We start from the raw sequence: 57,671 nt of genomic DNA on the forward strand, positions 1-57,671 counted from the left end.
TCAACTCGGGGAGCCTGACCGAAAACAGCAAGGAGCTACTGACTCGATTTGAAAACTTCGATATCAACGTGCTGCGTCGCGAACGCGGCGTGAAGCTGGAACTGATCAACCCGCCGGAAGAGGCGTTCGTTGACGGGCGTCTGATCCGTTCTCTGCAGGCCAACCTGTTTGCCGTGCTGCGCGATATCCTGTTCGTTTACGGGCAGATTCACAACACCGTGCGCTTCCCGAATCTCGACCTCGAAAGCTCGGTCCATATCACCAACCTGGTGTTTTCGATTCTGCGTAACGCCCGCGCCCTGCACGTCGGCGAAGCGCCGAATATGATTGTCTGCTGGGGCGGCCACTCGATCAACGAAAACGAATATCTGTACGCCCGCCGCGTGGGGACCCAGCTGGGTCTGCGCGAGCTGAACATCTGCACCGGCTGCGGCCCGGGAGCGATGGAAGCGCCGATGAAAGGCGCCGCGGTCGGCCACGCCCAGCAGCGTTACAAAGACAGCCGTTTCATCGGCATGACCGAACCGTCCATTATTGCCGCCGAGCCGCCGAACCCGCTGGTCAACGAGCTGCTGATCATGCCGGATATCGAAAAACGTCTTGAGGCGTTTGTGCGCATCGCCCACGGCATTATTATCTTCCCGGGCGGCGTTGGCACGGCGGAAGAGCTGCTTTACCTGCTGGGTATTTTGATGCACCCGGCCAACAAGGCGCAGGTGCTGCCGCTGATCCTCACCGGGCCGAAAGAGAGCGCCGACTATTTCCGCGTGCTGGATGAGTTCATCGTGCATACGCTGGGCGAATCGGCCCGTCGCCACTACCGCATCATCATCGACGACGCCAGCGAAGTGGCGCGGCAGATGAAGAAAGCGATGCCGCTGGTGAAAGAGAGCCGCCGGGAAACCGACGATGCCTATAGCTTTAACTGGTCGATTCGCATTACCCCGGACCTGCAAATGCCGTTCGATCCGACGCACGAAAACATGGCCAACCTCAAGCTCTACCCGGATCAACCGGTCGAGATGCTGGCGGCCGATCTGCGTCGCGCGTTCTCCGGCATCGTGGCCGGTAACGTCAAAGAGGTGGGGATCCAGGCGATTGAAAAATTTGGTCCCTACAAGCTGCATGGCGATCCGCAGATGATGCGCCGGATGGACGATCTGCTGCAGGGCTTCGTCGCCCAGCATCGTATGAAGCTCCCGGGCGGTACCGCCTATATTCCGTGTTACGAAATCTGTTCCTGATAGTGAGTTAACCTGCATCCCGGGTCACGGCGCCGAACGCCTGACCCGGCTTTCCTCCCCCTTCCTCTCTCCTTTTCCCCCTGCCCTGGGTTCGTTCCGTTATGAATACATTGCGACATTTTTACATAGCCAATCGTTTGCGTTTCCAGAACAGGCGATAAATATCACTAGGAAAAATGTATTTAATCGACAAAACATCGTCAGTATCGCCTTTTTACAGTAAAAACATCGTTATTCCGCACCCCTGCTTTTATCTCATATCCTGTAAATGTTAGCCTTCGCGCCACAAATATCTGGCTGATCACCAGAAACAGTCTGTTGAACTAAAAATACACACATAGAAAGTGGATTATTGCAATTGGGATCGCGATCACTGATGCATTTCCCACATAAATGTATCTTTCCGCCCCACTTGTTACGGAGAAAATCACTATAAAACCGTAATCAAACGAATTTCATATTACTTAATTGATATTAATCATTATATTTGGTCGCTTCCTCCAGGAGATACAGATGGAAACCACTCAAACCAGCACTATCGTTTCGGGTGAAACTCGCAGCGGTTGGCGCAAAACCGATACCATGTGGATGCTGGGCCTGTACGGCACGGCGATCGGCGCGGGCGTTTTGTTCCTGCCGATTAATGCCGGCGTCGGCGGGATGATCCCGCTGATTATCATGGCAATCCTTGCCTTCCCGATGACCTTTTTCGCCCACCGCGGAATGACCCGTTTTGTGCTTTCCGGCAAGAATCCGGGCGAGGACATCACCGAAGTGGTCGAAGAACACTTCGGCGTCGGCGCAGGCAAGCTGATTACCCTGCTCTACTTCTTCGCCATCTACCCGATCCTGTTGGTTTATAGCGTGGCTATCACTAACACCGTCGAAAGCTTCATGACGCATCAGCTGCAGATGACGGCGCCGCCGCGGGCCATTCTCTCCCTGATTCTGATCGTCGGAATGATGACCATCGTTCGTTTCGGCGAGCAGATGATCGTTAAGGCGATGAGCATTCTGGTGTTCCCGTTCGTGATCGCCCTGATGATCCTGGCGCTGTATCTGATTCCTCAGTGGAACGGCGCGGCGCTGGAAACGCTCTCCCTGAGCAGCGCCACCGCCACCGGCAACGGCCTGTGGATGACCCTGTGGCTGGCGATTCCGGTAATGGTGTTCTCCTTTAACCATTCGCCGATCATCTCCTCCTTCGCCGTGGCGAAACGTGAAGAGTACGGCGAAGGCGCGGAGAAGAAGTGCTCCAGCATCCTGGCGCGCGCTCACATCATGATGGTGCTGACCGTGATGTTCTTCGTCTTCAGCTGCGTACTGAGCCTCTCTCCGGCCGATCTGGCAGAGGCAAAAGCGCAGAACATCTCGATTCTCTCCTATCTGGCGAACCACTTTAATGCGCCGGTGATTGCCTGGATGGCGCCGATCATTGCGATGATTGCCATCACCAAATCGTTCCTCGGCCACTACCTGGGGGCGCGCGAAGGCTTTAACGGCATGGTGATTAAGTCGCTGCGTGGTAAAGGCAAAACCATCGAAATCAACAAACTGAACAAAATCACGGCGCTGTTCATGCTGATCACCACCTGGATTGTGGCGACGCTGAACCCGAGCATTCTCGGGATGATCGAAACCCTGGGCGGCCCGATTATCGCGATGATTCTGTTCCTGATGCCGATGTACGCTATCCAGAAAGTCCCGGCAATGCGCAAATACAGCGGCCACGTCAGCAACGTCTTCGTGGTGATTATGGGCCTGATTGCTATCTCCGCGATTTTCTACTCTCTGTTCAGCTAATCTCCCCCCGCGCCGCCAGCAGGCGGCGCGCTTCCCGACAGTACTGGATGCATTATGATCAGCGTATTCGATATTTTTAAAATCGGCATTGGCCCTTCCAGCTCCCATACCGTTGGACCAATGAAGGCGGGCAAACAATTCACGGACGACCTTATCGCGCGCGGGCTGCTTGCCGACGTCACCGAGGTCGTTGTCGACGTGTACGGTTCTCTTTCCCTGACCGGCAAAGGGCACCATACCGACATCGCGATTATTATGGGTCTTGCAGGCAACCTGCCTGACAGCGTTGATATTGACGCTATCCCGGCGTTTATTCAGGACGTCAACACCCACGGACGCCTGATGCTGGCGAACGGCCAGCAGGAAGTCGCCTTCCCGGTCGATCGGTGCATGAATTTCCATGCCGACAACCTGTCGCTGCATGAAAACGGCATGCGGATTACCGCTCTGGGCGGCGACAAGGTGCTCTACAGCCAGACCTACTACTCCATTGGCGGCGGCTTTATTGTCGATGAACAACACTTCGGCCAGAGCAATGAAGCTCCGGTGGAAGTGCCCTATCCGTATAAAAACGCGGCGGATCTGCAAAGGCACTGCCGTGAAACCGGGCTCTCGCTTTCCGGCCTGATGATGCAAAACGAACTGGCTTTGCACAGCAAAGAGCAGCTGGAGCAGCACTTCGCCGCCGTCTGGGAAGTGATGAGCGGCGGTATCGAGCACGGAATCACTACCGAAGGCGTTTTGCCGGGCAAGCTGCGCGTCCCGCGCCGCGCCGCCGCCCTGCGCCGGATGCTGGTCAGCCAGGACAATACCAACAGCGACCCGATGGCGGTGGTTGACTGGATCAACATGTTTGCTCTGGCGGTGAACGAAGAGAATGCCGCCGGCGGCCGCGTGGTGACTGCGCCGACCAACGGTGCCTGCGGTATCGTGCCGGCGGTGCTGGCCTATTACGACAAGTTTATCCGTAAGGTCAATGCCAATTCACTGGCACGTTACCTGCTGGTGACCAGCGCGATTGGCTCACTGTACAAGATGAACGCCTCGATTTCCGGCGCCGAAGTGGGCTGCCAGGGTGAAGTCGGCGTGGCCTGTTCGATGGCGGCGGCCGGTCTCACCGAGCTGCTGGGCGGTAGCCCGGGCCAGGTGTGTATCGCAGCGGAAATTGGCATGGAGCACAATCTGGGTCTGACCTGCGATCCGGTTGCCGGCCAGGTACAGGTTCCCTGCATCGAGCGTAACGCTATCGCCGCCGTCAAAGCGGTGAACGCGGCGCGTATGGCGCTGCGCCGCACCAGCGAACCGCGCGTCTGCCTCGATAAGGTCATCGAAACCATGTACGAAACGGGCAAAGATATGAACGCTAAGTACCGCGAAACCTCGCGCGGCGGCCTGGCGATGAAAATCGTCGCCTGCGATTAGGACCTCTCAGGCCCGGCAGCCGGGCCTTTCCCCACCTTCCCTCCGCGCCAACCACTCTTTTTGTTATATAGATTAAAATTTAGTTATTTATTGGTTATAAGGGCAATTTGTTACCTTACGGTTAACCGTTACAGGAGAACAAATCATGTCCAAAAGGTTCCATCTGGCTGTGCTGCCGCTGGTGCTCGGCCTCTCTGCTTCCGCGCTGGCTCAGGCGCCAGAAACCGTCAACATCGGCTACCAGAAAGCCAATATCTTCGCCCTGCTCAAATACCGCGGCTCCCTCGATGAGACCTTCAAAAAACAGGGCATCGCCGTACGCTGGGTGGAATTCCCGGCCGGCCCGCAGATGCTGGAAGGGCTGAACGTCGGCAGTATCGACCTGGCCGCCACCGGCGATGCGCCGCCGGCCTTTGCCCAGGCGGCCCAGGCGGATCTGGTTTATCTCGCGCACTCACCGGCCAACCCTAAAACCGAAGCGATCGTGGTGCCGGAAAACTCAACGATTCACAACGTGGCCGATCTGAAAGGCAAGCGCGTGGGGCTGAATAAAGGCTCCGACGTCAACTACCTGCTGGTGGCCGCGCTGGAAAAAGCCGGTCTGAGCTATAAAGACATCACGCCGGTCTATCTGCCCCCGGCCGATGCCCGCGCCGCCTTCCAGCGTGGCGCCATCGATGCCTGGGTGATCTGGGATCCGTACCTTGCCGAAGTCGAAACCAACGCGAAGGCGCGGCAAATCAGCAACGCCGAAGGGCTGGTGCCGCATTACACCTTCTATCTCGCCAGCCGCAAATTTGCCGAAAACCACCCGGATACGGCAAAACAGGTGGTGGATGAGTTAAGTCAGCTAAGCGACTGGGCTAACGCCCATCAGGACGATGCCGCCGGGATCCTTGCCACTTCAACCGGGCTGGATAAAGCGATCTGGCTGAAAGCGCTTGCCCGCCTGCCCTATGGCGCCGAACGCATGACCCCTGCGGTCTATAACGAACAGCAGGCGCTGGCGGATACCTTCACCCGTATCGGCCTGCTGCCGGTGAAGGTCGATGTTCGCAGCGCCACCTGGTCGCAGGATAAATAACCCTTGTCGGCGACGGGCCTCCCCGTCGCCTTCTCTCTTTTTACCCCTGCGCCTTTTCGCCGTCGCCAATCTGCCAGATAAAGGTCGGCGCCTCGCCGTTGACCAGCCAGTTGCCAATATTGCGCGCTTTGTAGATAACCGGGTTATGCGAGGCCACCGTGCGCGCGTTGCGCCAGTGGCGATCGAGCGCCTTACCCACCCGGGTGTCCGACGCGCCGAGGGCGTTAAACAGCTCGGTCGCCGCACGCGGCACCCACTCGCTGGCAACCACCTGCGCCTGCGCCGCTTCGACTTCCGCCAGCCGATTGCGCTGTTCAATCAGCGCTTCGTCGCCGCTGGCATGAACCACATAGGCCTGCTGTAAAGATTCCGCCGCCTGCAGCACCGCCGCGCGGGTCGCCCACGCCCAGCTGCTGATTTGCCCCACCACCTGCAGGACCTGCGCGTCCTCGCGCGGGACCGCGGCGTTGCCATGGCTGTACATACGAGTGCGTTTTTTCACCCCCTCGGCGGCGTCGCGTTCCACCGCCAGGCCGATTCCCGCCAGCGTCGCCAGTAAGATATGCTGATAGAAGGCGGTCTGATAACGAAAGCGTTCAGCAAAATCATAGACATGTTCCTGCTCAACCTGCGCCTGCTTAAAGCGGGTAGTACCGCTGCCGGTCAGACGCTGACCAAAGCCATCCCAGTCGTCTTCGCGTTCCACCGCGCTCTGCCGGGTGCTGACCAGCGCAATGACATCGCCGTTGTTGTCGCTGCGGCGGGCAAAGACATCAATCCAGTCGGCGTACAGCGTCCCGGTGCTGTAAAACTTCTCGCCGTTTAACTGCCAGCCGCGATCGTCCGGCGTCACCCGGGTAATCACCTCCCCAAGCTTGACCCCGCCGGTTTCGGTCCAGCCGCTGCCCACCAGCTCTCCATCGAGAAAACGTTGCAACCAGCGATCGCGCTGCGCGGAGTCCGGTTGATTCAGGCGATCTTCAACAAAGGCAAAATGGGCGCGCAGCGCCTGCGGCAGGTTGGAGTCGGCCTGGGCCAGCTCAATCAGCAGGGCAATCAGCTGCGGCAGCGACGCGCCCCAGCCGCCCTTTTCCCGCGGAATGCGTACCGTGCCGAACCCCGCCTCCTTCAGCCAGCGAATCTGCTCGTCGGGCAAAATACGGTGCTGTTCGCGGTTTGCCGCCCCCTGCGCAATACGCGAGAAAATCGGCCGGAAAGCCGCGGCCAGCTGTTCATAATCGGTGCCGGTAGAGAGTAATGTCATCATCTGTTCCTTAATGGTGGCTGTCGTCAATATCGTGACGCGTCGGCTCGTGGCGGACCGCAAGCAGGAAGAAGATCGGAATAATGGCGGCCAGCGACACCACCCAGAACATCTGAGTGCCGAGGGAGGCCTGCAGTAGCGGCAGCACGAACAGCGCCAGCGCGCTGCCGATACCGGAGAGCGCCCGGCTGAAGCCGACGCCGGTGGCGCGAATCGCGGTAGGATAGGAAAGCGCCGGATAGATCATCAGCTGCGCGCCGGGGCCGAAGCCCTCGGCAAACAGCCACAGGCCAAGCATCGCGATCGCCAGCACGACCCCGGCGGTGGCATGCGGCTGGCCGACCAGCGCAAGGGCGATCAGGGCGATAAACTGCAGCGCGAAGCCGGCCATCGCCACGTGGCGCGACGGGTATTTCCACGCCAGATGCATCCCCAGCAGCCCGCCGGTAAAGGCAAACAGCGCGTTCAACCCCAGTGAGGCGGAGATGGTTTCAAACACCCCGGCCCCGAGAAAGCGGGCGAGGATCGACGGCAGGAAAAAGGCGATGGCGGTGTACTCAAAGGAGATACAAATATTCATCACCCCGGCGACGATGGTGCGCTCGCGATACGGCTTTTCAAACAGCACGCGGAAGCTCACTTTCGGCGGCGGCGCGGGACGTTCGGCCGGCGCTTCATGGGCGGCAATGCCGTAAGAGTCGCGCAGAATGCGCACCGCCGAAGTCAGGTCCCCCTGGTTTGCCGCCCACAGCGGCGATTCATTCATAAATTTGCTGCGCACGGCGATAATCAGCAGCGCCGGAACGGCGCCAAACAGCAGCGAGGCGCGCCACAGCCAGTCGAGGTGCGCCTGCGGCAGCAGGAAATAGAGACCGAAGATAATCAGAAAACAGACCGTCGAGGCGGCGTACCACATCGGGCACCAGGCGGCGAGGCGCGCGGCCTTATTGCCTTTGCCGGTAAAACGGGAGAATTCAGCGAGGTAGGACATGGCGACCGGCAGATCGATACCCACGCCGATGCCCATCAGAAAGCGCGCGCCGATCAGCACCCAGACATTGGGGGCCAGACCGGCGGCGATGGCCGAGACGACGAAAAACAGCATGTCGGCCATAAACACCGAATAGCGGCCATATTTATCCGTCAGCCAGCCGCCGATTAAGTTGCCGATAATGGTGCCGACCATAATGGATGAGGTGACCAGGCCGGTCAGCAGCGGCGAAAGCTGGAATTCACGCACCACGTCATCGATGCCGTAGGAGAGCGTGGTTAAATCATAGGCGTCGAGAAAGACGCCGCCGAGAGCGAGGAAGACAATCATCCGCGCATATTTAGCCTGATCCTTGCCCGAATTAATCAGCCGCGCCACGTCCCCGACGCTACTCACCGGCGCGGAGGCCACACCGGGATTATCAACAGACAGCGTACTCATGTTTTCACCTTATTATGTTGTGCAGGTGATCGAAGTTATAGGCCGCCAGCCGATAAAGTGGAACCAACAAAAACGCATATAAAAATCAATATATTCAATAAGTTACTTAATACAAGCAACAAAAGCAGGACGCGCTTTCGCCCGTCCTGCATGGTCATCGATCAGCAAAAATTATTCCGCGGAAACCGGCACCAGCACGTCTTTCACCAGCGGATCATCGGTGGTTTTCAACCAGCTTTGAATGCGCGGGTCGGAAAACGCCTGCTTCAATTTGACGATATTCTCCTGCGATAAATAAGGCGTCCCGATAACTAATTGCGAAGCAAAGGTACGCGGCGCCGGCGGGAATAAGATGCCTTTATCGCGCGACACTTTTCCGGCATCAAACTGCGAGACATAGCCGATTGCCGCATCCACCGAATTGAGCGCCCGCGGCATGGTTAACAAGTCCAGCTCTTTGAAGTTAAACTGATGCGGATTGCCAACGATATTTTTCAGCTTCGCCGTACGCGGTTCCACCGCCGGGTCGAGCGTAATCAGGCCGATGCGCTGCAGCAACCACAGCGCCTGCCCCTGGTTGGCGCCATCATCCGGCACCACGATCGTTGCGCCGTTCGGCAGATCCTTGACCGATTTATAGCGTTCGGAGTAGATCCCAAAGGCCCACTGGAATACCGGCACCGTTGTTGAAAGCGCGAAGCCGTTGGCGTCCACCACCTGTTTCAGCCACCATTGATGCTGATAGATGGTTCCGGCATATTCCCCCTGCGCCACCGCCCGGTCCGCCTGCACCGGATCCTGTACCCCCACCGCCTCCAGCTTCAGGCCATAATCCGGCGCAATATGCTCGCCGATGTACTCAATGATCCGCTGCTCGCCGGCCATCGCCGGTTCATAATGAATTTTCAGGGTGGTGCCAAACACCACCTGCTGCGACTGGGCCTGTCCCCGCCACCACCAGAAGGCGACGGCCAGCGCCACAATCACCACCAGCGCCGCCAGCCACGGCCAGCGGCGGGCCTTACGTAACTCAAATTGTTCTGTTGTCATGAAGCAATCCCCTGCGTGTGGCGAAGTTTGTTGACCAGACGGTCACCGAAAAATTGAATCAGCTGAATAGTGGCGATCAGCGCGATAATGGTGGCGATCATGATGTGGTTGTCGAAGCGCTGGTAGCCGTACACCACCGCCAGATAGCCGATGCCTCCCGCGCCGATGGTGCCGGCAATGGCGGAGTATTCGATCATCGACACCAGGTTGAGCGTCACCGCCGCCACCAGCGCGGGCAGGGCTTCGCTAAGCTGGGCGCTACGGATGATCTGCCAGCGCGATCCGCCGCACACCACCCCCACGGCGGTGACCTCGGCCGGCAGTTCGCGCAGCGCGTTTTCCACCAGCCGGCCAAAAAACGGTACCCCGGCGGCGATCATCGGCACCACCGCGGCAGGAATGCCGATCGTCGTCCCGGTGAGCCAGAAGGTGAAGGGAATAATCGCCGCCATCAGCACCAGAAACGGCAGGGAGCGTCCCATGTTCACCACCCAGTTCAGCACCCGGTACAGCGCGGCGTGCGGGAACAGGCCGCGCGGTGAAGCGTTGAATAACACCACCCCAACCACCCCGCCGAGGGTCACCACAAACAGCATCACGATGGCCACCATCAGCCAGGTTTCGCCGTAGGCGGGCAGCAGCAGCGTATGGATTTCGCTCCAGGGCGTATCCTGGCTGATTACCGAAGGTTTCATACCGCCTCCTTGAGTTCCGGCGCGTCGTCAAGAACCTCCGCCGAAATACCCAGCTGCGCCAGCAGCGCCAGCATCCGCGCCGCCGACAGACGTTCGCCCTGGAAACGCACCCCCGCCTGCAGCCGTCCCGCCAGCCGGCCGTTGATCACCTCCACGTGACCGCCGAGCAGATCGATCTGCAGCGCAAACTGCTGGCTCAGGCGGCTGATCCAGTCGGTCGCCACCGGGACATCCCAGCGATAGCTCAGGCGCAGCAGCAGGTCGCTATGGGCCGCAACCGGAGAGAGCGGCAGCAGCTGCTGACCCAACAGAGAATCCGGGCGCGCCAGCAGCTCTTTCACCTGACCGAACTGGACAATCGCCCCGTCGCGAATTTCCGCCACCGCGTCCGCCGCCGTCCGTACCGCATCCATCTCGTGGGTGATCAGCACGATCGCCAGGCGGTATTCATCGCGCAGGCGTTTAAGCAAATTCAGCACCGCCGCGGTGGCCTGCGGATCCAGCCCGGAGGTGGCCTCGTCCGCCAGCAGCACCGACGGGCGCAGCGCCAGCGCGCGGGCGATCCCAATCCGCTGACGCTGGCCGCCGGAAAGCTGGGCCGGCCAGGCATCCGCTTTATGGCTCAACCCGACGCTCTCCAGCAGTTCGCCGACCCGGGCTTTAATATCGCGATCGACCACCCCGAGGTATTCCAGCGGCAGAGCGATATTTTGCCAGGCGGTTTTGCGATTCAGCAGCGCCGAGGACTGAAAAACGGTGCCGATCGCCCGCCGTTCGCGGCGCAGCGCCTCCCCGCTCAACAAGGACAAATCCTGGCCGTTGACCCGAATGCTGCCGCTGTCGGGGCGCTCCAGCAGGCTGATGCAGCGTGCGAGGGTCGATTTCCCCGCGCCGCTTGGCCCCACCACCGCGGTGATGGAGCTGGTCGGCACCCGCAGCGAGAGCCCTTTCAGCACCTCGCTGAGCCGCCCGTCCGCCGCGCGGTAGCTTTTATGCAGGTTATCTATCTCGATCATGTCACCTTCTCCCCTGCCGCGACGTCGATGCGGGCGCCGCGACGATAGCCCGCCCCCGGATGCGGCGCGACCAGACGCGGCCCAGCGCCGAACAGTTTTTCGCGCAGCGTGCCTTCGCGATACTCCTGCTTGAAGACGCCGCGCTTTTGCAGTTCGGGAATGAGCAGATCCACCACGTCGCGGAAGGTTTCATGGGTAACGGCGTAGGCCAGATTGAAGCCGTCGACATCGGTCTCTTCGACCCACGCCTGCAGCTCGTCGGCCACCGTTTCCGCGCTGCCGACAATCAGCGGGCCGAAGCCGCCAATCCCCACCCAGTCGGCCAGCGCCCGGACCGTCCACTGACGATCGGGATCGGCGGTGGAAAAGGCCTCTACCGCCGACTGGATGGCGTTGGTATGCAGGTATTTCAGCACCTGATCCGGCTGATACTGGCCGAAGTCGATCCCGGTCCAGCCGGAGATCAGCGCCAGCGCCCCTTCATAGCTGACGTACGATTTATACTCCTGCCATTTGGCCTGCGCCTCACGGTCGGTTTCGCCCACGATGACCGTTTGCAGGTTGAAAATCAGGATGCTGCGCGGGTCGCGCCCGGCCTCCGCGGCGCGGCGGCGAATATCGGCCACGGTCTTTTTGAGCAGCACTTTCGACGGCGCGGCGACAAAAACGCACTCGGCGTGCCCGGCGGCAAACTGCTTCCCGCGGCTCGACGCGCCGGCCTGATACAGTACCGGGGTACGCTGCGGCGACGGTTCGCAGAGGTGGATCCCCGGCACCGAGAAAAAGTTGCCCTGATGGTTGATCGGATGGATTTTCTGCGGATCGCTGAAGATCCCCCGCTCGCGATCGCGCAGCACCGCGCCGTCCTCCCAGCTGCCCTCCAGCAGCTTGTAGATCACGTCGAGATATTCATCGGCGTAGTCGTAGCGCGCATCGTGATCGGTCTGCGCCTGATGGCCAATGTTGCGCGCCCCGCTTTCCAGATATGAGGTGACGATATTCCAGCCCACCCGGCCCCTGGTCAGATGATCGAGGGTCGAGAGGCGGCGGGCAAACGGATACGGATGCTCAAACGACAGCGATGCGGTCAGGCCAAAACCCAGATGTTCCGTCACCAGCGCCATCGGGGTAATCAGCGCCAGCGGATCGTTCACCGGCACCTGCGTCGCCTGGCGAATGGCCGCGTCGCCGTTGCCGTTCAGCACGTCGTAGACGCCCAGCACGTCGGCAATAAACAGGCCGTCGAATTTACCGCGCTCCAGCAGCCGCGCGAGGTCGACCCAGTAATCCAGGTCCTTATACTGCCAGGAGCGATCGCGCGGATGGGCCCATAGCCCCGGCGACTGGTGACCGACGCAGTTCATATCAAAAGCATTCAGGCGAATTTCACGTTGTGATGACATAGCTCTCTCCACGGTGCGCTCCGCCAACGGATCGCACGCTTACAGAATCAGGGAATAAAGGGGGTGAGGGTTCAGATCGTCGGACATCGGGCGGATTGCCCGATCCCCAGCGCCTGTAAAGCTTCAGCGGCCACGGCGGCGGCATGATCGGCCACCTGCGGCAGCCCCATCAGTTCACCAAAATAACCGCGTGCCGCCGGGCCCGAGATCAGGAGGTTCGCCGTCGCGCGTCCCTCGCGGCCAATCGCCCGGGAGTGGGCATCGACATCCAGCCCCAGCCCCAGGGCATCGGCGCGAATCAGCCCGCGGCGGGTCAGGTCGCGCAATAGCGGCTGGCTGTCGGTTAACCCGCCGTGGGCCGGGCCGGTGGTCAGAATCAGGTGGTCGACGGTCAGCGCGATGCGCTCGCCCGCGCGCGGCGTCAGGGTGAGGCTCAGCGTACGGGAATCGCCTTCCAGCGCCGTCAGCCTCGCGGCCAGCACCTGCAGGCTGCCGTCGCGCTGCCGCTGGTCGAGCACCTCGGCGACCTGCGGCGCAATCCGGTAACGATGCACGTCCCAGTAGCGACGCAGGTGGCGAAGGAAGCGCTGGCGATCGGCAAACGTCAGCGCCTGCCAGATGCTCTGACCCTGATGACGCACCGCGTCCAGTACCAGCTGCCAGGGGAGCCCCTGCTCTGCGGCACGCCTGACATCGCTGCGGACCTGCCGCAGCCGCTGGCACAGCGTGCCCTGGCGATAATCGCCCGGCCATGGCGCCGCCGCGCTGCTGACGTTCCCCCGGGACAACAGACCGTGGCGGGAAAAAGCGGTAATGGGCCCGCGGTGCCCGAGCCGGGATAAGGTGGCGATGCAGTCCGCCATCGTCAGCCCGGTTCCCATCACCGCCACCCGCGCGTCGGGGGCGATCGCCGTAAGGCTGTCCGCACGCCACGGGTTGGCAATCAGCGCCGGATGGTCGTGAAAAGGAGCCGCCAGCCGCGGCAGCGCCGGCGGCGGATGGCTCACCGCGAGGATCAACAGATCGCTTTTCAGCAGACGGCCGCTATCGGTAGTGATGATGCCATGTTCGTCAAAGGTCAGCGCCTGTTCGCGCAGGTGGACCAGCCGCCCCGCGCTCGCCCGTAGCGTATCCGCGAAGCGTTGGCTGACGTAGCGGCCAAACTGGCCGCGCTGCGGATACAATGAACCATCCTCACGCTGCGCCTGCGGATCCTCAGCAAATGCGGGCTGCTGGCGGTACCAGCGGTCAAATGCCCCGTCCTCCTCGCCGGCCAGCTGCATCCGCGCGGCGGGGACGTTGATGCGATGGCTCGGTTCCACGGTGGAATAGGCCACGCCGGCCCCCGGCACGGCGCGCGGCTCCAGCAGCGTGACCCGCAGCCCTTCCGGCGCCAGGCACAGCAGATGAATAGCCACCGCCGCGCCGCTAAAGCCGCCGCCGACGATAGCGATATGAGGCTCAGCGCGCATAGGCCACCGCCTTAAGCAGGAACAAGCGAAACATACCCACCTCCCTTCAGCTGGCGCTGACCTGTTTCACCGGCCGTTTGTCGCCGCCGATGGTTTCGCCGAACGGCCCGGTATTGACGCTGCGCGCCTTTGGCTGGGCGCTGCTGGCCAGCGGCAGCAGCGGCATCACCAGATCGGCAAAGCGGTGCGCCTCTTCCAGATGCGGGTAGCCGGAGAAGATAAAGTTGGTGATCCCCAGCGCCTGATATTCGCGAATGCGTTCCGCCACCTGCTGCGGGTTGCCGACCAGCGCCGTCCCCGCCCCGCCGCGTACCAGTCCGACGCCGGCCCACAGATTCGGCGCGATACGCAGATTGTCGCGCGAGCCGTTATGCAGCGCACTCATACGCGCCTGGCCTGCGGAATCCATCCGCGCGAAGATCTTCTGCGCCTGGGCAATGGTGTCATCATCCAGATGGGCAATCAGACGGTCGGCGGCGGCCCAGGCCTCCTCCTCCGTTTCACGGACGATCACATGCAAACGAATGCCGTATTGCAGGGTACGCCCGCGCGCCGCGGCGCGTTCACGGACGATAGCCAGCTTCTCCGCCACCAGCGCCGGCGGCTCTCCCCAGGTCAGGTAGCTGTCGATTTGCTCAGCGGCGACGTCAATGGCCTCCTCCGACGAGCCGCCAAAGTACAGCGGCGGGCCGTTTTCCTGCACCGGCGGAAAGAGCACTTCCGCCCCTTCAACGTGAATATGTTCCCCGTGGTAATCCACCTTTTCGCCTTTCAGCAAGCGGGAGTAGACGTCGAGAAACTCGCGGGTCACCTGGTAGCGCTGGCGGTGGTCGAGGAAAATCCCGTCGCCTTTGTTCTCCACCGGATCGCCGCCGGTCACCACGTTGATCAGCAGCCGGCCTTCCGACAGCCGGTCGAGCGTGGCCGCCATCCGCGCCGCCAGCGTCGGCGGCTGTAAACCCGGGCGCACCGCCACCAGATAGCGCAGGCGGCGGGTCAACGGCGCCAGCGCCGACGCCACCAGCCACGAGTCCTCGCAGCTTTTTCCGGTGGGGATCAGCACGCCGTAATAGCCCAGACTGTCGGCGGCGAGGGCTACCTGCTGTAAATAGGGTAAATCCACCGGGCGTCCGCCTTCGGTGGTCCCGAGATAACGGCCGTCACCGTGGGTGGGCAAGAACCAGAACACATTGATCGTATCGTTCGCTTTCTGCGTCATTATCCATTTCCTATATAACCATATTCGATATTCATCGAAGAGATGTTTTAATTTGGTTATATGAGTGTTAGCGATAATCATGCCAACGGTGAACGAATAATTAATCTAATAAAATCATATGATTATAATTACACCCTGCCCATTTTGCTGTTGCAAATGCGCCAGTTCATGCGCGCCCGCTGTTGATTTTGCAACAGCCCGGCGTCAAGCCCCTCTGGTTTCTGTCGCTGGCAAAGGATAAGTTCAAGGCGTCATTTACCGGAGGTCCGCCATGCTCAATCCTGAATCCCTGTCCGATACGCCCGTGCTGGTCGACCCGGCGTCGAAAGCGTTTCAGAGTCTGCTGGATAAGCTGGCCCCGACGGAGGCCACCGTGCTGATCGTCGGCGAAACCGGCACCGGCAAAGAGGTGGTCGCCCGCTATCTGCACCACCACAGCACGCGTCGCCAGCAGCCGTTTCTGGCCGTTAACTGCGGCGCGTTGACCGAGAGCCTGGCGGAGGCGGAGCTCTTCGGCCATGAAAAAGGGGCTTTTACCGGCGCCGTTCAGAGCCACCCCGGCTGGTTTGAAGCCGCCGAGGGCGGGACGCTGCTGCTCGATGAGATCGGCGAGCTCAGCCTGCCGCTGCAGGTCAAACTGCTGCGCGTGCTACAGGAGCGGGAGATCACCCGCGTCGGCTCGCGTAAAGCCATCAAAGTTAACGTCCGGGTCATCGCCGCGACGCATGTCGATTTAGCTCAGGCGATCCGCGAACGCCGCTTTCGTGAAGACCTCTACTACCGTTTGAATATCGCCATCGTGCCGCTGCCGCCGCTGCGCCAGCGCCGCCAGGATATTCCCCAGCTGGCCAATCACTTTTTAACGCTGTACGCCCGTCGCCTTGGGCGTCCGACCCGCCGCCTGGCGCCGGAAACGCTGGCGAGGCTGATGGACTACCCGTGGCCCGGCAATATCCGCGAGCTTGAAAACACCCTGCATAATGCGGTGCTGCTGAGTAAGGAAGAGGAGATCACGCCCGCGCAGCTGCGCCTGACCACCCTGCACGATACGCCGATGGCGGCAACGGATAATGCCCTCGATGACTTTATCCATCAGCAGTTGACCCAGCCCGGCGAGCCGCTGTGGGAACGGGTCACCGGGGCGCTGATCCGCGGGGCAATGGCCCACTGCGATGACAATCAAAGCCAGGCGGCGGCGCTGCTGGGCATCAGTCGCCACACCTTACGTACCCAGCTGGCGAACTTCGGCCTGATAAAGAGCCGCCGGCGAGGGGAGCCAACGCTGCGTCACCTGCCCGCCGCCGTCTCCGCGGACCGCGAGCTGCGCATTGGCTATCAGCGGTTCGGCAACCTGGGGATTTTAAAGGCCCGGCAGAGTCTGGAGAGCGCCTTCGCCCATCTCGGCGTGAGCGTGCTGTGGAGCGAATTCCCGGCTGGACCACAGCTGTTGCACGCTCTCGCCTGTAACGAAATCGATTTTGGCACAACCGGCGAAGCCCCGCCGGTGTTTGCCCAGGCCAGCAACAGTGAGCTGGTGTATGTGGCCTGGGAGCCGCCGGCGCCGCAAAGCGTCGCCATGGTCGTCCCGCAGCACAGTGATATCCGCACCCTCGGCGATTTACGCGGCAAGCGCATTGCGCTGAATAAGGGCTCCAACGTTCACTGGCTGCTGTTGCAGATTCTGGAGGAGGCCGGGCTGGGGCTGAATGACGTCAAAATTGTCTACATCCCGCCGAAATATCCGCTGACCGCCAGCGATTATCTGGCGGTGGACGCCTGGATGATGTGGGACCCGCTGCTAAGCGATGCCGAACACACCGGGGAGCTGCGGGTGGTGGCCAACGGCGAAGGTCGGGTCCATAACCACCAGTTCTATCTCTCGCGCCGCGACTACGTCACCCGACATGGCGACATCATGCAGCGGCTGTTGCACGAGCTGACGCAAACCGGGCAGTTTATCGACCGCCGTCGCGATGAGGCCGCCGGGCTGCTCGCCGCCGAACTGGGGATTAACGTCGCTTCGCTGGCCCTGGCGCTGGCGCGCCGCAGCCACCGTCCGCGGATGATGGACCTGAAAGTTATCCGCGCACAGCAGACCATCGCCGATCGTTTTTATGCGCTGGGTCTTATCAACAAACCCGTCACGGTCCGCGATGCGGTCTGGTACGGCGAAGCGACCAACAGCGAGCTGGGTCTGCTACTGCACGTTGATTAAGATTAAGCTTTTTGCGAGGTTTGTTCCTGGTTATCCCCCTGCCGATAGCCTCCCGCGCGCGGCGATGATACCCTTAAGATATTATGAATCAGAGCCTGCGCCGCGGGCTCAAAGGGGGTCTCTGTGGCTGTTCATCTGTTAATCGTCGACGCGCTCAACCTGATTCGCCGCATCCATGCGGTACAGGGCTCCCCCTGCGTCGACACCTGCCTGCACGCGCTGGAACAGCTCATCGTCCATAGCCAGCCCACGCATGCCGTCGCGGTGTTTGACGATGAAGATCGCGCCCACGGCTGGCGGCACCAGCGTCTGGCGGAATATAAAGCCGGGCGCGCGCCGATGCCGGAAACCCTGGAAGCTGAAATGCCCGCGCTGCGCGCCGCATTCGAACAACGCGGGGTTCCCTGCTGGGCCTTAGCCGGCAGTGAAGCGGACGACCTTGCCGCAACGCTGGCCGTTAAAGTCGCGCACGCCGGGCATCAGGCAACTATCGTGTCCACCGATAAAGGCTACTGTCAGCTGCTGTCGCCGACGATTCTGATCCGCGACTACTTCCAGAAACGCTGGCTGGACGCCCCTTTTATCGCCAAAGAGTTTGGCGTGACGCCGGAGCAACTGCCTGATTACTGGGGGCTGGCGGGGATCAGCAGTTCCAAAGTTCCGGGCGTCGCGGGGATCGGGCCCAAAAGCGCCGCGCAGCTGTTGACGGAGTATCAGGATCTGGAAGGGCTCTACGCGCGCCTTGCCGAGGTCCCGGAAAAGTGGCGCAAAAAACTGGAAGAGCATAAAGAGATGGCCTTCACCTGCCGCGAGATAGCCCGTCTGCAGACCGATTTACAGCTCGACGGCAATTTACAGCAGCTGCGGCTGGGGCCCTGAGCGCTGCTGAATAAGCAGGGCGAACCAGCATCGCCCTGCGCACTGGCCCGGCGTTGGGCTACCAGGCGGTATGATACAGGGCAATAATATCCGCCAGGCTGGCTTCACGAGGGTTGCCTCCGGTGCAGACATCGTCAAAGGCCGCCTGCGCCAGCGCCGGAATATCCTCTTTACGTACCCCAACATCACGTAAATGCAGCGGAATACCCACGTCGCGATTAAGGCGGAAAACCGCAGCAACGGCTAGCTTACGTGCCTGCTCCAGGCTCACGCCCTCCACGTTCTCGCCCATTGCCCGGGCGATATCACGAAATTTCTCACCGCTTTCATCGGCGTTGTAGTGCATAACGTGAGGTAACAAAATGGCATTCGCGACGCCGTGCGGAGTGTTGTAAAAAGCGCCTAAAGGATGCGCCATACCATGCACCAGCCCCAGCCCAACGTTGGAAAAGCCCATCCCGGCAATATACTGCCCAAGCGCCATCGCCTCTCCCGCCTGACTATCACCAGCCACCGAGCCGCGCAGCGCGCCGGCAATGATCTCAATGGCTTTAATATGCAGCGCATCGGTCAGCGCCCATGCCGCCCGCGTGGTATATCCTTCAATCGCATGGGTGAGCGCATCCACACCGGTCGCCGCTTTTAACGTCGGCGGCATACCGTCCATCATATCGGCATCGATAAACGCCACCTGGGGGATATCATGCGGATCGACGCAGACAAATTTCCGTCGCTTGTCTTCGTCAGTAATCACATAGTTAATAGTCACCTCCGCCGCGGTGCCTGCGGTGGTCGGGATAGCCATGATCGGCACTCCCGGGTTGCGGGTCGGCGATAGCCCTTCCAGGCTGCGCACATCGGCAAATTCCGGGTTGTTATGGATAATGCCGATAGCTTTACAGGTATCCTGCGGAGAGCCGCCGCCAATCGCGATCAGATAATCCGCCGCGCTGTGTTGAAAAACGCGCAGCCCTTCCTGCACCACCGCAATCGTCGGGTTAGGAATCGCTCCGGAAAAGATTTCCCATGCCAGACCCGCAGCATCCATCCTGCGGGTCACGCTCTCCACTACCCCGCACTGCGCCAGGTGTTTATCGGTGACTATCAGCGCCTTACGATAACCGCGACGCGCGACTTCCCCGGTCAACGCCGCGACCGCCCCCCGGCCAAACCATGCCGTCTCATTGAGAATCATTCTGTTCGCCATCGTCCGTCTCCTGTCCGCTTCGCGAATCACTCTTCGATACGTAACCCGTAGGTTTTAAATTTTTCCAGCACAATGGCAATGGCCTCGTCATCCAGCACCGGGACGGGGTCGACAATCGCCAGCGTACTGAGATAGAGCTGCGCCAGGACTTCCACCTCGTGCGCCAGCCACAGCGCTTTTTCCAGATTCTCTTCGCAGGCAATCAGTCCGTGGTGCTGCAACAGGGTCGCCTTACGGTTTTTTAATGCGACGGCGACAAATTCCGACAGCTCGCGCGTCCCGAATGTGGCGTACGGGGCACAGGGAATGGAATTACCGCCAGCGGCGGCAATCATGTAGTGGATGGCCGGAATCGGCCGGTTGAGAATCGACACCGCCGTGCAGTGAACCGCATGGTTGTGAACCACGGCCTGGGCATCTGGCCGGGTGTGGTAAGCCGCCATATGAAAGCGCCATTCGCTAGACGGCAGTTTACCCTGCTCATGCCGCCCGTCCGCATCGATCCACACGATGTGGGATTCGGTCAGCTTTTCATAAGGAATACCCGTCGGCGTAATCAACATGCCGCCTTGATAACGTACGCTCACATTACCCGCAGTCCCCTGATTCAGCCCCAGACGGGTCATTTCCAGGCAAGTTTCAATAATCTGCTGCGCCAGTTTGTTCCGTTCCATTATTTACCTCTTTCAGTGATTCAAAAACAGACCAACGGACTCGCGGTATGTTGCTCTCGCGTCCTGTTGAATAAGCCTTTTCTTTACTCTCTATGATCATATTTAATACTCAGAAGGGAATTTACATACGCGTATTCTGTGACCGTCATCAATTAATTAAATGAGTTTAATTAATGCGGGATATTTTCACTCCTAAAAAAATGACCGTTATTATTATTCTTTTTTCCAAACGGTCACCCCTTTCCCCTTAACAATTGACCGTTTTCCCCATAATTAATTAAATCGGGCATACAAGCTGTGGCTTTTAAATAAAATCATCGCAAACGGTCATTGTTTTATAAAAATTAAAGTGATAGCAATCACATAAAATCATCGTTATTGAGGAAAGTGTGACCATTATCATATTAATGGCCCTTTTTTATTTGAAAATGGACCTATGAGTTCATTCATATACCCTAATTATTCAAGATGCGCTGCCGCGGCGCGCAATGAATAACAAGTATAGGCATACAGGAACTCACCTTGTTGACGGTCTGGTGAGCACTACCAGTCGCGCTCTTAATATGCTGAACACTCTTCTGAACTGATGAGGATGCTATGGGAAACACAACAATACAGACGCACAGCTTTCGCGCGGTGGATGTCGGTCAAAGTAAGCGCTACATTATTCCATTCGCCCTGCTGTGCTCATTATTTTTCCTTTGGGCTGTCGCCAATAACCTTAATGATATTCTGCTACCGCAGTTTCAACAGGCTTTTACCTTAACCAACTTTCAGGCCGGACTGATTCAGTCGGCATTTTACTTCGGTTACTTTGTCATTCCGATCCCTGCCGGGATATTGATGAAGAAACTCAGCTATAAAGCTGGGATAATCACCGGACTATTCTTATATGCTTTCGGCGCCGCGCTATTCTGGCCCGCTGCTGAAATAATGAATTACACTCTGTTTCTCATCGGGCTATTTATTATTGCAGCTGGACTCGGATGTCTGGAAACTGCAGCCAACCCTTTTGTGACAGTATTAGGCCCGGAAAGCGGCGGCCACTTTCGCCTCAATCTGGCGCAAACATTTAACTCCTTCGGTGCCATTATTGCGGTCGTATTTGGGCAAAGTCTTATTTTGTCGCACGTGCCACATCAATCTCAGGAGGTGCTCGATAAAATGGCCCCTGAGCAACTCAGCGCCTATAAACACAGCCTGGTATTGTCGGTCCAGACCCCGTATATGATTATCGTCGGCGTGGTGCTGCTGGTCGCGCTGCTGATCATGCTGACAAAATTCCCGGCGTTACAGAGCGATGACAACGATGAAACCGGACAGAGCTCGTTCTTCGCCTCGTTCGCCAGACTTGCCCGCATCCGCCACTGGCGCTGGGCCGTGCTGGCACAATTCTGCTACGTCGGCGCGCAGACTGCCTGCTGGAGCTATCTGATCCGCTACGCCATTGAAGAAATTCCCGGTATGACCCCAGGCTTCGCCGCCAACTATCTGACCGGCACCATGGTGTGCTTCTTCGTTGGCCGCTTTAGCGGGACCTGGCTTATCAGCCGCTTTGCCCCGCATAAAGTCCTCGCGGCCTACGCCCTGCTGTCGATGGTGCTGTGCCTGATCTCCGCGCTCAGCGGCGGGCATCTCGGCCTGCTGGCCCTGACGCTGTGCAGCGCGTTCATGTCCATTCAGTACCCAACCATCTTCTCTCTGGGGATCAAAAACCTGGGACAGGACACCAAATACGGCTCGTCGTTTATCGTCATGACCATTATCGGCGGCGGGATCGTCACGCCAGTGATGGGCTTTGTCAGCGACGCCGCCGGCAATATCCCCAGCGCTGAACTGGTCCCAGCGCTGTGCTTCGCCATCATCTTTATTTTTGCCCGTTTCCGTTCACAAGCGGCAACGAACTGAACATTTTCCGAATAACGTGAGGAGTCAGGAATGAAAAGCATCAGCTTACCGAAAATTGGGATTCGCCCGGTGATTGACGGACGTCGTATGGGAGTACGCGAGTCACTGGAAGAGCAAACCATGAACATGGCAAAGGCCACTGCCGCGCTGATTAGCGAAAAACTTCGCCATGCCTGCGGCGCGCAGATTGAGTGCGTGATTGCCGACACCTGCATCGCAGGGATGGCAGAGTCCGCCGCCTGCGAAGAGAAATTCAGCCGTCAAAACGTCGGTGTGACGATTACCGTCACCCCCTGCTGGTGCTACGGCAGCGAAACCATCGACATGGATCCGATGCGTCCGAAAGCGATCTGGGGCTTTAACGGCACGGAACGACCCGGCGCTGTCTATCTGGCCGCCGCGCTGGCGGCGCACACGCAGAAAGGAATTCCGGCGTTTTCTATTTACGGCCATGACGTCCAGGATGCCGATGACAATACCATCCCCGTCGATGTCGAAGAAAAACTGCTACGTTTCACCCGCGCCGGGCTGGCGGTCGCCAGTATGAAAGGCAAAAGCTACCTCTCCGTTGGCGGCGTATCGATGGGGATTGCCGGCTCGATTGTCGATCACAATTTCTTTGAATCCTGGCTTGGAATGAAGGTGCAAGCCGTGGATATGACCGAGCTGCGCCGTCGTATCGACCAGAAAATCTATGATGAAGTCGAGCTGGAAATGGCACTGGCATGGGCGGATAAAAACTTTCGCTACGGCGAGGATCAGAATGCTGAGCACTATAAGCGCAACGCAGAGCAAAGCCGGTCGGTGCTGAAAGAGAGCCTGCTGATGGCAATGTGCATCCGCGACATGATGCAGGGCAACCCGAAGCTGGTGGAAAAAGGGTTGATCGAAGAGTCGCTGGGCTACAACGCCATTGCCGCCGGTTTTCAGGGCCAGCGCCACTGGACCGATCAATATCCCAATGGCGATACCGCCGAGGCGCTGCTGAACAGTTCATTTGACTGGAATGGCGTGCGCGAACCGCTGGTCGTCGCCACCGAGAACGATAGCCTGAACGGGGTGGCGATGCTGCTGGGGCACCAGTTGACCGGGACAGCCCAGGTGTTTGCCGACGTACGGACCTACTGGTCGCCGGATGCCGTCGAACGCGTGACCGGCCAACCTCTCAGCGGACTGGCGGAACATGGCATTATTCACCTGATTAACTCAGGTTCTGCGGCGCTGGACGGTTCCTGTAAACAGCGGGACGCCGCGGGTAAGCCAACGATGAAGCCGCACTGGGAAATTTCGCAACAAGAAGCGGACGCCTGTCTCGCGGCCACCGAGTGGTGCCCGGCGATTCACGAATATTTCCGCGGCGGCGGCTACTCCTCACGCTTTCTGACCGAAGGGGGTGTGCCGTTCACCATGACCCGGGTGAACATCATCAAAGGTCTGGGGCCGGTACTACAAATCGCCGAAGGATGGAGCGTCGAGCTCCCCAAAGAGATGCACGACCAGCTGGACGCCCGCACTAACTCCACCTGGCCGACCACCTGGTTTGCGCCGCGCCTCACCGGCAAAGGTCCGTTTGCCGACGTCTATTCGGTGATGGCCAACTGGGGTGCGAACCACGGGGTACTGACCATTGGCCACGTTGGCGCGGACTTTATTACTCTGGCGTCAATGCTGCGTATCCCGGTGTGCATGCATAACGTGGAAGAGGCAAAAATCTATCGCCCTTCCAGTTGGGCGGCACACGGTATGGATAGCGAAGGCCAAGATTACCGCGCCTGCCAGAACTATGGTCCGCTGTACAAACGTTAATACGTCAGGCCCTTTCATCACGAAAGGGCCCCTTTTTTGTTTCAGGAGCAATGATGAAACAAGAGGTTATTCTGGTCCTCGATTGCGGGGCAACCAACGTCCGGACTATCGCCGTCGATCGCCAGGGGAAAATTGTCGCCCGCGCGTCGACCACCAATGCCAGCGAAAGCGCGGCGGAAAACAGCGCCTGGCATCAGTGGTCGCTGGAGGCGATCCTGCAACGCTTCGCCCGTTGCTGCCAGCAGATTTCACATCAGCTGGCGGCATGCCGGATTCGCGGTATTACGGTCACCACTTTTGGCGTCGACGGGGCGCTGGTTGATGAACATGGGGCATTGCTCTACCCGACCATCAGCTGGAAATGCCCGCGCACGCTTGCCGTTATCAACAACATCGGCCGGCTGGTGGCCCCCCAGCGGCTGCAGGAAATCTCCGGCGTCGGCGCCTTCAGCTTTAATACGCTTTATAAACTGGTGTGGCTCAAAGAGAATCATCCGCAGCTGCTGGAAAAAGCGCATGCCTGGCTATTTATCTCATCGTTAATCAACCATCGTCTGACCGGAGAGTTCACCACCGATATCACCATGGCGGGTACCAGCCAGATGCTGGATATTCAGCAACGGGATTTCAGCCCGGAAATTCTGCAGGCCGTCGGGATACCGCGCCGCCTGTTTCCCACGCTGGTGGAAGCGGGAGAACAAATTGGATCGCTGCGTGCCGATGCCGGCGCGCTGCTGGGGCTCCCCGCCGGGATACCGGTGTTCTCCGCCGGGCACGACACCCAGTTTGCATTGTTTGGCGCCGGCGCACAGCAGGATGAACCGGTCCTCTCGTCCGGCACCTGGGAAATTCTGATGGTGCGTAGCGCCGAAGTCAACACAGCATTGCTGAGCCAGTATCCCGGTTCAACCTGCGAGCTGGACAGCCAGGCCGGTCTGAGCAACCCCGGCATGCAGTGGCTGGCATCAGGTGTGCTGGAGTGGGTACGCCAGCTGCTTTGGACGCCAGAAACGCCGTGGCAAACCTTGATTGACGAGGCGCGTCTCGTTCCCGCCGGCGCCGAAGGGGTGAAAATGCAGTGCGATCTGCTGGCCTGCCAGAATGCCGGCTGGCAAGGGGTCACGCTCAATACCACCCGCGGTCATTTTTATCGCGCCGCGCTGGAAGGATTAACGACACAGCTGCAGCACAATCTGCGCACCCTGGAGAAAATCGGCCACTTTAAAGCCAGTGAACTGCTGCTGGTTGGCGGCGGTAGCCGTAACGTGTTGTGGAACCAAATCAAAGCCAACGTGCTTGATATACCGATTAAAGTGCTGGATGACGCCGAAACCACCGTGCTGGGCGCCGCAATGTATGGCTGGTTTGGTGCCGGCGAGTTCGTCAGCGCCAGCCAGGCCCGAGCGCAGGTGCATTATCAGTACCGTTACTTCTACCCGCAAAGCGAACCCGAACGAATAGAGGGAGTATGAAATGCTCAAAACGATCTCGCCGCTCATTTCCCCCGAGCTACTGAAGGTGCTGGCCGAGATGGGCCATGGGGATGAAATTATTTTTTCTGACGCACACTTCCCGGCCCACAGTCTGGGACCGCAGGTGCTCCGTGCCGACGGTCTGTCGGTCAGCGCGCTGTTACAGGCAATTATTCCGCTGTTTGAGCTCGACAGCTATGCGCCGCCGCTGGTGATGATGGCCGCAGTCGAAGGTGATACCCTCGATCCGCAGGTGGAAACCCGCTACCGCGATGCCCTCTCGCCACAGCGCCCGTGCCCGGATATTACCCGGATCGACCGTTTTGCCTTCTACGAGCGCGCGCAAAAAGCCTTTGCGATCGTTATCACAGGCGAACGCGCTAAGTACGGGAATATTCTTTTAAAAAAAGGGGTAACGCCGTAATCTCACATGTCGGAGCGTCCGCCTGATGCGGGCGCTCATCGAATGACAGGGTGAGAACAGGGTGAGAAAATGAAAGCGGCACGCCAGCAAGCGATAGTCGACCTGCTGATCAACCATAGCAGCCTGACCACGGACGCCTTATCACGACAGCTTAACGTCAGCAAAGAGACCATTCGCCGCGATCTCAGCGAACTGCAGGCGCGGGGGAAAGTGCTGCGTAACCACGGACGGGTCAAAATCATCCATCGGGAAAGCCAGGACAGCGGCGATCCTTTCCATATCCGCCTCAAAAGCCATTATGCCCATAAAGCGGACATTGCCCGCGGCGCGCTGGCCTGGATTGAAGAAGGGATGGTGATCGCCCTTGATGCCAGCTCTACCTGCTGGTATCTGGCGCGCCAGCTGCCGGATATCAACCTGCACGTTTTTACCAATAGCCAGCCGATTTGTCAGGAGCTGAGTAAACGCGAAAATATTCAGCTCACCTGCTCAGGCGGGACCTTGCAGCGCAAATATGGCTGCTACGTCAGCCCCGCGCTTATCCCACAGCTCAAATCGCTGGAGATCGATCTGTTCATTTTTTCCTGCGAAGGCATCGATAGCCACGGCGCGCTGTGGGACTCAAATACGGTGAATGCCGATTTTAAATCGCTGCTGCTCAAACGCTCGGCGCAGTCATTATTGCTGATCGACAAGAGTAAATTTAACCGTTCGGGAGAGGCCAGCATTGGCCATCTGGATGATGTGACTCATATTATTTCCGATGCGCAGATCGCGGCGAGATAACGCGGGACGAGGAAAGCAATAGCCCGGACAGGTCGCAGATGAACCGCGCCGCCATCCGGGATCGCGTCGGGTCTTAGCGCTCGTCGCGACGGCCGCCGACGGCCGCCCACAGACGGCGGACGTGAACGGTCACTTCTTCACGGTCGTGATACAGCTGACGCGCCTGGATCTGAGCATTGATACCGTGCTCATCCAGCTGCTCCTGGATGTAGTCCAGGTTACGCGAAAGCTCTTCGTAGCGTTTTTTCATCGGCAGCTTGAGGTTGAAAATGGTTTCCCGGCACCAGCCGTTCACCAGCCACTGCGCCATCAGCGCCGCCACTTTTGCCGGCTTTTCCACCATATCGCACACCATCCACGAGATGTTGTTACGGCTCGGGCGATAGCGGAAACCATCTTCACGCAGCCAGGTCACCTGCCCGGTATCCATCAGGCTCTGCGCCATCGGGCCGTTATCCACGGAAGAGACCCACATATTGCGTTTCACCAGCTGATAGGTCCAGCCGCCCGGGCAGGCCCCCAGATCCACCGCGTACATCCCGTTGGCCAGACGCTCATCCCACTCATCTGCCGGGATAAAGACGTGGAACGCTTCTTCCAGCTTCAGCGTTGAACGGCTCGGCGCATCGGCGGGAAACTTAAGACGCGGGATCCCCATGTAGAACGGCGAGTTGTTGGTGGTGTAGGAATACCCGGTATAGCAGCAGCCGGGGGCAATAAAGAACACATGTACCACCGGGCGCTTCGGCGTTTCATAGTTGGTCAGCACGCCCGCTTCGCGCAGCGCGGCGCGCAGCGGCACCGTCAGCTTGCGGCAGAACTTCATTAGCTCTTTGCTTTCGTTGGTGTCGGCCACTTCAACCCGCAGGTCGCCGCCCTTCTCCACCACGCCTTGCAGCATCCCGACAATCGGCGTAATGCGATCTTCCGGCGGCAGATCGCGCAGCAGCTCGCCGGCGACAAACATCTGACGGGCGAAAACCAGCGAGCTGAACGGCAACTCCCGCACCAGTTTGTCGCCATCTGCCATCTGATAGCATTCAAAAATGACATAGCCAGAGTCTTCTTTCACCCGGGCAAAACCAAACACCTCCAGGCGGGAGGCCTTATCAGTAATTTCTGCTGCGCACTCCTTCTCAAACCCGGGGCGACAATAGAGGACAACCTTATTCATGAACGACGCCCTTACGTTTCAGACGAATTGCACCAATTAACATTAATACCCAACCGGCGAGGAAGCTCACGCCTCCCACCGGCGTAACGAACGCCCACAGGCGTAAATGCGACAGCGCCAGGCAATAGAGGCTGCCGCTGAATAATACGGTTCCGAGCGCCATAAAAACGCTGCTCCAGTAGAACCAGATACTGATACGGCGCTGCATCGCCACCGCCAGGCCAAAAATCGCCAGCGTATGGAAGGCCTGGTACTCAAGACCGGTATGGATCCAGGCCATTTCCGTCGCGCCCAGCGAGCGGCTTAATACGTGTGCGCCAAAGGCACCCAAAGCAACAAAGATAAAACCGCTGATCGCGGTGAATATCAGCATAAAACGGCTGGTCATGTTTTTACCCTACACTTATTTATTGTTCGTAACGAAAACGAAATTTTTCTTGTTCGCTTGCCGCTTTCGCCAGAATCCACTGCCGGAAGGCGGCTATTTTACCCAGTTCAGCCTGACTGTCATGACAAACCAGATAAAATGCATTCTTGCTGACCAGAACATCATTAAACGGGCAGACCAGTCGGCCGGCCTCGATTTCGGACTGGGACATCACATTATTGGCCAGCGCGACCCCTTGCCCGTGAATAGCCGCCTGCAGCACCATGGCGCTGTGGCTGAAAATAGGCCCCTGTTGCACATTAATATGGCTTAGACCCAGCTGGCGGGTATAAGTTTGCCAGTCGCGACGGGAAGCATCGTGCAACAGCGTATGTTGCGCCAGATCCGCAGGCGTTTTCAACGCCTTGTCGCCGGTAAGGAGCGCCGGCGAGCAGACGGGCAGCAAATATTCGGCGTACAGTTTTTCAACGCGCAGCCCCGGCCAGTTGCCGCGACCATAAAAAATGGCCACGTCGACATCGTCCGCCAGCTTGTCTTCCTGACGGTCCACCGCCTGGATTCTGACATCGATCCCCGGATAAGCTGAGTTAAAGCTTGAGAGTCGCGGCACCAGCCACTGGATCGCAAAACTGGGCAGTAAACTCACCGTTAAGGCCCCTTTTGCGCTGCGGGCCTGCAGTTTCCGCGTCGCCTCGGTCAGTTGCGAAAAAATCTCTTTAATATCCTGAAAATAGCTCTGGCCCTCTTCCGTCAGCAGCAGCGATCGATTGCGGCGGCGAAACAGCTTGAGCCCCAGAAAATCCTCTAGTGACTTGATTTGGTGACTTACTGCGGCCTGCGTCACAAAAAGCTCATCGGCTGCCCGGGTGAAGCTTAAATGACGTGCGGCTGCATCAAAAACACGTAATGCATTCAGGGGTGGTAATCGCTTTGACATGGTTATTCTGGCTTCGATGTTAAGGCAATTTAACAAACAGGAAACAACGGTTAACCTATTAGTTTTTTTTATCTGAGACATTATAATTTGTCCGTTGAGGTTCTACCAGCAAATACCTATAGTGGCGGCACTTCCTGAGCCGGAACGAAGAGCTTTTTTTGGAATGCGTGTTCCAACAAGCTTTTGGCTTACGGTTGTGATGTTGTGTTGTTGTGTTTGCAATTGGTCTGTGTTTGCAGACCATGGTAGTAAAGCTACCCTTTTCACTTCCTGTACATTTACCCTGTCTGTCCATAGTGATTTAATGTAGCACCGCAACACGCGGTGCTTTTTTTTGCCTGTCGCTCACCGCACCGGCGCTATTATCCCTCTCTCTTCCTCTCGTCAGCCTTGCCCTGACGGATAAATTGCGCGACGATCGCCAGATTGCAACGAGGAATTCCATGAACGCATTCAATCCTGCCCACTTTCGCGCCCAGTTTCCCGCGCTGGCCGATGCTGGCGTTTACCTTGATAGCGCAGCGACGGCGCTGAAACCGCTCGCCGTCATCGACGCCAGCGACCAGTTTTATCGCCTCAGCGCCGGCAACGTCCATCGTAGCCAGTTCGCCGCCGCGCAGCGCCTGACCGAGCGCTATGAAGACGCCCGCGAGCGGGTGGCGGCGCTGCTTAATGCCCCCTCAGGGAAAAATATCGTCTGGACGCGAGGCACCACCGAAGCCATTAATATGGTGGCCCAGAGCTATCTGCGCCCGCGCCTGCAGCCCGGAGACGAAATCATCGTCAGCGAAGCCGAGCATCATGCCAATCTGGTTCCCTGGCTGATGGTGGCGGAGCAAACCGGCGCCCGGGTGGTGAAGCTGCCCCTCGGCGCCGATCGTCTGCCGGACGTCGCCTGCCTGCCAGCACTCATCACGCCGCGTAGCCGGCTGCTGGCGCTCGGCCAGATGTCCAACGTGACCGGCGGCTGCCCGAACCTGGCAACGGCGATTCGCCATGCGCACAACGCCGGTATGGTGGTGATGGTCGACGGCGCACAGGGGGCGGTGCATTTTCCCGCCGACGTACGGAAGCTGGATATCGATTTTTACGCCTTCTCGGGTCACAAGCTGTATGGCCCGACGGGGATTGGCGCGCTGTATGGTAAAAGCGAACTGCTGGATGCCATGTCGCCATGGCTCGGCGGTGGCAAGATGATTACCCAGGTCAGCTTCGAGGGGTTCAGCACTCAGCCGGTGCCCTATCGTCTGGAAGCCGGTACGCCTAACGTGGCCGGCGTGATTGGCCTGAGCGCGGCGCTGGAGTGGCTGGCAGAGACCGATATCGTCCAGGCCGAAAGCTGGAGTCGCAGCCTGGCGACGCTGGCGGAAGATGAACTGGCGAAACGCCCTGGCTTTCGCGCTTTCCGCTGCCAGGATTCCAGCCTGCTGGCGTTCGATTTTGACGGGATCCACCACAGCGACATGGTGACCCTGCTGGCCGAGTCCGGCATCGCGTTACGCGCCGGGCAGCACTGCGCCCAACCGCTGCTGGCGGCGCTTGGCGTCAGCGGGACTCTGCGCGCCTCGTTTGCGCCCTATAATACCCAGGATGATGTTTATGCGCTGGTCAACGCCGTTGACCACGCTCTGGAAATACTGGTGGATTAATGACAACTTCACTTGCAATGAGCCATCCGTTTGGCACCGCCGTCACCGACGCGAACCTACGCCAGACCTTCGCCCCGCTACAGCAGTGGGAAGACAAATATCGCCAGCTGATTTTACTGGGTAAACGGCTACCGGCGCTGACGGACGAACAAAAGGCCCAGGCCCAGGAGATTGCCGGCTGCGAGAATCGCGTCTGGCTGGGATCGACCGTCGTTGAGGGTAAAATGCACTTTTTCGGCGACAGCGAAGGGCGGATCGTTCGCGGCCTGTTAGCCGTGCTGCTCACCGCGGTGGAGGGGAAAAGCCCCGCCGAACTGCTGAAAGAGGATCCCCTGACGCTGTTTGACGAGCTGGGGCTACGTTCCCAGCTCAGCTCCTCGCGCAGCCAGGGGCTGGCGGCGCTCAGCGAGGCGGTGCTTGCCGCCGCGCGCGCGGTTTAATCCGGCAATATTCCCCGGCTGGCGCCAGGATCCGGGCACCGGGGAGACGAGCTGGCGCCGGGGTGAAGATGGGTGATAGCCCGATAAGGGTTTACGCCGCGATCCGCGGACAGCCCGCCCCTTACCCCTGACGCTCCGCCTTCGCCAGCATTTTCTTTAACGCGTGGGAGACGGCGACAAAACCAAAGGTGGCGGTTACCATCGTCGCGGCGCCAAAGCCGGAGGCGCAATCCATCCGCTTCGGGCCTTCGGCGGTGCTTTTCATCGCGCAGACGCTGCCATCAGCCTGCGGATACACCAGCGCTTCGGTCGAGAAGACGCAATCCACGCCCAGCTTACCTTTACTGTTTTTCACCACCCCGAACTGGCCTTTCAGCCTTTCACGCAGCTTCGCCGCCAGCGGGTCCTGAATGGTTTTCGCCAGATCGGCCACCTGAATCTGCGTCGGATCGATTTGCCCGCCCGCTCCGCCGGTGGTGACCAGCGGCACTTTATAACGGCGGCAATAGGCAATAAGCGCCGCCTTGGGACGCACGCTATCAATGGCGTCAATCACGTAGCTAAAGCCCGCCCCCATGTACCCGGCCACATTCTCCGGCGTCACAAAGTCGTCAATTACCGTCACCTGGCATTCCGGGTTAATCAGGCGAATACGCTCCGCCATCACTTCCGCTTTCGCCAGCCCGACGTTGCCTCCGAGGGCATGCACCTGCCGGTTGGTGTTGGTGACGCAAACATCGTCCATATCAATAAGGGTGATCGCGCCGATACCGGTTCTTGCCAGCGCTTCGGCGGCCCAGGAACCGACGCCGCCGATACCGACGACGCAGACATGCGCGTCGGCAAAGCATTGCAGCGCTTTTTCACCATATAAACGCGCCGTACCGCCAAAACGCTGGCGCCAGGCGTCGCTGATTACAACAGACATAAAACCTCAGAATAAAATGGGAGAACCCGGATACACCGTCATCGACGGATCCGGGCAAGCTGAGCGCACGCTTTCGCCGCCCCGGTCGGCACTGTGCAACCGGGGGGCCGGGAAAGTGCCAACTTACCCGCTAAAGACGTTACCCGCGCCCGGCGCATTTTTCAGCACCCACACGCGGCCATAGTGGTTATACCAACCGGCGCGATGCCCGGCATCCGCCCCGATACCCTGGTAGATATCGAAGTGCTGGCCTTTAATCGCGCCGCCAACATCCAGCGCCACCATCAGCCGCAGCTCATACTGGCCGTTAAACTTGCCGTTATTATCCAGCAGCGGGACCTCCGCCAGCAAGGTGGTGCCCGGCGGGATAATGCTGCGGTCGGAAGCCACCGAGGCGCGACCAATCAGCGGCACCGCGCTGGCGCCTTTCACCGGAGCGAAAGACTGCGGTTTAAAGAAGACAAACGACGGGTTCTGTTCCAGCAGCTCACGAACTTCGGCCTCGCTATGTTTTTCACCCCATTCGCGAATCGCCTGCATCGACATATCTTCTTTCTTCACTTCGCCGCGATCGATCAGGACTTTACCGATACTACGATATGACCAGCCGTTCTTCCCGGCATAGCTAAAGAAGTTCAGCGGCGAGCCGTCGCCAAAATCAATATAGCCGCTGCCCTGCACGTCCATAATGAAGTTATCCATCAGCGAGTTGCTGTAGGCCAGAATATAGTTGTCGCTCAGCGCGCCGGCATAGATGCTGGCGCGGGACGGCAGCTTACCGCGCTTCGGCGGCATGCGATAAATCGGGTACTGGAACTCGCCCTGGCGAGTATGCCGCGCCTGGATCACCGGAGTATAGTAGCCGGTGAACTGGACGTTGCCGTAGCTGTCGGCGCCCTGCATCTGCCAGGCATCAATCCCGAACTGGCTCAGCATGCGGGTATCCCCACCGGCGCGCAGCCACTGCTGGAGGGAGTTGTAGACGTTGCTCTGGCTATTATAGAGACGCGGCGCGGCGCTCTGAATCTGTCTGACCTGCTCGGAGAAGTCGCCGGCGTTGATCGGCGAGCCGACCGCATCAGGCTGGTTAACCAGCGAAAACGGCTGGGAAAACTTCCCTTCATTATACTGTTGACCGCGATCGGTCGGTTTTGAGGAACAGGCAGCGAGCATCGCCAGCATTGCCCCTGTTGCTACATACTTTGCCCAACATCCTTTCATGGTATCTCTTCTTTTGCTGCCTGGCCCCGGTGGGTGATGAGGGAAGATAGCAAACCGCCAGGGCTATTGAAATGCACCACCGCACGACAAATACAATTTCGCTCAAAAAACAAGCTGAAAGTGATTCTTTATACACCATTTATTACAAATTTGATGATTTTACTGAAAAAGGGTTGCATCAGAACGCGAGCAGAGTATAGTGCGCTTCCACGGACGCGGGGTGGAGCAGCCTGGTAGCTCGTCGGGCTCATAACCCGAAGGTCGTCGGTTCAAATCCGGCCCCCGCAACCAATTAAAATCAGATAGCAGTAAACTTTACTTGATGGAAGAGTAAAGACGGACGCGGGGTGGAGCAGCCTGGTAGCTCGTCGGGCTCATAACCCGAAGGTCGTCGGTTCAAATCCGGCCCCCGCAACCAATTTAAAATCTGATGCACAGTTTACTCGATTTACTCGATGAAGAGTAAAGACGGACGCGGGGTGGAGCAGCCTGGTAGCTCGTCGGGCTCATAACCCGAAGGTCGTCGGTTCAAATCCGGCCCCCGCAACCAACACAATGAACACCCTGACGGGTGTTTTTTTGTTTCTACGCTCCCCTGCCGTTCCCCCCTGAGGCTGAAATCTTCTCGTCTGACAGCAAAACCATATGATTTCCCCTCGCAGCCGACAGGGCATCCTGGTGCGGAGAACGCCGGCTTCAGCGTTCGCGCGGTTTGCTCTGGCCTACAGCAGAGCCAGCAGAAAGATCAGTTCACCCAGTTCAATAGCCGCCCCCAGCGTATCGCCGGTCTGCCCGCCGAGGGTGCGTTTCAGCAATTGCCCAAGGATAAACATGGCCGCCATGGCGATCCCCATGGCGACCACGCCGTGCATACCCGGCAGCAGCATGGCGGCGAGGATCGCCGCCAACCCCAGCGTGACGCAGGTCTGGCGCCCGCTCACTTTGCCGATAAACACATTGCCCAGTCCCTCTTCCCGGGCGTAGCGATGGCGGTACATCAGCAGCACGGCGACGCCCCGCCCCACGGCGCAAGCGGCCGCCAGCGCAGCCAGCATCGGCGTTCCGCGCAGCGCCAGTTCGCTGACCACCAGCACTTTCGCCAGCAGAACAAAAATCAGCGCCAGCCCGCCGTGGGTTCCCAGCCTGCTGTCGCGCATGATCTCCAGCATCCGCTCCCGGCCACGGGCGGAGAATACCCCATCGCAGGTATCGGCCAGGCCATCGAGGTGAAAACCGCCGGTCAGCAGCGCCAGCGCCAGAATACAAAACAGGGCCGCGAGCGGGATACCGCACCACGCTTGCACGGCGAGAAACACCAGTCCGCTCAGTAACCCCAGCAGCGCTCCGACCAGGGGAAAAGTGACAATGCCGTGAACATACCGATCGATTTCCAGCCCCTGCGACCAGCGCGCCGGCACCGGTAAACGGCTGAGAAAAGAGAGCGTTGCCCAGAACAATTTGATCATTTTATTTTGACTCCAATCCCGGATACCACCAGCCAGACCTCATCCGCCGCCGCAGCCAGACGCTGGTTAACCCGGCCAGCGATATCCCGGAAATGCCGCGCAAGGCGATTTTCCGGGACAATCCCCATGCCCACCTCATTGGTGACCAGCACCACCTTTGCCGGACAACGTCGGCAGGCCGCAATCAACGTCGCGATTTCATCGTCAATCTGCCGTTCCATTGCCGCATAATCCCAGCCGTCGGGATCGCTATCGCCCCCCAGGGCAAACAGGATATTCGTCACCAGGGTGGTAATACACTCCAGCAGGATGGCCTCCTGCGGGTCGTTGTCCGGCGTAATCAGCTGCGCGAGGTGGCGCCCGCGCTCAGCGGTACGCCAGTGCGCCGGTCGGCTATCGCGGTGATGCTGAATTCGCGCCGCCATTTCGTCGTCAACGATCTGCGAGGTGGCGAGATACAATACCCGCGGCGAACCGGCGATTAAGTCCTCGGCGTGGCGGCTTTTTCCGCTGCGGGCGCCGCCGGTAACCAGAATCAGCATGATGGCTCCTGATGCTGCTGCATGATGCGGTAGATTTTTTCGATATCGATATGCTGACGCATGGCGGCGGCCAGCACATCAAACTGCTGCGATTTGTACCGGGCGTAGTGAACCATGACGTCCAGCGCCGGCAGCCCCTTGCGTTCACGCAGGCCGTTAACCAGCGCGCGGGTGAAATCGTCACTGTCGAACAAACCGTGCAGATAGGTGCCAAACGCCAGCCCGTCTTCCGTCATCGCCCCGTCCGCTACCGGCTGCCCGTTTTTCTCCAGCCGCATCAGCGGCTGACAATCGCCTTGCAGGGTAGTTTCACCCATATGAATTTCATAGCCACGCACTTTCAGGGCGCCAGCCCCCGCCAGCCAGCCGGGAAGCGCAGCCGACATCGTCGCCTCAACCCGGGTCGTGGTTTTATGCCGCGCAAACCGCGTCACGGTATTGAGCAGGCCCAGGCCAGCTAATTCCCCCAGCCCGGACTCCACGTCATCGCTAATCGTCTCGCCCAGAATCTGATAGCCACCGCAGATCCCCAGCACCGGTATGCCCTGACGATGCGCCTGCAGTATGCCCTGCTCCATGCCGCTTTCCCGCAGCCATACCAGGTCGCCGAGGGTGTTTTTGCTGCCGGGCAGGATAATCAGGTCGCTCGCCGCCAGATCCTGCGGATAACGAACGTAGCGCACGCGGACGTCCGGCTGCGCCGCGAGGGCGTTGAAATCGGTAAAGTTCGAGGTATGCGGCAGCTGTACGACCGCAATATCGATCTCACGCTTTGCGCTACCGGGATACTTCCCTTTCTGCAGCGCCACGCTGTCTTCATCTTCCAGATCGATCTCCAGCCACGGCAACACGCCGAGCACGGGCACGCCGGTTAGCGCTTCGATCTGCTCAATCCCCGAGTGCAGCAGCGCCACATCGCCGCGGAATTTATTGATGATCACCCCTTTCACTCTGGCGCGCTCCTGGGGCTGGAGTAGCGCCAGCGTCCCGTAGATCGCGGCAAACACGCCGCCGCGATCGATATCGGCGACGAGAATCACCGGGCACTGCGCCATCTCCGCCATTCCCATGTTGACGATATCGCGATCGCGCAGGTTAATCTCCGCCGGGCTGCCGGCCCCCTCAAGCACCAGCACCTCATACTCCTGCGCCAGGCTGCGGTACACCGCGAGGATCTGTTCACGCAGACGCGGTTTGTACTCGTGGTAGCTCACCGCATCCATATCGCTCGCCACTTTGCCCATCAGTACCACCTGGGCGTTGAGATCGCTGGTGGGCTTCAACAAAATGGGATTCATCCGCACATCCGGCGCGATGCCCGCCGCTTCCGCCTGAAAGATCTGCGCCCGGCCCATCTCTTTACCATCGGCGGTAATCCCGGAGTTCAGCGCCATATTCTGCGATTTAAACGGCGCCGTTCGCAGGCCGTCCTGATAAAAAATCCGGCACAGACCGGCGACCAGTACGCTTTTGCCGACATCGGACGCCGTCCCCTGCAACATGATTGCCTGCGCCATGACGCCTCCTCACTCGCGTTTGCTCGCATCTGTTTTACAGTCCCGTGTTGCTATTATCCGGCAACGGCTCTGCCGCCGCGCCAGGTTTCATCTTCAGGCCGCGCCAGCCAGCAGATAGCGCACCAGCATAAACAGCGCCAGCGCCAGGGTCGAAGCGACCCACATCAGTCGAATCGTCCGCGGAATATCGTCTGGCGAGATGTCACGTACGGCATCGCCGATCCACGGCTTTTCAACCCGCTCGCCGAAATAGTCGTTTGGCCCCCCCAGCCGGATGCCCAGCGCGCCGGCCACGCTGGCTTCTGACCAGGCGCAGTTGGGGCTGCTGTGATGATAACGATCGCGCCAGCCGATGCGCAGGGCGCCTGCGCCATCGTTGCGGCATAGAAACGCCGCGAGGCTCAACAGCAGCCAGCTCAGGCGCGCGGGAATAAAATTCGCCACATCGTCAAGGCGAGCGCTGACCATGCCTATCGCGCGGTATTTTTCCTGCTTATAGCCGACCATGGAGTCGAGGGTGTTAATGGCTTTATAGGCCATCGCCAGCGGCACGCCTCCCAGCAGCAGGAAGAACAGCGGCGCAATAATGCCGTCGACGGTGTTCTCCGCCACCGTCTCCACCACCGCGCGGTTAATCTGTGCAGGCTGGAGCCGCGAGGTATCGCGCCCGACAATCCAGGAGAGTTTTTCCCGACTCTGCGCCAGATCGCCCGCGCGCAGCGGACGCTCGACCTCACGCGCGGAACTCGCCAGGCAGCGGCCGGCCAGCAGCGTAAAGATTAGCCACACCTCCAGCCCCCAGCCAAGCCAGGGATGGATGCTTTCCGCCAGCCGCAGCACGCCCCAGGTGATGCTCCACGTCAGGCCAACCACGACCAGCCACAGCAGCGCCCCGCCGGCCCGCAGCGCGCCGTCGCGATGGCAGTGTCGGCGAATGATAGGTTGCACAAAGGTGATGAGTTTGCCCATCCAGCGCACCGGATGGGGCCAATGCGGGGGATCGCCAAGCATAAAATCGAGGAGCCACGCGGTACACCAGGCAAGCAGCGTCATCGCCCGAGCCTCGCCTTCTGCCGGCAGGTGAGAAAAAATGCATCAAGTCTTACCGCCATACCCTGTTCCTGTTCAGGGTGGTCGGGGTGTAAAGGGGCCCCCGCCGCAATCTTTCGTCGGTACGCCTCTGAGCAACCCACTTCCCACCGAAGTTGTTGGTCATCACCGACAGGCAGGTTTTCTGGCTTAGCGTCATCCTTACCCGTCCTTCCCCATCTCGCGACAGGTGGTCTTTACGGGGTCGTCAGCATCACAGCAGCGGGGGCTGCGGGGGAGTCGTCACCCCCTTCCCTGGCACCTGTCGGTTGATCTCGCGAACGCCTCCCGGCTCGCTTTCGCCCTGATGGTCGATCAATCAGGCACGACATTATGCCACAGCGATGTCGCGACGGCTTGCGCAGTCAGAGGCGGGTAGCCAGAATATGATGTAATGCCGTAAGCAGGCGCTGGTTTTCCTGATAGCTGCGGATCGCCACGCGGAAATAACCGTCCCCCAGCCCCGGATAGTTGGCGCAGCTGCGAATTAAAATATGCTGCGCAAGCAACGCCTGCTGCAGGTCGCCCTCCGGGAGCTCGCAGCGTAAAAACAGATAGTTCGCTCGCCCCGGATAGACCGTCAGGCCGCGCAGCCGGCTGAGCGCCTGATAAAAACGCCGTCCTTCCTCGGCCAGCCATCGCCAGGTGGCCTGTTGATAGGCGCGATCCTTGAGAATAATTTCCCCGGCCAGCGCGGCAAACGCATTGACAGACCACGGCATTTGCTGCTCACGCAGCCGGGCGACGGCCTGCTCATTGCTGTTGATCAGATACCCCAGACGCAGGCCGGGAATGGCGTAGAATTTGGTCAGGGAACGCAGCACCCAGATATGCGGGTTATCATGCAGAAGGGGGATAAACCCCGGCTGGTCGGGAATAAAATCGATAAACGCTTCATCCAGGATGAGCGCAATCCCCAGCGCCTGACAGCGCGCGGCAATCGCTTCCAGCAGCGGGCGCTCCGGCAGCAAGCCGGTGGGGTTGTTGGGCGTACAGAGGAACAGACAATCCAGCTCTGGCGTCAGCGCGTGCAGCATCCTCCCGCTCAGCTGCCAGCCCTCCTCTTCACGTAGCGCAAACTCCTCAATGGCGCACCCCGCCGCCTGCAGCGCACGGCGATACTCGGCAAAGCCGGGTTTGACAATCATCGCCCGGCGCGGCCTGAGGCCGTTAACGAGGGTGAAAATAGATTCGGTTTCGCCATTGCCAGCGAGGATCCAGGAAGCGGGAATCTGATGATGCGCGGCCAGCGCGGCGTGCAACTGTTGATATTCGACGTCAGGGTAGCGTTCCGCCCGCGCAAGATTGTCGATGAGCGCGCGCTTTAAGCTTTCCGGCATCCCTAAGGGATTAATATTGGCGCTAAAATCCAGCAGTTGCTCCGGGTTGATGCCCAGCAGCGCGGCGGCCTCCCGGATATTGCCGCCGTGCGCGCTCTTCAGTAGGGCCATCGCCCGCTCCTGTGTGGTTAGCCGAGCCTTGCCAGGGTGGCGCTATCGGCAAAGTAGGCCTTAATGCCCGCCAGAATCGACTCCGCGACCTGCTGCTGGAAGGTAGCCGTTTTCAGCTTGCGCTCTTCCTCGACGTTGCTGATAAACGCCGTTTCCACCAGAATCGACGGGATATCCGGCGCTTTCAGCACCGCGAAGCCCGCCTGCTCAACCTGGTTCTTATGCAGATCGTTAATCCTGCCCATTTTTTGCAGCACCGCTTTACCAAACTTCAGGCTATCGGCGATGGTCAGCGATTGCACCATGTCGAACATTGTATGGTCGACATAGCGGTCGCCGCTCTTGCTGACGCCGCCCACCAGGTCGGAGGCGTTCTGGGTTTGCGCCAGGTATTTCGCGGCGGTACTGGTGGCGCCTTTGGTGGACAGCGCGAACACCGAAGAGCCGCGCGGCTGCCGGCTGGTGAAGGCATCAGCGTGAATCGAGACGAACAGGTCGGCGCGCTGTTTTTGCGCCTTCGCGACGCGGACCTTCAACGGAATAAAGACATCCTCGTTGCGGGTCATGTAGGCCTTCATATTGCCCTCTTTCTCGATCAACGCCCGTAACCGGCGAGCAATCTGCAGCACCACGTCTTTCTCGCGGGTACGATATTTCCCCACCGCGCCGGAGTCTTCGCCGCCGTGACCCGGATCGAGCATAATAACGATTGGCCGGTCGCGCCCGGCTTTGCCCGGCTTAGGCCCGCTTTCCGCCGGCGGCACCTGCCGCTCAAGATCGCCTTTGTTGTAATCTTCCAGCAGCGCCAGCAGCGGATCCTGTACATCCGTCGCCGTGGACGGGTAGAGATCCATCACCAGACGTTCTTTAAAGCCCGCCACCGGCGCGAGGGCGAAGAGCTGCGGTTTCACGTCTTGCTTGAGTTCAAATACCATGCGCACGGTTTGCGGATCAAACTGGCCGACGCGGGCGGACTTAATATAGGGATCGTCGTCGCGGATACTGGTGCCCATGCCTTTCAGCACCGAGTTCAGATTGACCCCTTCCAGATCCACAACCAGCCGCTCCGGATTGCTTAAAGCAAACTGCCGGTATTTCAGCACGTGATTGGATTCTAGCGTGACGCGCGTGTAGGTCGACGACGGCCAGACGCGCACGGCAACGACCTGCGCAACGGCAGCGAAACCTACCGGACTGACGCTCATTAACCACATAGCGCCCGCCCCCTGTAAAAAGCGACGACGGCTTAACCCTGACTTGTATCCCGGCATGCCACTCCCAAGCAATAAAGACGTATTTGAACCCAAAACGAACAGATTGACCGGAAACTTTAACGAAAGCCGCATAACCTGTCATCTATAAAAGGGTAAACAATCTTTGACAGCACGCTTTGGGTCACAGATTTTTATCAGTTTTGCCGCAAATTTGGGCTTGCGTTTAATAGCAAAACAGAATAAAAATACACTTATTACGAATAATCATGCATTGAGGGTTGTGTCATGGTGAAGGAACGTCGCACCGAACTGGTAGAAGGATTCCGCCATTCTGTCCCCTACATTAACGCCCATCGGGGGAAAACGTTTGTCATCATGCTGGGCGGCGAAGCCATTGAGCATGAGAATTTCTCCAGCATTGTCAATGACATTGGCCTTTTGCATAGCCTGGGCATCCGCCTGGTGGTGGTCTATGGCGCGCGTCCACAGATCGACGCTAACCTGGCGGAGCACCATCACGAGCCGATCTATCATAAACAGACCCGCGTGACGGATAGCAAAACCCTCGAACTGGTTAAGCAGGCGGCGGGCATGCTGCAGCTGGAAATTACCGCCCGTCTGTCGATGAGCCTGAATAACACCCCGCTGCAGGGCGCGCATATCAACGTGGTGAGCGGCAACTTTATTATCGCCCAGCCGCTGGGGGTCGACGATGGCGTCGATTATTGCCACAGCGGGCGTATTCGCCGTATTGATGAAGAGGCCATTCATCGCCAGCTGGATAACGGCGCGATCGTCCTGATGGGGCCGGTTGCCGTTTCGGTTACTGGCGAAAGCTTCAATCTGACCTCGGAAGAGATTGCCACTCAGCTGGCCATTAAGCTGAAGGCCGAAAAAATGATCGGCTTCTGTTCGTCGCAGGGCGTCTATAACCAGGATGGCGTTATCGTTTCCGAACTGTTTCCTAACGAAGCGCAGGCTCGCGTGGAAGAGCTGGAAGCGGAGGAAGATTACAACTCCGGTACGGTGCGTTTCCTGCGAGGCGCGGTGAAGGCCTGCCGCAGCGGCGTGCGGCGCTGCCACCTGATCAGCTACCAGGAAGATGGGGCGTTACTGCAGGAGCTGTTCTCACGCGACGGTATCGGGACCCAGATCGTCATGGAAAGCGCCGAGCAGATTCGCCGCGCCACCATTAACGATATTGGCGGTATCCTTGAACTGATCAGCCCGCTGGAGCAACAGGGGATTCTGGTGCGCCGTTCCCGCGAGCAGCTGGAGATGGAAATAGATAAATTCACCATCATTCAGCGCGATAACACGACAATTGCCTGCGCCGCGCTCTATCCGTTCCCGGAAGAAAAAATCGGTGAGATGGCCTGCGTCGCGGTGCATCCGGATTACCGCAGCTCATCGCGCGGGGAGATGCTGCTGAACCGCATTGCTGCCCAGGCGAAGCAGATGGGGTTGAGCAAACTGTTTGTCCTCACCACCCGCAGCATTCACTGGTTCCAGGAACGCGGCTTTACCCCGGTCGATATCGATCTGCTGCCGGAGAGTAAGAAAGAGATGTACAACTACCAGCGTCGTTCCAAGGTGTTGATGGCCGACCTCGGCTGATGTCACCGCCCCCGGCGCCGGCCCGTCTCCCGTGTAGCCCGGCTAAGCGTAGCGCCAGCCGGGGAAATACCGGGCGGGGACTTTCGATAACAGCTGAAGATTGCGATTATTCGCGGCTGGCGAAGATCTCCGCCAGCCCGCTGCGCCGCTCGGTGCGGGCGACAATCGCCTGGCTCAGCACCTGCTCATCGGCGTAAATCGACAGCTGCTGCTTCGCCCGCGTAATCGCGGTGTAGACCAGCTCGCGGGTCACCAGCGGAACGCTCTTTGCCGGCAGAATCAATGCCGCATGGTCGAACTCCGACCCCTGCGATTTATGCACCGTCATTGCCCACGCGGTATCGTGATCCGGCAGGCGACTCGGCTGCACCGATTTAATGCTGCCATCCGCCATCGGGAACCAGACGCGAAGCCCTTCCCCGCGGTCCAGCGCAATCCCGATATCGCCATTAAACAGACCCAGTGCGCTATCGTTGCGTGAAATCATCACCGGACGACCTTCATACCAGCGCGCATGTCGCGGCAGGGTAATCACTCGTTTACGGTTGAGCATCTGTTCCAGCTGTTCATTGAGCCCGCTGACGCCGTACGGGCCGTCACGCAGGGCGCACAGCAGCTGGAATTCACCGAAAGCGGCGATTAACGCCTCCGGCTCGGCCCGTTCGCGCAGCAGCTGCAGATAGCGGCCATACCCCGCCTGCGCCTGGTCGAGCATCGCGGCATATTCTTCCGTGGTGCTCAGCGCATGAAGAACGATATCGTCAAACGGCTGACGTAGGGTCGCCCGGACGCCGTGGCGATCGCCGCCGTTCACCGCGCGAGCCAGATGGCCAATGCCGGAATGGCTGCCAAAACGGTAGCTTTTTTGCAGCAGACACAGGCTGTCGCGCAGCGCGCCGGCAATATCGCCTTCACCCGCCGGTAGCGAATGGCCGGTCAAGCGGCTCAGCTGCGCCGCGCGCCCGGCGGTATAGCCGGCGTTCACCCAGGCGCAAATATCGCCGAGCACCGCCCCGGCTTCCACGGAGGCCAACTGGTCGCGGTCGCCAAGGAAAATCACCCGCCCGTGCTCCGGCAATGCGTCAATCAGCCGCGCCATCATCGGCAGGTCGATCATCGAGGCCTCATCGACGACCAGCACGTCCAGATGTAACGGGTTGCCGGCATGATAACGCATACGCTGGCTGCCGGGCTGCGCCCCCAGCAGCCGATGCAGCGTACTGGCTTCGGTAGGCAGCAACGCTTTTTGCTCATCGGTGAGCGGCAGGCGGCGCAGCGCCTCGCCCAGCGACTCGGTCAATCGCGCGGCGGCTTTCCCGGTTGGCGCCGCCAGGCGGATACGACAGCGGGGCTGGCAGGTGGTCTGAATCAGCGCCGCCAGCAGCCTGGCGACGGTGGTGGTTTTCCCGGTACCGGGGCCGCCGGAAATGACCGAGATACGGCGGGTCAGCGCCACCGCGGCGGCGACCTTTTGCCAGTCGATCTCGGCACTGGCGGGAAACAGAGCGTCCAGGGTGGCGGCCAGCTGGGCCTCGTCAACCTCCACCACCTGATTCGCCTCGTTAAAGAAGCGAGCGACGGTCAGCTCATTACGCCACATGCGGTTAAGATAGAGCCGCTCGCCGCAGAGGATAATCGGCGTCGGGCGATCGCCGCAGCTGACCGCCGCCGAGGAGAGTAGAAGCGCCGACCAGTCATCGGGCGTACCGGCCTGCGCCAGCAGCTGCTCACGCAGATCGCTGGCTTTTCCGCTCAGCAGGTCGTCTGCGCGCAGTCGTGAAATCGGCAGACAGACGTGACCCTCGCCCGCATCCCGACTGAGCACCGCCGCCGCCAGTTTTACCGCCGGGTGCGCTTCCTGCGCCACCATCAGCGCAAACTGCACGTCCAGCGGGCGTAACAACCGTTGATTTGCCGCTTCAAGCAACAGTTCATCCATCGTCATGCCATGACCTCCTGAACGTCTCCGGCAAACAGCGCGTCCATGCCGTCAATCAGCGCCCGCGCCGGGCGGGTGGTAAAGATGCCCTGGCCTCCGTCCTGCCCGTCCATACCGCGTAAAAAAAGATAGATCACGCCGCCGAAATGACGTTCGTAATCATAGGCAGCAATACGGTGGCGCAGATAGCGATGCAGCGCCAGGCTGTAGAGCTGATACTGCAAATCATAACGATGAGTACGCATGGCCTGGTCCATCGCCTGCCGGGTATAGGCCTCGCGGTCCGCTCCCAGCCAGTTCGATTTGTAATCCAGCAGGTAATAACGGTCGTTATGGCGAAACACGAGGTCGATAAAGCCTTTCAGCATGCCGCGGACCTGACGAAAATCCAGGGGGGGGCAATCGACGGAAAGCGGATCGTAGCGGCGAATCAACGCATCCAGGCGCTGCGGCTCCAGCGGTTGTTCAATCGGCAGATAGAAGGCCATTTCAACCTGTTTATCGCCGGCGGTAAGCTGATTCAGCGCGATACTCGCCCCCGGCAACGGGGTGCGTAATACGCCGTCCAGCCACTGCGTCAGCACCGGCGTCCACTGCTCATCGAAGCCCGCTGACCGCAGCTTTTCTGCCATCCAGTCGGCGGGTACCGGCTGGGTAAAATCGAGATCCTCAAACAGGCTATGCAGAAATGTCCCCGGCGATGCGCCGCGCGGAAACTGATGCGGCGTCAGCTGCGGCTCTTCGGCAACCTCGCCGACGCCTGTGGCATCGACGTCAAGACGCGGCAACAACTCCTGCGCCGAACTGTGGCCATGCTGCTGCAACCCGGAATAGCTGGTGACCCGCCAGTCATCGGTCACCGGGCGGGTCAGCCTGCGCGCGGACAGCGGCGGCAGGGCCTCCTGCGGCGCCTGCCATGGCGTGTCGTCTGGCGCAGCGGGCGTTTGCAGGGCGATATCGTCGCAGCAGAAGTCCTGCAAACGCGCCCTCAGCCCGGCGGCATCCAGCGCTTCGCCGCCCTGCAGCAGCCGCCCCAGCGCGCTGTGATGAAAATCGCTGGCCCCGGGCTTATCGCTGCGCCGGGTGCTCAGGGGAGCAACGCCGAGGCTGCAGTGCCAGACCGCACGGGTCAGCGCAACGTACAGCAGACGTAAATCTTCGGCCAGACGCTCCGCCTCCGCCAGCTCCAGACTCCCCTCTTCCTGACCGAGGTCGAGGACCGCGGCAAAAGAGTCGCGATCGTGATAAAACGCCTGATCCTGTTTACGGAAACGGGCAATAAACGGCAGCCATACCAGCGGGTATTCCAGCCCTTTTGATTTATGCACGGTCACGATTTGCACCAGATGCTTATCGCTCTCCAGACGCATCTGCTGGCTGGAAGCGTTACTGTCCGGTTCGGCGATGCGCTGCGTCAGCCAGCGCACCAGCGCATGTTCGCTTTCCAGCTGGCTGGCCGCCTCCTGTAACAGTTCGCTGATATGCAGGATGTCGGTTAACCGGCGTTCGCCTCCCGCCGTCGCCAGCAGGTTTTCCGCGATATGACGGGCGCTCATCAGCGAGCGCAGCATCGGCATCACGCCGCGCTGGCGCCAGATTTGCCGGTATTCGCTGAACTCCTCCACCAGCGCGTCCCACGCCCGCTCGTCCTGATTGAGACACTCAATATCCCACGCATTGAGGCCGAATATCGCCGTCGCCAGCGCGCTGCGCAGCGTATTCTCGCGTTCCGGGGCCAGCACCGCCTGCAGCACCCACAGCAGCTCCTGCGCTTCCGGCGTTTCAAAAACGCTATCGCGATTGGAAAGGTACACCGACGGGATGGCAAGCGCCCGTAGCGCATCGCGGATCAGCGAGGCTTCCTGGCGATTACGCACCAGTACCGTGATATCAGAGGCCTGCACCGGACGGGCATTTTCGCCGCGCCACAGCAGCGCGCTCCCCCGCTGGCCGGCGCTTAACCAGTCGCGAATTTGCGTCGCGCACAGCTGCGCCATCCAGGCCTGATAATCCCCCGCCCCAACGGCTTCGCCGGGCATCAGCCAGACGTTCATCGCCGGCACCGCGTCGTTATCGACGGTAAATCGCAGCCCGCGGTTTTTCCCCGCCGATTTGACCGGCAAAAAAGGGATCTCACGGAACATGAACGGATTATCGCTCAGGCTGAACAGGCGGTTGACGCTTTCCACCATGCCAGGAGCAGAACGCCAGTTGGTGTCGAGCGTATAGTGGGCGGTGACGTCGCCGCGCGCTTTCATATAGGTAAAAATATCTGCGCCGCGAAAGGCATAGATGGCCTGCTTGGGGTCGCCAATCAGCAGCAGCGCCGTTTCCGGCTGCCGCCGCCAGATGCGACGGAAAATGCGATACTGCTGCGGGTCGGTATCCTGGAATTCATCAATCATCGCCACCGGGAAACGCTGACGAATGGCGCTGGCCAACGCTTCGCCGCTGTCGCCGCGCAGGGCGTCATCAAGCCGACTAAGCATGTCATCAAAGCCCAGTTCACCCCGACGACGCTTCTCCCGGGCGACCGCTTCGCGAATTTCCACCATCGCTCGGGCGATAACCAGATCCGTCAGCGTCAGCGGTGACGCCAGCAGCTGCTCGATCGCGCTGAACAGCGGATGCACCGGCGGCTCGCCGCCCGTTTTGGTGCGTTCATACAAGAAGGCCTGAGAGAATTTTTCCAGCGCCTCAGGAAGCTGGTAGCCGAGCGTCTCTTCCTGCGCCCAGGCGCTGATCTTCTCGATCCATTTCCCCTGATTGCCGCGATTGAACTTGCGCCGGTCAAGAGCGGAATTCTCCAGCACGCTGTCAATCTCGCCAACCTGCTCCCGCCACTGCATTTTAACGGCGTTAATGCGCTCGATAATTTGCTGATGGCGTTCGGCCAGCGTCTCTTCTGGCGCTGGCGGAGATTTAAGCTGCGGGGCCTCACCCTGCAACCAGCGATCGAGAGATTTCAACAAGTCGCGGGGACCTTTCCATGCCTCATGGATGACGGCCGCGATCTCACGCGGCAGCGGATAGCAATGCCGACGCCAGAAGTCAGCGCAGGCCTGATAGCGCAGCCGGGATTCATCCTCGATCAGCTGCTGCTCAAACAGCATACCGGACTCAAAGGCGTTCAGGCTGAGCATCCGCTGACAGAAGCCGTGGATGGTGAACACTGCCGCTTCGTCCATCTGCCGTTCCGCCAGCAGCAGCGTTTGCGCCGCCTGGTTTTTATCGGGGATTTCTGCCAGCAGCGCGGCATAGAGGGGGTCGGCCGCGCTGTCACGCAGGCAGGCAATGCGCAGTTCGTGGATATTGCTGCGAATACGGCCACGCAGTTCTTCGGTGGCCGCCTCGGTGAAGGTCACCACCAGCAGCTCTTCCACGCTGACCGCGCGAGGAAAGGCGGATTCACCGCCAAGCCCCAGCAGCAGCCGCAGGTAGAGCGCGGCGATGGTAAAGGTTTTTCCGGTGCCCGCAGAGGCTTCTATCAGGCGCTCTCCCGTCAGGGGCAAGCGCAGGGGATCCAGAGACTCGGCGGTTTCGGTCATTCGTTCTCTCGCATCAGGGGTAAGGATTTCTGCAATGCGCTGACGTTTTCCCAGACTTTACCACCCTGCGGATGGACGTAATCCGTCTTGCCGTTCTGGCTGCCGGAGACCTGGGACAATATCGCCATGCCTTGCGGATCCACCACCGTCTGATGGAAGAAGTCGGCAAGTTTTTGCGGCGTCAGCAGTTTAATCTGAGCCACTACTTTATCACGTGAATCGAAACGCATATTACCGCGATCGAAATCTTTGCTCAGCTGCGACGCTTCGCCGCCCAGGGTTTGCGGCGCCTGGGTCATCTGACTTATCACCGCCTGCTGAATTTGCGCAAACTCTTGCGGACTCATGGCCCGCAGCTTGGCTTCCGCCGTCGGGAAGAATGCCTGGAAGCGCTGCCAGAGGAAAGCCGGCTGTTTATCGCTGCTTTGCAACAGAAAGCCCAATCCCCACTGGCGACCGACGTTCATCGGGAAGGCAAAGACCGCATAGCCCAGCTGCTCTTCGGTACGCAGCTGATTATAGAACCACGGCTGAACGATTTGCCCCAGCAGAGAGCTGGCGGCGGTGCTGCTGTATTCATCCACGTTCGGCGGCGCAAAGACGGCGGCCAGCGCCGAATCGGTACTGTTGCCGGCTTTTTCAAAAATCGCCACTTGCTTGCTGTCAACCAGCACATCTTTATTGCGACACCACTCGTCGCCGTCGGCACCCAGCTGCTGTTGGATCTGGCGCGCCATCGCGATCGACCGGTCGGCGCTGAGGTTGCCAATCACCAGCAGTTCCGGGCGCCCTTTCGCTTTCAGGTTATCGCGGTATGCCAGCACCTCTTTCAGGGTTATCGACGGCAGCAGCGCCCGGCGCTCTTCCCGCTGGAAATAGGGCACCTGCGACAGCATCTGTACCGGCATAATCGCCTGATCGTAGGCTTTGCCTTTATCCGCCGAGTCCATCATCTGGGCATACCAGGATTTAGCCTGTTCCAGCTGTTCTTCGTCTGGCGTATAGCTAAAGTAGCCGTCCAGCAGCGCGGTAAACAGCTGCGGCAGCCGCTGGGTGTAGCCATTGGCATTCATCATCAGCCCGTTATTGGCGCCGGTTGAGAAGGAGATGCCGCCCACCGCCGCTTGGTTGCTGAGCTGGTCAAGAGCGATGCCCGCCAGATAATCGTTCAGTGCAAACATTACCTGGCTGCGCGCGCTGTCCATCGCCTGCGGATTACGCAGTACCAGAGAGATATCGGCTTTCGGCTCGCTGGCGAAGTACTGGCTCGGCGCATACACCACCCGCAGGGTCGGCTCATCGACGATCAGCTGCGGATGCGGGTAGGCCTTATCGCTTTTGATCAGCGTAAAATCGTCAGGTATGTAGGGGTTCAGCACCGGCAGTTTAAGGTCGATAGCGTTCGCCTTCTGCTGCCAGTCGGCAAAGGTCTGCGTGCTGATTTTATCCACCTGGTACGGCGCGTTGACGAAGTAGGCGCTCTTGTTATGCGGCTCCTGCGGGCTGATATACCACACGCGCGCATTTTGTGGCGTCATCATCGCCAGCCGGTCCTTAATCGCCTGCGGATCGTAACGGTCAGCAATATTCACCACATCCAGCGCATGCTCCACCGGTACGCGAATCATGGTGTCCGCCAGCCATTCCACATAATCCATATCGCGGTTTATCGATGGATAGCGAAAATCGAGCTCCAGAACGTGGGACAGCTCATCGAAATAGCGTTTGTCGATACCCTGAGTGCGCAACACATTGAGATAGCTGAAGATCGCGGCCGCGACTTCATCACGATGCGCCAGGCCTTTATCGGTCAGGGTGGCGGAAATAGCCAGCACCCCGCTGTTACCGTTGACCACCGGGTCGGAATCGGCGCGGATGCCTTCCACCAGCCCTTGCTGCTGCAGCCAGTCCGATAACGTTCCTGGACTGCGGTTACCGATCATATAGGTCACCAGCTCGTCGGTTTTACTACGGAACTGGTCGCTATTGTTATCAATACGGAATTCAACGCGCAGCACTTTACGCGGCATCGCCGGGACGTAGTGAATGATGATGCCTTTTTGCGCATCGGTCACCACCGGAACGGTAATTTCCGGTTTGCTGATATTGTGGTTCTCTACCCGGCCATAGGTTCTGGCGGCAATGCTCGCCAGCTCCGGCAGCGGTTTGTTGCTGTAAATCACCGCTTTCATCAGATTCGCGGAGTACCAGCTGTCGCGGAAAGTATGCAGGGCGTCGAGCACCGGTTTACCGGGCTTGTCGCCGAGGGTTTCCAGGTTACCACCGGAAAAATGCGCGGCCGGGTGCGCCGGGTTAATGGTTTCGGCGCTCACCTGCGCCATGCGCATCCCGTCCCGGGTACGCGCCATGGTCAGCTCGGCATTGACCGCGTTGCGCTCGCGGTCAGCATATTTTTTATCCAGCAGCGGCGCCGCGATCGCATCCGCCAGCCGATCCACCGCCCCGTCGAGAGCATCGTTTTCGACTTCAAGATAGAAGGCGGTGCGATAAGGGGCCGTGCTGGCATTATGGCTGCCGCCGTGCATTTTGAGGAATTCGGCGAGGTTGTCAGGCTGCGGATAGTTTTTCGAGCCCATCAGCGTCATGTGCTCCAGAAAGTGAGCCAGCCCCTGATGTTCGACAGGATCCTGCAGCGACCCCACGGGCACCACCAGCGCAGACAGTGATTTCACCGCCTGCGGATCGGAAACCAGCAGGACCACCATGCCATTATCCAGGCGAATCGCCTGATACTGTCGGGGATCTTTTTCGCTTTTGCGGATGGTTTCCTGAATCGGTTGCCATCCGCTATCGGCCTGACTTAACGGTGCCCAGAGGGCTGCCAGTACTAAAATAACCTTGAACCATACACTGCGGGGCATTCACGAACCTCATCATTAACAAACTTTGCGCTGACAGCGTCAGCGTTATGCATATCAGTCCGTGATTCGTTGCGCATGATAATTGAACCCCCTTACCTGCGCAATTTTTATACTATTACAAATTTATTCGGACTGATGGAAACGAAATACCGGCAACAAATAACGCTGCGTTTGCGCAATGATTTCGTCATAGTAGGCCGGCTCAAGGGTGCGCCACAGGCGTTGATACCAGACATCCGTACCTTCGCCGCTGACCACCATATTGCCTTCATACGTCTGCAGAAATTTGCTGCGCGCTTTTTGCTGCGTCTCTTCGTCCATTAACATGACATCCTTTTCAGCGTCATAACAGACTTTTAGCCATGCGCCGCCGCTTTCAGGCAGCAACAGCAGCGGCCTGGACATGCCTTGCAGGTAACCCTCTACCAGCTCATCAAGGTACGCCTTCGCCTGCTCCTGCGCCAGCGGCGGGAAGCGCCACTCTCCCTCTTTACGCACCAGCAGACGGCTTTCACCGGTTCCGCCGCCAGCACAGTAGACAAGGTGTTCCAGCCAAAGTTGCATCCCTTGCGCCACGCTCAGTAGCGAAGGCCGCCAGCGTAACAGGCCGTCAGATTGTACCTGCTGTAGCCATCCGCTTATGTTGACCCCGTTACATTGCAGATCGATTTCCATGCTTTGCGCAGGCTGGCGGCTGGCAATGACCCGCTCCGCGAGATTCTGCATTTCCAGACGCTGCGTCTCCCAGGCCAGCTCGCCGAAGGCGCCGTAGGGCAGCTCTCCCGCCGCCCGGAAACGGCGATACATTATCGACGCGTCCTGCTGTTCAATCAGCGTATTCAGCAGCTGTTGGTTGAGGTGATAGCGGCTCAGCCCTTCCAGCGCAAACGGTTCGTCATCTGGAATTTCACTCTCTTCAGAGCGGAAGTTGACCCGCAGGCGCTGCTGGAAGAAGGCGCGCACCGGGTGCTGCCAGAAGCGCAGTAGCTGCTCAAAGGGCAGGGTTTCGATAGCCAGCGCCGGCAACGGCTGGATAAAGTCACTCTGCGCCTCCCCTTGCTGACTGGCTGCCGCCAGCCATTCCCGGGCATAGCTTTGCTGTTCATCGGCGCGGAAGTTCGCCGCATCGAAGGGCATGCGCGTATGCAGATGGGTGATATGCGCTTTCACCCGCCGCTCGCTGGTATCGCAATCCTGCGCCTCATCTCCGACCAGGCAGTGGCTCTGACCGATATAATCCGCCAGCTCCTGCACCAGCACCGAAGGATAGCGTTCGCTGTTGTCCTGAATCGAGCGCCCGATATAGCTGATATAGAGTTTCTGTTCAGCGGACATCAACGCTTCCAGGAACAGATAACGGTCGTCATCACGGCGGCTGCGGTCGCCGCGTTGCGGCTTCTGGCTCATTAAATCGAAGCCCAGCGGCGCCAGCGTTCGCGGATATACGCCGTCGTTCATCCCCAGCAGACATACCACTTTGAACGGAATAGAGCGCATCGGCATCAGGGTACAGATGTTGACCGGCCCGGCGAGGAAACGCTGGCTGATACGCTGCTGGTCCAGCCGCTGCGCCAGCTCATCACGAAGCAGGGAAAGCGGGACATGCTGGTCATATTGCGCCAGGACGCCTTCGCCAATGGCCGCCTGCCACTGCTGTTCAATCAGCGCCAGCGCCGCTTCCGTTTCGCTGTCGGGGAGGAAGAAGTCATTCAGCAGATCGCGGCAAACCGGCAGCCACTCCGCCAGCGGGCGCTCCTGCGCCAGCCCGCGCCGCCACAGGTTGAGCTGCATCAGCAACGAGGCCAGATTCCCCACCAGCTCGGCAATCAGCCCGCTGGACTCATCGTACGGCAGAACCGACCGCCACTCGCCCTGGCTACTGTCCATCGCGTAGCCCAGCAGCATCCGCGTCAGGCCAAAGCGCCAGGTATGCTGACCGGTGGTGGGCAGGTCCAGCTCACGCACGTTATCGTCATCTATACCCCAGCGGACGCCGGACTCATTGACCCACTGACGCAGGTAGCGCAGCCCCTCTTCGTCAATATTAAAGCGCGCCGCGAGTACCGGGACATCCAGCAGCGCCAGCACATCTTCGCTGGCAAAACGGCTGTCGGGCAGGGAAAGCAGCGTAATAAACGCCTGCAGCGCCGGGTGCGACTCGCGGGCGCGGCGGTCGGAAATAGCCCACGGCAGCCAGCGTTCACCGCTGGCGCTGCCAAATACCGCCTGAATATACGGACTGTAGCTGTCGATATCCGCCACCATCACGATGATATCGCGCGGGGTCAGTTCAGGATTCTCTTCCAGCATCGCCAGCAGCCGATCGTGCAGTACCTCGACTTCCCGCTGCGGGCTATGACACACGTGAATCGTCAGGCTGCGATCGTCCAGCGCCAGCGGTCGCTTGCTGTGGCTGCCGGCAAACTCCTCCGCGCTGCGTCCGGCTACCGCCGCGTTACGCAGATCGAGAATATCCGCCTGTAAGTTATGCAGCAGGTTATCCGGCGTAATATCGACAAACGCATCCAGCTCTTCATAACGCTCCAGCCCGGCCAGCAGATAGATGTAGTCCCGCCCCAGCTTGCCCCACGAGGCCAGCAGCGGGTTGCCGACATCCTGCTCCCCGGCGTCGTTAAATAAGCCCGGCGCCTGCTGCGTATCGCGAAACAGCGGTAATTCTCGTGATTCGCGGTGGTGACGGCGCTGGCGCGACATCAGCTTCGCCAGGAAGGCGGGATCTTTAATGTCGCCCCAGTAGTAGCGACAGGGGTTGGTGAAGAGCACGTAGACATCCACGTGTTTGCCAAGCGCCTGCAGCGCCTGCAGGTAGACCGGCGGCAACGCCGAAATGCCGCAAATAAAGACCCGCGACGGTAGCCCAGCCGGCGGCGCATCCGCCGCTTCCAGCGTGTTGATAAAGCGCTGGTATAAATTGGCGCGATGCCAAAGCGGCTGCCCCAGCTCGGCGGTATGTTCGACCAGCGCTTTCCATAGCGGCGCCTGCCACTGCTGGGCGTCGCCCAGGCCGTCAACTCGCTCATCGGCCTCCCAACGCATCAACCATTCCGGACGATAGACCAGATACTGGTCATAGAGGTCGGCAACCCGGGCGGCGAGCTGGAAGAGCTTACGCTTATCGCTATCGTCGCTCAGATAGTGGCGCAGCAGAGTGAAAGCATCGTCCTCCAGGCGCTGCGGCAGCAGGGTCATCAGTTTCCAGCTCATACTCTGTTTGCTGAAGGCGCTTTCATCGGGAATATCCGACAGCACGCGGACAAACATGTCCCAGATAAAACTCGCCGGTAACGGGAACTCAATATTGGCGGCAATGCCAAAGCGCTTAGCCAGGGTCATCTGTAACCATTGCGCCATCCCGGTGCTTTGCACCAGCACCATTTCCGCGTTGAAAGGGTCGTCCAGCCGCTGGCGCTCGACGATAAACTCCATCAACGCTTCAAGAACATCCAGACGGTTTGAGTGGTAGACCCTTAACATATTCGCTCCTGACTACTGACTGACCGGGCAATGCAGCCGGGTCATCTGCACCCGTTTTTCCACAGGTATGATGATCGTTACCGTGATGCTGACACATCTTGCTGTCGATGTCTGCAAGCGGGTAACCTGCCCGCCTTCCGGGATACCCGGCGGATGAAGCTGAGTAAAGCGCCAGGCATCACGCCACAGCTGGCGGTAGTGGTTTAACTGAATGAAGCCGCTCGCCAGCCCGCGCTGATAGCCGCCCAGCGCGGTCACCACCATAACCAGCAGCACCATCGCCAGCAGCGTTTCCGGCAGACTAAAGCCTTTTCGGCAGATCAGGGCATCTGACATAAGCGCGCCTCCGCGAGCGGGCAAAAATCGCTCCAGCCGTGAGGGGAAAAACGGACGACGCCCTCTGTAACCCGGCCAGATTGCCAGAGTAACAGGCCGCCGCTGCCGGCTATCAACAGGACGGAGGCATCGGTGAAAATACGCAGGCAGACGCGCCCGCCGTCAGTACCGGCCGGCCGGCAGGCGATCTCAGCATGTATCGGCCACTCCTGCTCTTTTCCCCACTGGAGCGCGGAGTGGACTTCTGCCGTAAGACGGATCGCCTGAGTTTCGCTGGCGGTTTGCGCCAGCAGCGAACGCTGTTGCTGATTTAACCCCTGGAGCAATATGCTGCCCAGCGCCAGCAGCAGAAGCACCATCAGCAATGAGGAAAATCCTCGCTGACGGCTCACAGATTATATCCCGTCACGCGGTATTCCGCCTGGACCGAAATCGTCGGATCCGCCTGCGAGCGGGCTGCCAGCAGCACGGTGAACTCCGGGGCAAAACCGGCGATATCCCGGCGGATAACCTGAAAATGGGTGACCGCAATCGCCACAGGATTGGTCATTTTCTCCCATCCGCCTCCGCTGCAGCTGGTCACCCCGCGCCGCGTCTCCAGCGCGCCGTTTAGCAAACGAAACCCTGTCGCATCGGAAGTGGCCTCCGGGGCAGCCTCCCAGACCCCGTTGCTGTCGCCATCCCACCGCACGATGACGCAGTCGCCGCCGCTGGCGATCTGCAGCGGTTGCCCCTCGCAGCTGCCATGACAATAGCCGGCGCGCTGCAGATGTTTAGCCACCGTATACAGACGCTGCCACAGCTCGTTGTCCAGCGACTGCTGCTGCGTCTGTCGCAACACCAGCCGTTGCAGGGCAGGAAGAAAGCGCGACGTCCCCATCAGCAAAATCGTACTGATGGCCATGGCGATCAGCGTTTCTGGCAGCGAAAAACCCCGGCAGATTACAGGCACGACGCGGTCTCCTCATTGTGACACAGGCGAATTCGCCCCCAGTTAGAGACGATGATATTCCAGCCGCCGCCCGCGCTTTGCAGCCGGATGTGCCCGGCCCAGGCGCTATTGCGCAGGCCATAAAACCCCAGCCCCGGCGTGATGTGGCTGACGGTAATGTCTGGCCAGCGCGGGCGCAGGGTATAAGGCGTGGCTGCGCGGCAATCTGCCACCGGGTCAGAGGCGCTCAGGCACCAGCCGTCAGCGGCCTGGACCACGCTCACCAGCCGGTTGCGGTTATGCCAGTTGGCGTCATCGCGCAGCAATACCAGATAGTCGCGCACCTGGCTGGCGGTTTGCCACAACCGCTGTTGCTGCTGCCAGCTCTGCCAGCCGTACAGCCCCCCAGCGCTGAGAATAAGCACCAGCGTCAGCGTTATCAGGGTTTCAATCAGGGTGTAGCCACGTTGTCTGTTCATACGGCGAGTATGGGGAAAGAATGCAGCGGGCACGACCGGCAAAACGCAGATTCGCGTAGCGCGGCGCAGGCGGGAGCAGAATATGCAGAGGGTTGCAGAAAATCAGGAAGCGCGGCTTCAGACACAAAAAAAACCGGCGCCAGGGGCCCCGGTTTTTATTCGCTATCGTCTGTTTCTCTGCGCAGATTAAATCGCGACGGGCGCTTTAATCCCCGGATGCGGGTCATAGCCTTCGATGTCGAAGTCTTCAAAACGGTAGTCGAAAATCGACGCCGGTTGGCGTTTGATGACCAGCTTCGGCAGCGGACGCGGTTCGCGGCTCAGCTGAAGATCCGTCTGCTCAAGGTGGTTGCTGTACAGATGAGTATCCCCGCCGGTCCAGACAAAATCCCCCACTTCCAGGTCGCACTGCTGCGCCACCATATGCACCAGCAGCGCATAGCTGGCGATGTTAAACGGCAGACCGAGGAACACGTCGCAGGAGCGCTGATACAGCTGGCAGGAGAGCTTTCCGTCCGCCACGTAGAACTGGAAGAACGCGTGGCACGGCGCCAGCGCCATTTTATCCAGCTCGCCGACGTTCCACGCCGAAACGATGATCCGCCGCGAGTCCGGGTCGTTTTTCAGCTGTTCCATCACGGTGCTAATCTGGTCGATATGGCGGCCGTCCGGCGCGGGCCAGGAACGCCACTGTTTGCCGTAAACCGGCCCCAGATCGCCATTTTCATCCGCCCACTCGTCCCAGATCGTGACGTTGTTTTCGTGCAGATAGGCGATATTGGTGTCACCCTGCAGGAACCACAGCAGTTCATGGATGATGGAGCGTAAATGACAGCGCTTGGTCGTCACCAGCGGGAAGCCTTCCTGCAGGTTAAAACGCATCTGATGGCCGAAGATGGAGAGGGTGCCGGTACCGGTGCGGTCATTTTTTTGCGTGCCCTCGGCGAGCACTTTCTGCATCAAATCAAGATACTGTTTCATGGTTCCTCAAGAAGTTTGTTGCTGCGGACGACGACGGTACGCCCAGACCATCATAATGATACCTGCAAGCACCATCGGGATCGAAAGAATCTGCCCCATGCTGATGTACTGTACCCATTCGCCGGTGAACTGCTGGTCTGGCTGGCGGAAGAATTCCACGATAATGCGGAACAGGCCGTAGCCGATCAGGAACAAACCCGAGACCGAGCCGGTCGGGCGCGGTTTGCGAATAAACAGGTTCAGAATCAGGAACAGCACGACCCCTTCCAGCGCCAGCTCGTACAGCTGCGAAGCGTGACGCGGCAGCGCGCCGTAGGTATCAAACAGCGATTGCCATTCCGGATGAGACGGCAGCAGCGCCAGATCTTCCGCACGCGAACCTGGGAAAATCATCGAATAATGGAAGCTCGGATCGACACGCCCCCACAGCTCGCCATTGATAAAGTTCCCCAGACGGCCTGCGCCCAGGCCAAACGGAATCAGCGGCGCGATGAAATCAGCCACCTGGAAGAAGGTGCGTTTGGTCCGTCTGGCAAAAATAACCATGACGAGAATGACGCCGATCAGGCCGCCGTGGAACGACATGCCGCCATCCCAGACGCGGAACAGATACAGCGGATCCTGCAGGAAGACCGGCAGGTTATAGAACAGAACGTAGCCGATACGGCCACCGAGGAAAACGCCAAGGAAGCCGGCGTACAGCAGGTTTTCAACTTCGTTTTTGCTCCAGCCGCTGCCCGGACGGTTGGCCCGACGGGTGGCTAGCCACATCGCAAAAACAAAGCCGACCAGATACATCATGCCGTACCAGTGGAGGGCGATCGGCCCAACGGAAAATATCACCGGATCAAAATCCGGAAAATGCAGGTAGCCACTATTCATCTGTCACCATAAAGACTTGTTATTCCGCCGAAAGTGGACAGCGGTGATCGTACACGCCCGACCAATACGGGGGCTCCAAGGGGGCGAATA

The 57,671-nt window shown here is 59.5% G+C and carries 45 protein-coding genes, 3 tRNA genes and 1 riboswitch; of the genes, 17 read left to right on the forward strand and 31 right to left on the reverse strand.

Annotated features, from left to right (window positions below):
• The 4 genes from ppnN to ACI2JR_RS18185 form a co-directional block, all read left to right on the forward strand.
• A partial coding sequence (ppnN, locus tag ACI2JR_RS18170; protein ID WP_462479143.1) for a nucleotide 5'-monophosphate nucleosidase PpnN occupies window positions 1–1,244 on the forward strand: 1,244 nt, incomplete at its 5' end.
• 513 nt (window positions 1,245–1,757) lie between these two features.
• Complete coding sequence (locus ACI2JR_RS18175; RefSeq protein ID WP_132730478.1) at window positions 1,758–3,047, forward strand: HAAAP family serine/threonine permease; 1,290 nt, start codon at window positions 1,758–1,760, stop codon at window positions 3,045–3,047.
• 54 nt (window positions 3,048–3,101) lie between these two features.
• Window positions 3,102–4,469: an L-serine ammonia-lyase gene (locus ACI2JR_RS18180; protein ID WP_462479144.1), complete on the forward strand. Its 1,368-nt coding sequence runs from the start codon at window positions 3,102–3,104 to the stop codon at window positions 4,467–4,469.
• A 145-nt stretch (window positions 4,470–4,614) separates the two neighbouring features.
• Window positions 4,615–5,553 (forward strand): aliphatic sulfonate ABC transporter substrate-binding protein, encoded by a 939-nt coding sequence (locus ACI2JR_RS18185; RefSeq protein WP_132730480.1) that lies wholly within the window; start codon window positions 4,615–4,617, stop codon window positions 5,551–5,553.
• Between the two features lie 40 nt (window positions 5,554–5,593).
• Here the strand turns inward: ACI2JR_RS18185 and ACI2JR_RS18190 are convergent, their stop codons facing one another.
• The 8 genes from ACI2JR_RS18190 to ssuD all read right to left on the reverse strand — a co-directional run bounded on the left by ACI2JR_RS18190 (window position 5,594) and on the right by ssuD (window position 15,104).
• Window positions 5,594–6,817, reverse strand: coding sequence for an acyl-CoA dehydrogenase family protein (locus ACI2JR_RS18190; RefSeq protein WP_462479167.1), 1,224 nt, complete (start codon window positions 6,815–6,817; stop codon window positions 5,594–5,596).
• A 10-nt stretch (window positions 6,818–6,827) separates the two neighbouring features.
• Window positions 6,828–8,249: an MFS transporter gene (locus tag ACI2JR_RS18195; RefSeq protein WP_462479145.1), complete on the reverse strand. Its 1,422-nt coding sequence runs from the start codon at window positions 8,247–8,249 to the stop codon at window positions 6,828–6,830.
• Between the two features lie 171 nt (window positions 8,250–8,420).
• Window positions 8,421–9,299 carry a MetQ/NlpA family ABC transporter substrate-binding protein gene (locus ACI2JR_RS18200; RefSeq protein WP_132730482.1) on the reverse strand — a complete coding sequence of 293 codons (879 nt, stop codon included), beginning with the start codon at window positions 9,297–9,299 and terminating at the stop codon, window positions 8,421–8,423.
• Window positions 9,296–9,994: a methionine ABC transporter permease gene (locus ACI2JR_RS18205; RefSeq protein ID WP_132730483.1), complete on the reverse strand. Its 699-nt coding sequence runs from the start codon at window positions 9,992–9,994 to the stop codon at window positions 9,296–9,298. The genes ACI2JR_RS18200 and ACI2JR_RS18205 overlap by 4 nt, the downstream gene beginning before the upstream one ends.
• Entirely contained in the window at window positions 9,991–11,010 is a 1,020-nt protein-coding gene (locus ACI2JR_RS18210; RefSeq protein ID WP_462479146.1) for a methionine ABC transporter ATP-binding protein, read from the reverse strand. The genes ACI2JR_RS18205 and ACI2JR_RS18210 overlap by 4 nt, the downstream gene beginning before the upstream one ends.
• Window positions 11,007–12,413 carry an LLM class flavin-dependent oxidoreductase gene (locus ACI2JR_RS18215; protein WP_132730485.1) on the reverse strand — a complete coding sequence of 469 codons (1,407 nt, stop codon included), beginning with the start codon at window positions 12,411–12,413 and terminating at the stop codon, window positions 11,007–11,009. Before ACI2JR_RS18215 ends, ACI2JR_RS18210 begins: the two co-directional genes overlap by 4 nt.
• Before the next feature lie 71 nt (window positions 12,414–12,484).
• Window positions 12,485–13,885, reverse strand: coding sequence for an FAD/NAD(P)-binding protein (locus ACI2JR_RS18220; RefSeq protein ID WP_462479147.1), 1,401 nt, complete (start codon window positions 13,883–13,885; stop codon window positions 12,485–12,487).
• Window positions 13,886–13,931: 46 nt separating this feature from the next.
• On the reverse strand, window positions 13,932–15,104 hold the full coding sequence (ssuD, locus tag ACI2JR_RS18225; protein ID WP_132730487.1) for an FMNH2-dependent alkanesulfonate monooxygenase: 1,173 nt from the start codon (window positions 15,102–15,104) through the stop codon (window positions 13,932–13,934).
• A gap of 271 nt (window positions 15,105–15,375) precedes the next feature.
• Here ssuD and ACI2JR_RS18230 point away from each other — a divergent pair, with 271 nt between their 5' ends.
• Window positions 15,376–17,319 carry a sigma-54-dependent Fis family transcriptional regulator gene (locus ACI2JR_RS18230; protein ID WP_132730488.1) on the forward strand — a complete coding sequence of 648 codons (1,944 nt, stop codon included), beginning with the start codon at window positions 15,376–15,378 and terminating at the stop codon, window positions 17,317–17,319.
• A gap of 123 nt (window positions 17,320–17,442) precedes the next feature.
• Window positions 17,443–18,198, forward strand: coding sequence for a flap endonuclease Xni (xni, locus tag ACI2JR_RS18235; protein WP_462479148.1), 756 nt, complete (start codon window positions 17,443–17,445; stop codon window positions 18,196–18,198).
• Window positions 18,199–18,256: 58 nt separating this feature from the next.
• On the opposite strand, the gene fucO is transcribed toward xni, so the two are convergent.
• Window positions 18,257–19,405, reverse strand: a complete 1,149-nt coding sequence (gene fucO / locus ACI2JR_RS18240) for a lactaldehyde reductase (RefSeq protein WP_132730490.1) — start codon at window positions 19,403–19,405, stop codon at window positions 18,257–18,259.
• A 26-nt stretch (window positions 19,406–19,431) separates the two neighbouring features.
• A complete protein-coding gene (gene fucA, locus ACI2JR_RS18245) occupies window positions 19,432–20,079 on the reverse strand; it encodes an L-fuculose-phosphate aldolase (RefSeq protein WP_132730491.1) in 648 nt (215 codons plus the stop codon).
• A gap of 597 nt (window positions 20,080–20,676) precedes the next feature.
• Between fucA and fucP the strand changes: the two genes are divergently transcribed.
• From fucP to fucR, 5 genes are all read left to right on the forward strand, one after another.
• Window positions 20,677–21,987, forward strand: coding sequence for an L-fucose:H+ symporter permease (fucP, locus tag ACI2JR_RS18250; protein ID WP_132730492.1), 1,311 nt, complete (start codon window positions 20,677–20,679; stop codon window positions 21,985–21,987).
• Between the two features lie 30 nt (window positions 21,988–22,017).
• A complete protein-coding gene (gene fucI / locus ACI2JR_RS18255) occupies window positions 22,018–23,793 on the forward strand; it encodes an L-fucose isomerase (protein WP_132730493.1) in 1,776 nt (591 codons plus the stop codon).
• 53 nt (window positions 23,794–23,846) lie between these two features.
• Window positions 23,847–25,265, forward strand: coding sequence for an L-fuculokinase (gene fucK / locus ACI2JR_RS18260; RefSeq protein ID WP_462479168.1), 1,419 nt, complete (start codon window positions 23,847–23,849; stop codon window positions 25,263–25,265).
• A gap of 1 nt (window position 25,266) precedes the next feature.
• On the forward strand, window positions 25,267–25,689 hold the full coding sequence (gene fucU / locus ACI2JR_RS18265; protein WP_132730494.1) for an L-fucose mutarotase: 423 nt from the start codon (window positions 25,267–25,269) through the stop codon (window positions 25,687–25,689).
• Window positions 25,690–25,758: 69 nt separating this feature from the next.
• Window positions 25,759–26,475, forward strand: coding sequence for an L-fucose operon activator (fucR, locus tag ACI2JR_RS18270; protein WP_132730495.1), 717 nt, complete (start codon window positions 25,759–25,761; stop codon window positions 26,473–26,475).
• A gap of 73 nt (window positions 26,476–26,548) precedes the next feature.
• Here fucR and rlmM read toward each other — a convergent pair whose 3' ends face one another.
• Genes rlmM through gcvA form a run of 3 tightly spaced genes read right to left on the reverse strand, consistent with a single transcriptional unit; the run spans window position 26,549 to window position 28,974 of the window.
• A complete protein-coding gene (rlmM, locus tag ACI2JR_RS18275) occupies window positions 26,549–27,649 on the reverse strand; it encodes a 23S rRNA (cytidine(2498)-2'-O)-methyltransferase RlmM (protein WP_132730496.1) in 1,101 nt (366 codons plus the stop codon).
• A complete protein-coding gene (locus ACI2JR_RS18280) occupies window positions 27,642–28,037 on the reverse strand; it encodes a DUF423 domain-containing protein (RefSeq protein ID WP_132730497.1) in 396 nt (131 codons plus the stop codon). The genes rlmM and ACI2JR_RS18280 overlap by 8 nt, the downstream gene beginning before the upstream one ends.
• Before the next feature lie 19 nt (window positions 28,038–28,056).
• Window positions 28,057–28,974, reverse strand: coding sequence for a glycine cleavage system transcriptional regulator GcvA (gene gcvA / locus ACI2JR_RS18285; RefSeq protein WP_015585849.1), 918 nt, complete (start codon window positions 28,972–28,974; stop codon window positions 28,057–28,059).
• A 443-nt stretch (window positions 28,975–29,417) separates the two neighbouring features.
• On the opposite strand from gcvA, the gene csdA reads away from it, so the two are divergent.
• Entirely contained in the window at window positions 29,418–30,623 is a 1,206-nt protein-coding gene (csdA, locus tag ACI2JR_RS18290) for a cysteine desulfurase CsdA (RefSeq protein ID WP_132730498.1), read from the forward strand.
• Between the two features lie 17 nt (window positions 30,624–30,640).
• Window positions 30,641–31,063 (forward strand): cysteine desulfurase sulfur acceptor subunit CsdE, encoded by a 423-nt coding sequence (gene csdE, locus ACI2JR_RS18295; protein WP_462479169.1) that lies wholly within the window; start codon window positions 30,641–30,643, stop codon window positions 31,061–31,063.
• A gap of 121 nt (window positions 31,064–31,184) precedes the next feature.
• Here csdE and tcdA read toward each other — a convergent pair whose 3' ends face one another.
• Together tcdA and mltA are read right to left on the reverse strand one after the other, a co-directional pair.
• A complete protein-coding gene (tcdA, locus tag ACI2JR_RS18300) occupies window positions 31,185–31,991 on the reverse strand; it encodes a tRNA cyclic N6-threonylcarbamoyladenosine(37) synthase TcdA (protein WP_462479149.1) in 807 nt (268 codons plus the stop codon).
• A 123-nt stretch (window positions 31,992–32,114) separates the two neighbouring features.
• The gene (gene mltA, locus ACI2JR_RS18305; RefSeq protein ID WP_462479150.1) at window positions 32,115–33,212 is read right to left on the reverse strand and encodes a murein transglycosylase A; all 1,098 of its coding nucleotides are present in this window, start codon (window positions 33,210–33,212) and stop codon (window positions 32,115–32,117) included.
• A 214-nt stretch (window positions 33,213–33,426) separates the two neighbouring features.
• Between mltA and ACI2JR_RS18310 the strand changes: the two genes are divergently transcribed.
• The 3 genes from ACI2JR_RS18310 to ACI2JR_RS18320 all read left to right on the forward strand — a co-directional run bounded on the left by ACI2JR_RS18310 (window position 33,427) and on the right by ACI2JR_RS18320 (window position 33,762).
• Window positions 33,427–33,503 (forward strand) — tRNA-Met (locus tag ACI2JR_RS18310).
• Between the two features lie 50 nt (window positions 33,504–33,553).
• Window positions 33,554–33,630 (forward strand) — tRNA-Met (locus tag ACI2JR_RS18315).
• Between the two features lie 55 nt (window positions 33,631–33,685).
• Window positions 33,686–33,762 (forward strand) — tRNA-Met (locus ACI2JR_RS18320).
• A gap of 172 nt (window positions 33,763–33,934) precedes the next feature.
• Here the strand turns inward: ACI2JR_RS18320 and cobS are convergent.
• The 6 genes from cobS to amiC form a co-directional block, all read right to left on the reverse strand.
• Window positions 33,935–34,678 carry an adenosylcobinamide-GDP ribazoletransferase gene (cobS, locus tag ACI2JR_RS18325; protein ID WP_462479151.1) on the reverse strand — a complete coding sequence of 248 codons (744 nt, stop codon included), beginning with the start codon at window positions 34,676–34,678 and terminating at the stop codon, window positions 33,935–33,937.
• Window positions 34,675–35,220, reverse strand: coding sequence for a bifunctional adenosylcobinamide kinase/adenosylcobinamide-phosphate guanylyltransferase (gene cobU, locus ACI2JR_RS18330; protein ID WP_132730503.1), 546 nt, complete (start codon window positions 35,218–35,220; stop codon window positions 34,675–34,677). Before cobU ends, cobS begins: the two co-directional genes overlap by 4 nt.
• On the reverse strand, window positions 35,214–36,737 hold the full coding sequence (locus ACI2JR_RS18335; RefSeq protein WP_462479152.1) for a cobyric acid synthase: 1,524 nt from the start codon (window positions 36,735–36,737) through the stop codon (window positions 35,214–35,216). The genes cobU and ACI2JR_RS18335 overlap by 7 nt, the downstream gene beginning before the upstream one ends.
• A 93-nt stretch (window positions 36,738–36,830) precedes the next feature.
• The gene (gene cbiB, locus ACI2JR_RS18340) at window positions 36,831–37,790 is read right to left on the reverse strand and encodes an adenosylcobinamide-phosphate synthase CbiB (RefSeq protein WP_462479153.1); all 960 of its coding nucleotides are present in this window, start codon (window positions 37,788–37,790) and stop codon (window positions 36,831–36,833) included.
• 153 nt (window positions 37,791–37,943) lie between these two features.
• Window positions 37,944–38,107: riboswitch (cobalamin riboswitch) on the reverse strand.
• 84 nt (window positions 38,108–38,191) lie between these two features.
• Window positions 38,192–39,277 (reverse strand): threonine-phosphate decarboxylase CobD, encoded by a 1,086-nt coding sequence (cobD, locus tag ACI2JR_RS18345; RefSeq protein WP_462479154.1) that lies wholly within the window; start codon window positions 39,275–39,277, stop codon window positions 38,192–38,194.
• A gap of 17 nt (window positions 39,278–39,294) precedes the next feature.
• Window positions 39,295–40,548: an N-acetylmuramoyl-L-alanine amidase AmiC gene (amiC, locus tag ACI2JR_RS18350; RefSeq protein ID WP_132730507.1), complete on the reverse strand. Its 1,254-nt coding sequence runs from the start codon at window positions 40,546–40,548 to the stop codon at window positions 39,295–39,297.
• 228 nt (window positions 40,549–40,776) lie between these two features.
• Here amiC and argA point away from each other — a divergent pair, with 228 nt between their 5' ends.
• A complete protein-coding gene (gene argA, locus ACI2JR_RS18355) occupies window positions 40,777–42,108 on the forward strand; it encodes an amino-acid N-acetyltransferase (RefSeq protein ID WP_132730508.1) in 1,332 nt (443 codons plus the stop codon).
• Window positions 42,109–42,214: 106 nt separating this feature from the next.
• Here the strand turns inward: argA and recD are convergent, their stop codons facing one another.
• From recD to lgt, 10 genes are all read right to left on the reverse strand, one after another.
• Window positions 42,215–44,053 (reverse strand): exodeoxyribonuclease V subunit alpha, encoded by a 1,839-nt coding sequence (gene recD / locus ACI2JR_RS18360; RefSeq protein WP_462479155.1) that lies wholly within the window; start codon window positions 44,051–44,053, stop codon window positions 42,215–42,217.
• The gene (gene recB, locus ACI2JR_RS18365) at window positions 44,050–47,595 is read right to left on the reverse strand and encodes an exodeoxyribonuclease V subunit beta (RefSeq protein ID WP_132730510.1); all 3,546 of its coding nucleotides are present in this window, start codon (window positions 47,593–47,595) and stop codon (window positions 44,050–44,052) included. Before recB ends, recD begins: the two co-directional genes overlap by 4 nt.
• A complete protein-coding gene (gene ptrA / locus ACI2JR_RS18370; RefSeq protein WP_462479156.1) occupies window positions 47,592–50,477 on the reverse strand; it encodes a pitrilysin in 2,886 nt (961 codons plus the stop codon). Before ptrA ends, recB begins: the two co-directional genes overlap by 4 nt.
• Window positions 50,478–50,600: 123 nt before the next feature.
• The gene (recC, locus tag ACI2JR_RS18375) at window positions 50,601–53,972 is read right to left on the reverse strand and encodes an exodeoxyribonuclease V subunit gamma (protein ID WP_462479157.1); all 3,372 of its coding nucleotides are present in this window, start codon (window positions 53,970–53,972) and stop codon (window positions 50,601–50,603) included.
• 12 nt (window positions 53,973–53,984) lie between these two features.
• Entirely contained in the window at window positions 53,985–54,308 is a 324-nt protein-coding gene (locus tag ACI2JR_RS18380) for a prepilin-type N-terminal cleavage/methylation domain-containing protein (protein WP_132730513.1), read from the reverse strand.
• Window positions 54,293–54,700, reverse strand: a complete 408-nt coding sequence (locus ACI2JR_RS18385; RefSeq protein WP_462479158.1) for a DUF2509 family protein — start codon at window positions 54,698–54,700, stop codon at window positions 54,293–54,295. Before ACI2JR_RS18385 ends, ACI2JR_RS18380 begins: the two co-directional genes overlap by 16 nt.
• Window positions 54,697–55,260 (reverse strand): prepilin peptidase-dependent protein, encoded by a 564-nt coding sequence (locus ACI2JR_RS18390; RefSeq protein WP_462479159.1) that lies wholly within the window; start codon window positions 55,258–55,260, stop codon window positions 54,697–54,699. Before ACI2JR_RS18390 ends, ACI2JR_RS18385 begins: the two co-directional genes overlap by 4 nt.
• A complete protein-coding gene (locus tag ACI2JR_RS18395; RefSeq protein WP_462479160.1) occupies window positions 55,251–55,718 on the reverse strand; it encodes a prepilin peptidase-dependent protein in 468 nt (155 codons plus the stop codon). Before ACI2JR_RS18395 ends, ACI2JR_RS18390 begins: the two co-directional genes overlap by 10 nt.
• A gap of 186 nt (window positions 55,719–55,904) precedes the next feature.
• Window positions 55,905–56,699, reverse strand: coding sequence for a thymidylate synthase (thyA, locus tag ACI2JR_RS18400; protein WP_132730517.1), 795 nt, complete (start codon window positions 56,697–56,699; stop codon window positions 55,905–55,907).
• Between the two features lie 6 nt (window positions 56,700–56,705).
• Window positions 56,706–57,581 carry a prolipoprotein diacylglyceryl transferase gene (gene lgt, locus ACI2JR_RS18405; protein ID WP_132730518.1) on the reverse strand — a complete coding sequence of 292 codons (876 nt, stop codon included), beginning with the start codon at window positions 57,579–57,581 and terminating at the stop codon, window positions 56,706–56,708.
• Window positions 57,582–57,671: the final 90 nt, after the last annotated feature.

Origin of the sequence: Klebsiella sp. NPDC088457 (assembly GCF_044900465.1) — a bacterium.
Taxonomy (GTDB): domain Bacteria; phylum Pseudomonadota; class Gammaproteobacteria; order Enterobacterales; family Enterobacteriaceae; genus Klebsiella.

What these genes read in the sequence shown, in the direction of transcription:
- ACI2JR_RS18175 (WP_132730478.1), top strand. Translation starts at nt 1,758, where the DNA reads ATGGAAACCACTCAAACCAGCACTATCGTTTCGGGTGAAACTCGCAGC.
- ACI2JR_RS18180 (WP_462479144.1), top strand. Translation starts at nt 3,102, where the DNA reads ATGATCAGCGTATTCGATATTTTTAAAATCGGCATTGGCCCTTCCAGC.
- ACI2JR_RS18185 (WP_132730480.1), top strand. Translation starts at nt 4,615, where the DNA reads ATGTCCAAAAGGTTCCATCTGGCTGTGCTGCCGCTGGTGCTCGGCCTC.
- ACI2JR_RS18190 (WP_462479167.1), bottom strand. Translation starts at nt 6,817, where the DNA reads ATGACATTACTCTCTACCGGCACCGATTATGAACAGCTGGCCGCGGCT.
- ACI2JR_RS18195 (WP_462479145.1), bottom strand. Translation starts at nt 8,249, where the DNA reads ATGAGTACGCTGTCTGTTGATAATCCCGGTGTGGCCTCCGCGCCGGTG.
- ACI2JR_RS18200 (WP_132730482.1), bottom strand. Translation starts at nt 9,299, where the DNA reads ATGACAACAGAACAATTTGAGTTACGTAAGGCCCGCCGCTGGCCGTGG.
- ACI2JR_RS18205 (WP_132730483.1), bottom strand. Translation starts at nt 9,994, where the DNA reads ATGAAACCTTCGGTAATCAGCCAGGATACGCCCTGGAGCGAAATCCAT.
- ACI2JR_RS18210 (WP_462479146.1), bottom strand. Translation starts at nt 11,010, where the DNA reads ATGATCGAGATAGATAACCTGCATAAAAGCTACCGCGCGGCGGACGGG.
- ACI2JR_RS18215 (WP_132730485.1), bottom strand. Translation starts at nt 12,413, where the DNA reads ATGTCATCACAACGTGAAATTCGCCTGAATGCTTTTGATATGAACTGC.
- ACI2JR_RS18220 (WP_462479147.1), bottom strand. Translation starts at nt 13,885, where the DNA reads ATGCGCGCTGAGCCTCATATCGCTATCGTCGGCGGCGGCTTTAGCGGC.
- ssuD (WP_132730487.1), bottom strand. Translation starts at nt 15,104, where the DNA reads ATGACGCAGAAAGCGAACGATACGATCAATGTGTTCTGGTTCTTGCCC.
- ACI2JR_RS18230 (WP_132730488.1), top strand. Translation starts at nt 15,376, where the DNA reads ATGCTCAATCCTGAATCCCTGTCCGATACGCCCGTGCTGGTCGACCCG.
- fucO (WP_132730490.1), bottom strand. Translation starts at nt 19,405, where the DNA reads ATGGCGAACAGAATGATTCTCAATGAGACGGCATGGTTTGGCCGGGGG.
- fucA (WP_132730491.1), bottom strand. Translation starts at nt 20,079, where the DNA reads ATGGAACGGAACAAACTGGCGCAGCAGATTATTGAAACTTGCCTGGAA.
- fucP (WP_132730492.1), top strand. Translation starts at nt 20,677, where the DNA reads ATGGGAAACACAACAATACAGACGCACAGCTTTCGCGCGGTGGATGTC.
- fucI (WP_132730493.1), top strand. Translation starts at nt 22,018, where the DNA reads ATGAAAAGCATCAGCTTACCGAAAATTGGGATTCGCCCGGTGATTGAC.
- fucK (WP_462479168.1), top strand. Translation starts at nt 23,847, where the DNA reads ATGAAACAAGAGGTTATTCTGGTCCTCGATTGCGGGGCAACCAACGTC.
- fucU (WP_132730494.1), top strand. Translation starts at nt 25,267, where the DNA reads ATGCTCAAAACGATCTCGCCGCTCATTTCCCCCGAGCTACTGAAGGTG.
- fucR (WP_132730495.1), top strand. Translation starts at nt 25,759, where the DNA reads ATGAAAGCGGCACGCCAGCAAGCGATAGTCGACCTGCTGATCAACCAT.
- rlmM (WP_132730496.1), bottom strand. Translation starts at nt 27,649, where the DNA reads ATGAATAAGGTTGTCCTCTATTGTCGCCCCGGGTTTGAGAAGGAGTGC.
- ACI2JR_RS18280 (WP_132730497.1), bottom strand. Translation starts at nt 28,037, where the DNA reads ATGACCAGCCGTTTTATGCTGATATTCACCGCGATCAGCGGTTTTATC.
- gcvA (WP_015585849.1), bottom strand. Translation starts at nt 28,974, where the DNA reads ATGTCAAAGCGATTACCACCCCTGAATGCATTACGTGTTTTTGATGCA.
- csdA (WP_132730498.1), top strand. Translation starts at nt 29,418, where the DNA reads ATGAACGCATTCAATCCTGCCCACTTTCGCGCCCAGTTTCCCGCGCTG.
- csdE (WP_462479169.1), top strand. Translation starts at nt 30,641, where the DNA reads ATGAGCCATCCGTTTGGCACCGCCGTCACCGACGCGAACCTACGCCAG.
- tcdA (WP_462479149.1), bottom strand. Translation starts at nt 31,991, where the DNA reads ATGTCTGTTGTAATCAGCGACGCCTGGCGCCAGCGTTTTGGCGGTACG.
- mltA (WP_462479150.1), bottom strand. Translation starts at nt 33,212, where the DNA reads ATGAAAGGATGTTGGGCAAAGTATGTAGCAACAGGGGCAATGCTGGCG.
- cobS (WP_462479151.1), bottom strand. Translation starts at nt 34,678, where the DNA reads ATGATCAAATTGTTCTGGGCAACGCTCTCTTTTCTCAGCCGTTTACCG.
- cobU (WP_132730503.1), bottom strand. Translation starts at nt 35,220, where the DNA reads ATGCTGATTCTGGTTACCGGCGGCGCCCGCAGCGGAAAAAGCCGCCAC.
- ACI2JR_RS18335 (WP_462479152.1), bottom strand. Translation starts at nt 36,737, where the DNA reads ATGGCGCAGGCAATCATGTTGCAGGGGACGGCGTCCGATGTCGGCAAA.
- cbiB (WP_462479153.1), bottom strand. Translation starts at nt 37,790, where the DNA reads ATGACGCTGCTTGCCTGGTGTACCGCGTGGCTCCTCGATTTTATGCTT.
- cobD (WP_462479154.1), bottom strand. Translation starts at nt 39,277, where the DNA reads ATGGCCCTACTGAAGAGCGCGCACGGCGGCAATATCCGGGAGGCCGCC.
- amiC (WP_132730507.1), bottom strand. Translation starts at nt 40,548, where the DNA reads ATGCCGGGATACAAGTCAGGGTTAAGCCGTCGTCGCTTTTTACAGGGG.
- argA (WP_132730508.1), top strand. Translation starts at nt 40,777, where the DNA reads ATGGTGAAGGAACGTCGCACCGAACTGGTAGAAGGATTCCGCCATTCT.
- recD (WP_462479155.1), bottom strand. Translation starts at nt 44,053, where the DNA reads ATGACGATGGATGAACTGTTGCTTGAAGCGGCAAATCAACGGTTGTTA.
- recB (WP_132730510.1), bottom strand. Translation starts at nt 47,595, where the DNA reads ATGACCGAAACCGCCGAGTCTCTGGATCCCCTGCGCTTGCCCCTGACG.
- ptrA (WP_462479156.1), bottom strand. Translation starts at nt 50,477, where the DNA reads ATGCCCCGCAGTGTATGGTTCAAGGTTATTTTAGTACTGGCAGCCCTC.
- recC (WP_462479157.1), bottom strand. Translation starts at nt 53,972, where the DNA reads ATGTTAAGGGTCTACCACTCAAACCGTCTGGATGTTCTTGAAGCGTTG.
- ACI2JR_RS18380 (WP_132730513.1), bottom strand. Translation starts at nt 54,308, where the DNA reads ATGTCAGATGCCCTGATCTGCCGAAAAGGCTTTAGTCTGCCGGAAACG.
- ACI2JR_RS18395 (WP_462479160.1), bottom strand. Translation starts at nt 55,718, where the DNA reads ATGAACAGACAACGTGGCTACACCCTGATTGAAACCCTGATAACGCTG.
- thyA (WP_132730517.1), bottom strand. Translation starts at nt 56,699, where the DNA reads ATGAAACAGTATCTTGATTTGATGCAGAAAGTGCTCGCCGAGGGCACG.
- lgt (WP_132730518.1), bottom strand. Translation starts at nt 57,581, where the DNA reads ATGAATAGTGGCTACCTGCATTTTCCGGATTTTGATCCGGTGATATTT.